A 57,671-nucleotide genomic window follows, 5' to 3' on the forward strand; every position below is an offset into this window, starting at 1 on the left:
CCGCCCCGGGTGCGACGGCGCTGACGCGGCGTGCGCGGCGGGCGCTCCTCGCGGACGGCGGGGGCCGAGGCGGCGGCGGACTTGCGGCCGCGGCCGCCCGTCTCACCGAGGTCCTCGATCTCCTCGGCCCGCAGACCGGCCCGGGTGCGCTCGGCGCGCGGCAGGACACCCTTGGTGCCGGCCGGGATGTCGAGGTCCTCGTACAGGTGCGGGGACGTGGAGTACGTCTCCGGCGGGTCCGGGAACTTAAGGTCCAGGGCCTTGTTGATCAGCTGCCAGCGCGGGATGTCGTCCCAGTCGACCAGCGTGATCGCGATGCCCTTGGCGCCCGCGCGGCCGGTCCGGCCGATGCGGTGCAGGTAGGTCTTCTCGTCCTCGGGGGACTGGTAGTTGATGACGTGCGTGACGCCCTCGACGTCGATACCGCGGGCGGCGACGTCGGTGCAGACCAGCACGTCCACCTTGCCGTTGCGGAAGGCGCGCAGCGCCTGCTCGCGGGCGCCCTGGCCGAGGTCGCCGTGGACCGCGCCGGAGGCGAAACCGCGCTTCTCCAGCTGCTCGGCGATGTCGGCCGCCGTGCGCTTGGTGCGGCAGAAGATCATCGCGAGCCCGCGGCCGTTGGCCTGGAGGATGCGCGAGACCATCTCGGGCTTGTCCATCGAGTGGGCGCGGTAGACGTACTGCGCCGTGTTCTTGACGGTGGTGCCCTCGTCGTCGGGCGAGGTGGCGTTGATGTGGGTCGGCTGCGACATGTAGCGGCGCGCCAGCGAGATGACCGCGCCCGGCATGGTGGCCGAGAACAGCATGGTCTGGCGCTTGGCCGGCAGCATCGTGATGATGCGCTCGACGTCGGGCAGGAAGCCCAGGTCGAGCATCTCGTCGGCCTCGTCCAGGACGAGCGCGCGGACCTGGGAGAGGTCCAGCTTGCGCTGGCCCGCCAGGTCGAGCAGCCGGCCCGGGGTGCCGACGATCACGTCGACGCCCTTCTTGAGGGCCTCGACCTGCGGCTCGTACGCCCGGCCGCCGTAGATGGCGAGCACGCGGACGTTGCGCACCTTGCCGGCGGTCAGCAGGTCGTTGGTGACCTGCTGGCACAGCTCGCGGGTGGGGACGACGATCAGCGCCTGGGGGGCGTCGGTGAGCTGCTCGGGCTTGGCCCGGCCCGCCTCGACGTCCGCGAGGACGGTGACGCGCTCCAGCAGCGGCAGGCCGAAGCCGAGCGTCTTGCCGGTGCCGGTCTTGGCCTGCCCGATGACATCGGAGCCGGAGAGGGCGACGGGGAGCGTGAGCTCCTGGATGGGGAAGGGGGACATGATGCCGACGGCCTCAAGGGCCTCGGCCGTCTCGGAAAGAATCCCGAGGTCTCGGAACGTAGTCAGGGTGCTGCCTCTTCTGTGAGACGCGGTCCGAGGCGAACGAAGGGGGTCGTACCGTGCCGGGGGTTGGTCATCCGGCCGGGATGGGCCGGGTGGCGCGGGACCACTGCCGTCGCTCGAGCGCTCGTGCCGCTGAGGGGGCCCCTCGCTGTACGGTCGTACGTGTCGTACACACCGCGTGGAGGGCTGTCGGGTCGGAGCCGATCGGGCCACCGACCGGGCATCCTCATTCAATTTCGCGCCACGAGCAGATGCGAAGTGCTCAGTAAGCGCATTACCACTGTACCCCGGATCCGCGCATCTGTGTTGGGCGAATTCGTCGGAACGGTGTGACGTCGGTCGTCGACCGGGCCCTCCCGCTGTTCTGCGGGCGGGCTATTCTGCGCTGCATGGAGACGCCTGACAACGCCACTGAAGCCCCCGCGACCACCCGAATCGCCGACCAGGACTGGACCACCGCGTCCGCGCAGCCGCAGTACCGGGCCGCCGTGGTCGACCTGCTGGGAGCACTCGCCTACGGGGAGCTGGCGGCCTTCGAGCGGCTCGCCGAGGACGCCAAACTCGCGCCGACCCTGGCCGACAAGGCGGAGCTGGCGAAGATGGCGTCCGCCGAGTTCCACCACTTCGAGCGGCTGGCGGAGCGGCTGACCGCCATCGAGGTGGAGCCGACCGGGGCGATGGAGCCGTTCGCCAGGGCGCTGGACGAATTCCACCGCCAGACCGCGCCGTCGGACTGGCTGGAGGGCCTGGTCAAGGCGTACGTGGGCGACTCGATCGCCAGCGACTTCTACCGGGAGGTCGCGGCCCGGCTCGACTCCGACACCCGCTCCCTCGTCCTCGCCGTGCTCGACGACACGGGCCACGGCAACTTCGCCGTGGAGAAGGTGCGCGCCGCGATCGAGGCGGAACCGAGGCTCGGCGGCCGGCTCGCGCTGTGGGCGCGGCGGCTGATGGGCGAGGCGCTGTCGCAGGCGCAGCGCGTGGTCGCGGACCGCGACGCGCTGTCGACCATGCTGGTGGGCGGGGTCGCCGACGGCTTCGACCTGGCGGAGGTCGGCCGGATGTTCTCCCGGATCACCGAGGCGCACACCAAGCGGATGGCCGCCCTGGGACTGGCCGCTTAGGCGTCAGGCGGCGGCCGACCGGTTCAGCCGTCGGCTGCGCGGCCTGATCAGCAGGGACACCGTCACCGCCGCGATCAGCACGGCGCCCACCACCGTGGCCGTCGCATGGCCGGAGCCGAGCATGGAGTGCATGAGGGGCGCACCGAACAGTGCCCCGAGCGCGCCGGTGCCGAGCACGGTCCGACGGGCCGGCAGACGGCCTGGCAGCGAGCGCAGGGCCGCCCACGAGAGGACCACTCCGAGTACGACGGCGCTCAGCGTTTCCAGGATCACAGACGATCACCTCGCAGGATGACGGGGCGGGCATTTCGGTCCTGGTCGTACTACCCGTGAGCGGCCGGTCACAACCCTCCCGCGCACAGGCTTCGCTCAGCCGCCGCACAGCGAAGGCGGACGTACGCGTACGCAGAAGCGGCCCGGCGGGAGTCCCGCCGGGCCGCTTCTGCGCGGTCTCTGTGTCCGTACGCCTTACAGCGTCCCGAACCCCACCCGTCGTGCGCTGGGCTCGCCGATCTCCACGTAGGCGATCCGGTCGGCCGGCACGAGGACCTTGCGGCCCTTCTCGTCCGTGAGGCTGAGCAGCTGCGCCTTGCCGGCGAGAGCCGCGGACACCGTGCTCTCGACCTCTTCGGCGGAAAGCCCGCTCTCCAGAACGATCTCCCGGGGCGTGTGCTGCACCCCGATCTTGACCTCCACGGCTATGTCCCTCCGACGGTCAGTCCCTGCGCGGTGAACCGCGCCGTACGCAGCACACATTAGCCCGCTGAGGGGACTTGTCCGGGCGCTGCGGGCCACGCCCGCAGCGAACACCGGCACCGCCCGGTGGTCAGTGCTGATCGATGCCGTGCAGCGGGAAGCCCGCGATGCCGCGCCAGGCCAGCGAGGTGAGCAGCTGGACCGCGGTGTCGCGCGGAATGGCCGACCGGCTGGAGAGCCAGTAGCGGGCGACCACCTGGGACACCCCGCCGAGGCCCACCGCGAGCAGCATGGACTCGTCCTTGGACAGGCCCGTGTCGCCCGCGATCACGTCGGAGATCGCCTCGGCGCACTGGAGCGAGACCCGGTCCACCCGCTCGCGGACGGCGGGCTCGTTGGTCAGGTCGGATTCGAAGACGAGCCGGAAGGCGCCGCCCTCGTCCTCGACGTACGCGAAGTACGCGTCCATCGTCGCGGCCACGCGCAGCTTGTTGTCCGTGGTCGACGCCAGCGCCGTGCGCACCGCCTGGAGCAGCGATTCGCAGTGCTGGTCGAGAAGGGCCAGGTACAGCTCCAGCTTGCCCGGGAAGTGCTGGTAGAGCACCGGCTTGCTGACCCCGGCCCGTTCCGCGATGTCGTCCATCGCCGCCGAGTGGTAACCCTGCGCGACGAACACCTCCTGCGCGGCTCCCAGCAGCTGGTTGCGTCGGGCGCGGCGGGGCAGGCGAGTGCCCCGCGGGCGCGCCGCCTCGGTCTGCTCGATGGCTGTCACGCCGCCTCCCAAATTCGTGGTCCGACACAGCCGTTCCGTACATGCCGCGCCATACCGACATCGTACTTTCGGGTAACCCCGGTATGCGCGGCGCGGACGCAGAATTTCACGGACCGGACGGCTGCGGAAGCCACAGGCTGTTCGGCTCCCGCCACAGAGCGGGACGTATCAGCGGTAATCGTCCTCATCCTGCGGCACGACGCGGGCCTGGTCCGCCGCATCGCCCTCGCTGACGTCGTCGCGGTCGAGGTCCGTGAGCGGTTCGTCGCTCTCAGGGCGCAGGTCCGCCTGCTGCTCGGCGGCGTCCGCATCGGGCGTCTCCTGGCCGGGCTCGTCCGGCTGGACGTCCTCGAAGGTCTCCGGATCCCTCGGGTCGACCGTCATGGTGACTCCCTTCCTCGGTTATCGAGCCTATGGCGTACCCCCGAAAGCCGCTATGCGATCTGTGACGGCGAACACATGAATGGTCGTGTGATCATCTCGTAACATTGCCGCATGTCTTCGACCGAGCTGCCGGGAGTCCGCGCCGCCGCCGCAGCGGTGGCACCCACGGTGAGCACCGTCAGGGTCGCGGAGGGGGAGCGGCTGCGCTCCGTCGAGCTGCCCGGGCTGACGCTCACCGTCCGTTCGCGGCCCTCCCGGCGGCCCGGGCTGCCGCCCGCCCTCTTCGTGCACGGCCTCGGCGGCTCCTCGCAGAACTGGACGGCCCTGATGCCGCTCCTGGAGGACGCGGTGGACTGCGAGGCGCTCGACCTGCCCGGGTTCGGCGACTCCCCGCCGCCCGACGACGGCAACTACTCGGTCACCGGGCACGCCCGCGCGGTCATCCGCCTCCTGGACGCCCAGGGGCGCGGCCCCGCCCATCTGTTCGGCAACTCGCTGGGCGGCGCGGTGGCCACCCGGGTCGCCGCGGTCCGCCCCGACCTGGTGCGCACGCTCACGCTCGTCTCGCCCGCGCTGCCCGAGATCCGGGTGCAGCGCTCGGCTGCCCCGACCGCGCTGCTCGCACTCCCGGGCGTCGCCTCCCTGTTCGCCCGGCTGACCCGGGACTGGAGTGCGGAAGATCGCACCCGCGGAGTCATGGCACTCTGTTACGGCGATCCGGCACGGGTCTCCGATACGGGCTTCCGCGACGCGGTGGCCGAAATGGAGCGCCGACTGGAACTGCCGTACTTCTGGGACGCCATGGCGCGTTCCGCCCGTGGCATCGTCGACGCGTACACCCTGGGCGGACAGCACGGGCTGTGGCGCCAGGCCGAGCGGGTGCTCGCGCCGACCCAGTTGGTGTACGGCGGACGGGACCAGCTCGTCTCGTTCCGGATGGCCCGCAGGGCGTCCGCGGCCTTCCGCGACGCGCGCCTGCTGACACTGCCCGATGCCGGGCACGTGGCGATGATGGAGTACCCGGAGGCGGTCGCCCAGGCGTTCCGGGAATTGCTCGACGAATGCGGCGGGAGCTGATCCGGGGCGTGGGACGACACAGCCGTAAGGGCCCTGCGCCCAGGGTGCCCGAGACCGGGCAGGCAGAGGCGAACGAGGCGGGGCGCGAGGCCGCCCGGCCGGCCGCCGGCAACGGGCGGCGCAGACGGCAGGCCGAACCGGCCGGCCCAGGACCGTTCCCGGGCACGCCCGAGGTGCGCGGCGGCCACCCCGAGCAGCGGGAACCCGGCGGCGGTTGGGGCGCGGGCCCCATGAGCCGCGGCACCGGCGGCCCGGGCCCGGGGCGGCCCGGACTCCAGGCACCCGCGCCGGACGGCCGGCCCGGCGTCCCGCGCCCCGCACACCACCCGCAGGGCCCCACCCACCACCAGCAGGCGACCTCCGCCCGGCCGCTGATACCGGGCCCGCGGCGCGAGTTCGTCGAGGCGTTCGACAACCCGCCCGCGCCGCGCCGGCGGGCCCCGGCGCCCGCCGGCCCCGTCACCGAGCGGGACGAGCGCCCGACCGAGCGCGGACGCGACGAGCCGGCCCCGGCCAAGGGCGGCAAGGGCCGTACGTTCACCGGCATCGCCGCCGCCGCGGTCACCACCGTGCTCGCGGTCGTCGTGGCCGGCCAGGTCGCCCACGACGGCACCGGCGCCAGCGCGGCCGCGCAGGCAGCGGGCGTGGACCGGGACGACGCCGACGACGCCTCCCGCTCGGACAGCCGGAACACACCGTCCCCCGAGACGGCGTCGGTCAAGCCCCTTACGTATGAACAGAAAATGGCCAAGCCCTATCCGCTGGCCCCGGCGCTCGTGGGATCGGGGGCCTTCGAGACCGTCCCCGGGTCGGCCGAGGCGCCGGGCAAGGGTACGAAGCACCGCTACCGCATCGACGTGGAGAAGGGGCTCGGGCTCGATGCCCAACTCTTCGCCCAGGCCGTGCAGAAGACCCTCAACGACGGCCGGAGCTGGGCGCACGACGGCGATATGACCTTCGAACGGATTTCCAAGGGTGATCCGGATTTCGTCATCACGCTGGCAAGTCCCGGCACCACCGCCAAGTGGTGCCGGAAGTCGGGCCTGGACACCAGCGAGGACAACGTCTCCTGCGACTCGGCCGCCACCGAGCGCGTGATGATCAACGCCTACCGCTGGGCGCAGGGTTCGGCCACCTTCGGGCCGGACAAGCTGTACTCCTACCGGCAGATGCTGATCAACCACGAGGTCGGCCACCGGCTCGGCCACAACCACGCGAGCTGCCGTACGAAGGGCGCCCTCGCGCCGGTCATGCAGCAGCAGACCAAGACGCTGAACCTCGACGGCATCAAATGCCGCCCCAACCCCTGGGTCCACCCCGAGGGCTGAGCGGGTGTCAGGAGGCCGGTGAGCGGGTAGCCACCGCGCCGTGAGCCTGACCCTGAGTGATCCTCCGCCTCTATAGCGCGACAGAACGCTATCGGGGCGGGAAAGTTACGCCGGTTCACCCCTTTCGGTGGTGCGACGGACAACCGTCCGTCGCACCACCGGCGTATCCGCTTACGGTCGTCCCGCTGCGAGTCGCCGATCCAACGGCGGCCGCTCTCAAGGGAGATCGGGGGTGTACTCGTGCGGATCGGCCTGCTGACCGAGGGTGGTTATCCGTACGCGACCGGTGAGTCCAGGCTCTGGTGCGACCGACTGGTACGCGGGCTCGCGCAGCACGAGTTCGACCTCTTCGCGCTCAGCCGCAGCGCCGAACAGGAGGCGCAGGGCTGGGTCCGGCTCCCCGACCAGGTCGGCCGGGTGCGCACGGCCCCCCTGTGGACCGCCGACGAGGAAACCCTCGGGCTGCACGCGCCCAGGAGCCCGTTCTCGCGGCTGCTGACCGGAGGGGACGCGCGGACCTACGCCCGGCGCGAACGCCGGCGCTTCGTCACTCACTTCACCGCCCTCGCGGCCTCGGTCCGCACGGCCGCGGGCACCGAGCGCGGCGAGGCGGACCCGGGCACCGCCCCGGCCGCCGCCGGTACGAGGGCCGGCGCCGATCTCCGGGCCGCCGACGAGCAGTTCACGCAGGGCCTCTACGGGCTCGCCGAACTGGCCTGGGAACACGGCGGACTGCCCGCCGCCCTCCGCTCCGAGACCGCGGTGCGCATCCTGGAGGACGCCTGCCGCGCCCCCGGCACCGGACGCACCGTGCAGACCGCCACCGTCGCCGACCTCCTCGCCTTCACCGCGGAGCTGGACCGGGTGCTGCGTCCGCTCTCCCTCGACTGGTACGACGAGGACGGCCTCGGTGCCGTAGACCTCTGCCACGCCACGTCCGGCGGGGCCGCCGCCCTGCCGGGCCTGCTGGCCAAACGCTTCTTCGGGGTGCCGCTGCTGGTCACCGAGCACTCCGTGCAGGTGCGGGCGCACTACCTCGCCTCGGGGGGTGCGCCCGTGAGCGCGCCGGTGCGTGCCCTCCTGGCCAACTTCCACGGGCGGCTCGCCACCGAGGTGTACCGGCAGGCCGCGCTCATCACCCCCGGCAACACCCACGCCCGCCGCTGGCAGGAGCGCTGCGGCGCCGACCCCGCCAAGGTGCGGACCGTGTACCCGGGCATGGAGGCCGCCCGGTTCGCCGCGCTCGGTGAACGCGAGGACGACGGCGGCCCCGACACGCTCGTCTGGGTCGGCCGGATCGAGCCCGCCAAGGACCTGGTCGCCCTCCTGCACGCCTTCGCCGAGGTGCGCCGGGCCGAGCCGGACGCCCGGCTGCGGATCATCGGGGCGCCGGCCCCGGGCCCGGCGGGCGCCGCCTATCTCGCGCACTGCCGGGCGTTGGCCGCCGAGCTCTTCCCCGACGAGGCGGCCGGTACGCACACCGACGGCGGCAGCCCCGTCTCCTTCGAGGACATCGGGGGCGCGGAGGTGCCCGGCCTCGCCCAGGCGTACGCGGCGGGCGGCGTCGTGGTGCTCTCCAGCGTGGTCGAGGGCTTCCCGATCAGCCTGGTCGAGGCGATGTTCTGCGGCCGGGCCACCGTCTCGACGGACGTCGGCGCGGTCGTGGAGGTCATCGGCGGCACGGGGCTCGTGGTCCCGCCGCGCAACCCCCGGGCGCTCGCGGACGCCTGCCTCGCGTTGCTGCGCGACCCGGAGCGCCGTGCGCGCCTGGGCGCGGCGGCGCGCGCCCGGGCGCTCGAACTCTTCACCGTGGAGCAGAACCTCGCGGCATTTCGCGGCATCTACCTGGAGCTGATCGCCCGGGCGCCGGTGCGCGGCGGCCCGCTCCCGGAGACCGGCGACGGCCCGCGCCCCTTCGCCACTCCACCGGAGGTCCACGTCCTGGGCCTCCGGCCGGCGCCGGAACCCGAGCCGAGCCCCGGCGACCGCACCCCCAGCTGGGCGGGCGCGCCGGGTATGGGGGAGAGCGATGCGTGACCAGGAGACGGCGGGCCCGGCCCGCCCGAGCCGGCCGGGACCGGACGAACAGCAGCACGGAGGAACGACGATGGGCCCCCAGACGGACGCCCGCGAAGACCTCGGCTCCACGCCGGGGGGCGGGGCGGACGACGCTCCCGCGCCCACCGACGCTCCCGCGCCCACCGACGCTCCCGCGCCCACCGACGCTCCCGCGCATGCCCCTGTCCGGGCGCCCGCTGATGCCCCGGCGCACGCTCCGGCGCACGACCCGGCGCGCGCCCCCGAGGTGGCCCGCACCGCGCGCGAGGCCACCGCGGGCAACACCACCGCGTGCGACGCCACCGCGGGCAACACCACCGCGTGCGAGGCCGCCGCGGGCAACACCACCGACAGCGGGCGGCGCGGGACCGCCGACCCTGTGAAGTCCCTGATGCACCGGCACCGCGAGCTGTGCGAGCGGGCCGTCGATCCACTGGAGATCGCCGCCGGCCTCGAAGCCCACGGAGTCACCGACCGCACCGCCGCCCGCTACCGGCACCGCGACGTGTTCTCGCTCGCCGAAGAACTCTTCGCTCGGGTCCCGGCGGTCCCGGCGGTCGCGGCGGTCCCGGCGGTCCCGGCGGTCGCGGCGGTCGCGGGGGAGCACGGAGAGGGCCCCGCTCCGGCGCGCGACATCGAGACGCGCGCCGCCTGGTCGCTGCGCGCCCTGCTGCCGGGGGCCGCCTGCCTCGCCACCTTCGTCGCGCTGCGGCTCACAGACGGGGTGCTCGGCGGCGACGCACGGCTCGCCATCGGCTGCGGCGGCACGCTGCTCGCGCTCACCGGCCTCGTCCTCGCCCTGCGCACCGGCCCGCTCAGCGCCCCCGGCGGCTCCTCGGGCACCGCCGCCCTCTGCGCCTGCTGGCTCCTCGGCTACGTCCTGTACGGCGACGCCCTGCTCCACCAGGTCCTCAGCGGCGGTCCCGAAGGCCCCTGGACGCTGACCCCGGCCCCCCTGCTCGGGCTCGCCGTCGCGATGGCCCCGGCCGCCTGGTGCGCCCACCTCTTCTCGCTGTACGCACACCGCAGACTCCACGGCAGCCGCGCCCTGGAGGAGTTCGCCGCCGGTGTGCGCCCCCTGCTCTTCGGCGTGGTCGCGCTCTTCCTCTGCGTCCTCGGCGTGCTGCTGTACCTGGCCCGGCTCGGGCTCGGCCCCGGCGGCGCCCCTCTCGGTGCCGCCGCCCTCGGGCTGCTGCTCCTGCTGGCCCGCCTGCTCACCGTCCACGGCTTCCCGGAACCGGCCGCCACCGGACTCGCCGCCGCCTGTGCCGTCGAGGCCGCGGCCCCCGCCCTGATCCTGGCCGGGCGACTGCCCGGACTCCACCCGCTCGCCCGCCCCGTCGACGCCCTCATCGAGGCGGCGGGCACCGGGGCCGTACCCGCGCTCGCCTGCGGTGCGGCCGCCCTCGGCCTGCTGACCACCGCCACCCTCGCCCTCTCCAGGGCGTCCGCCCACACCGCCGCCTGAGGCGGCCCCAGCACTCCCCGCGGAGCCGACGCCGCGGGTCGTCACCATCCGTTCCGCACCACTGCCCCAAGGAGACACCGGACATGACCCCCCAATCCCCCGCACCGGCAGCCCGCCGTCGGCCCCGAGGCGGTGCGCGATGAGGGTGCTGCTGCTCGGAGCCAACGGATTCATCGGCCGGTTCGTGGCCGACCGGCTGCTCGCCGACCCCGCCGTCCACCTCACGGCTCTCGGGCGCGGCGACGACGCCGACGTCCGCTTCGACCTCGCCGGCGGCAGCCCCGGAGCGCTCACCCGCTTCCTGGACGCCGTCCACCCCGGGGTCGTCGTCAACTGCGCCGGCGCCACCCGGGGCGGGGCGCGCGACCTCACCCGGCACAACACCGTCGCCGTCGCCACCGTCTGCGAGGCGATGCGGCGCAGCGGCTGCACCGCCCGCCTGGTCCAGGTCGGCTGCGCCTCGGAGTACGGGCCCTCGCAGCCCGGCTCGTCCACCGCCGAGGACGCCATCCCGCGCCCCGGCGGCCCGTACGGCGTCAGCAAGCTCGCCGCCACCGAACTCGTCCTCGGCTCCGGGCTCGACGCGGTCGTGCTCCGGGTCTTCTCACCGGTCGGCCCCGGCACCCCGGCCGGTTCCCCGCTCGGCCGGCTCGCCGAGGCCATGCGGCGCACCATGCAGTCCGGGGACAACGAGCTCAAGCTCAGCGGCCTCGGCGTGCAGCGCGACTTCGTGGACGTACGCGACGTGGCGCGGGCCGTGCACGCCGCCTCGCTCTCCGCCGCGCAGGGCGTCGTCAACATCGGCACCGGCCGGGCCGTCCGGCTCCGCGACGCGGCGGCCGTCCTCGCCAAGGTCGCCGGATACGCCGGCGCGCTCCACGAGCTGGACACGCCCCCCGCCCGCCTCCCCATCGGCGCCCCCCGCACCTCCGCCGAATCGGTCATCGAACACCTCTCGGCCACCCCGTCCCCGTACCCGGACGGCTGCGGCGCCTGGCAGCAGGCCGACGTCCGCACCGCACGGGACCGGCTCGGCTGGCGCCCCCGGATCAATCTGGAGGAGTCCCTGGCCGACATCTGGATGGAGGCGGCGTGCCGTATCTGACCAGCACCGGCACCGCCCGGCGCGGCAGCGGCGCCGAACAGCTCGGATTCGGCGTCCCCGGCTACGCGCACCCGCTGCTCGCACCGGCCGAGTGGGCCGAGCTCGCGCGCCCGGGCACCCCGCTGCACTGGGCCGTCCTCAACATCGACAACGGCCCCGGCAGCCGGCCCGACCCGCACTGCCTGGAGGCCGCGGGCCGGCTCCGCAACGCCCGCGCCCGCGCGCTGCACGGCGGGCAGCCGCTCGACACCGTGCGGGCGGCGGGCGGCCGGCTGCTCGGGCAGCTCGACCTCGCGCACGGCCGGCGGCCCTTCGCGGAGCTGCTGGCAGACGCCCGGTCCTTCCTGGAGTGGTACCGCGTGGACGGCTTCTACCTCGACCGCTGCCCGGCCGACCGCGCCGATCTGCCGGCCGTCCGCCGTCTCACCGGCACGCTGAGGGCCTTCCTCACGGACGCCGACGGGCCGCTCGTGCTGGGGCACGACACCCACCCGTACCCCGGCTACGCGGAGGTCGCCGACCAGCTCGTCACCTTCCGCGGCGCGTGGAGCGACTACCGCTGGTCGCAGGTGGCGGAGTGGACCGCGGCCTACCCGCCCGGCCGTTTCGCCCACTTCGTCCACGGCGTCCCGCGCACCCACCTGGAGGAGGCCATGCGCATCGCCCGCTGGCAGGGCGCCGGGACGATCTTCTTCACCGACCGCGGCGGGCAGTCGGAATCCGGACGCAGCGGGCAGGCGGAATCCGGACGCGGTCGCGGACAAAGCGACCCATTCGCGGCACTGCCCAGGTACTGGGACGAAATCGTCTCGCGGATCGGACCTGGTATCTCGGAATGAGAGGGGGCGTGGCAGTGTTACGGCAAGAACAACCGTACGTAGTCGAAGTACGTAGAAACCGACCACCTGCATTGTTGAGGTTCCTGTGTCGCTGCCACCCCTGGTCGAGCCAGCTGCTGAGCTCACCGTCGACGAGGTCCGCAGGTACTCCCGCCACCTGATCATCCCGGATGTCGGGATGGACGGGCAGAAGCGGCTGAAGAACGCGAAAGTGCTCTGTGTCGGCGCCGGGGGCCTCGGCTCGCCGGCCCTGATGTACATGGCCGCCGCCGGTGTCGGCACGCTCGGCATCGTGGAGTTCGACGAGGTCGACGAGTCGAACCTGCAGCGCCAGGTCATCCACAGCCAGGGCGACATCGGCAAGTCCAAGGCGCTGTCGGCCAAGGAGACCGTGCAGGGGATCAACCCCCTGGTCAACGTGGTCCTTCACGAGGAACGGCTCGAAGCCGACAACGTGATGGACATCTTCTCCCAGTACGACCTGATCGTGGACGGCACGGACAACTTCGCCACCCGCTACCTGGTCAACGACGCCGCGGTCCTGCTGAACAAGCCCTACATCTGGGGTTCGATCTACCGCTTCGACGGCCAGGCGTCCGTGTTCTGGTCCGAGCACGGCCCCTGCTACCGCTGCCTCTACCCGGAGCCGCCCCCGCCGGGCATGGTTCCGTCCTGCGCCGAGGGCGGCGTCCTCGGTGTGCTCTGCGCCTCCATCGGCTCCATCCAGGTCAACGAGGCCATCAAGCTGCTCGCCGGCATCGGCGACCCGCTGGTCGGCCGGCTGATGATCTACGACGCGCTGGAGATGCAGTACCGCCAGGTCAAGGTCCGCAAGGACCCCGACTGCGCGGTCTGCGGCGAGAACCCCACCGTCACCGAGCTCATCGACTACGAGGCGTTCTGCGGGGTCGTGTCCGAGGAGGCCCAGGAGGCGGCGGCCGGTTCCACGATCACTCCGAAGCAGCTCAAGGAGTGGATCGACGCCGACGAGAAGATCGAGATCATCGACGTCCGCGAGCCGAACGAGTACGAGATCGTCGCGATCCCGGGCTCCCGCCTGATCCCGAAGAACGAGTTCCTGATGGGCAACGCCCTCCAGGACCTCCCCCAGGACCGCCGCATCGTCCTGAACTGCAAGACGGGTGTCCGCAGTGCGGAAGTCCTCGCGGTCCTCAAGTCGGCGGGCTTCGCCGACGCGGTCCACGTGGGCGGCGGCGTGATCGGCTGGGTCAACCAGATCGAGCCCGAGAAGCCGGTGTACTAGAACGTCCCGAAGGGGCCGGTCCGCGTCCGCGGGCCGGCCCCTTCGGCGTGTGCGGAGCCGCTACGAACAGGTCGTGCCGTCCGCCGGGACCTTCCCGTCCAGGAAGTACGCGTCTACGGTCGAGGTCACGCAGCTGTTGCCGCCGTAGGCACCGTGCCCCTCGCCCTTGTTGGAGAGCAGGACACCGACGCCCCTGCCCAGCTCGTCCGCCATCTTGCGCGCCCCCTCGTACGGCGTCGCCGGGTCGCCCGTCGTCCCCACGACCAGGATCGGACCGGCGCCCGGGGCGCTCGCCTCGGGCGTGTCGTGCTCGCCCTTCACCGGCCAGCCGGCGCACCAGCCCGCCGTGTCCCAGGCCAGGAACGGACCGAAGACCGGGGACAGCTTCTCGAACTCGGGCAGCAGCGCCTTCGCCTCGGCCGCCGTGGGCCTGGCCCTGCCGTCCGCGCAGGAGATGGCCCGCTGGGAGTGGGTCTCGGTGTCGTAGTGCCCGTTCTCGTCCCGGCCGTTGTACGAGTCGGCGAGCTGGAGCAGCGTGGCGCCGCTCCCGTTCTCGGCCTCGTCCAGGGCCCGGGTGAGGACCGGCCAGCTGTCCTTGGAGTACAGGGGGAGCACGATGCCGGTGACCGCCAGCGACTCGTTCAGCTCGCGGTCGGTGCCCGTGGGCAGCGGCTCGGCATCGATCCGCTTCAACAGGGCGGCGATGCGCCGGGTGCCCGCCTTCGGGTCCTGGCCGCGGTCCTTGAAGTAGTTCTCCAGCGCCCGCTGGAAGCCGGTCGCCTGGTTGCGGGCGTGCCCGGTGCTGTCCGCGGTCGGGTCGACGACCGCGTCGAAGACCGTACGCCCCACGTTCTTCGGGAAGAGGTGGGCGTACGTACCGCCCAGCTCGGTGCCGTACGACATTCCGAAGTAGGTCAGCTTCCGGTCGCCGAGCACCTCGCGGATCAGGTCCATGTCGCGGGCGGCGTTCGTCGTGCCGACGTACGGGAGGACCTTGCCCGAAAGGCGTGCGCAGCCGGCCCCGAAGTCGGCGCCGTCCTTCATGAACTGCGCCTGCTCGGCCGCCGTGTCCGGGGTCATGTCGACGTCCCGGTAGGCGTCCTCCTGCTCCTTGTCGCCCCGGCACCGCACCCCGGCGCTCCCCGCGACCCCGCGCGGGTCGAAGCCCACCAGGTCGTAACGGGTGTTGAGGGTGGTGTACGAACCGGCGGCGCGCGGCAGTATCGATACGCCCGAGCCGCCGGGCCCGCCGAAGTTGAACAGCATGGAGCCCAGGCGCCGGCCCTTGTCGCGGGCCTCCTTGCGGATCAGGGCGATGCCGATCGTGTCGCCCTCGGGCTTCGCGTAGTCCAGCGGCACCTCCACCTTCGCGCAGCGCCACTGTGCCCCCGGCGCGCTGCCGCCCTCGGGGGCCTTGCAGCGGGCCCAGTCCGGTTGCTGCGAGGTGAGGGAGGCGGGGAGCGCCGGCAGCCCGCCCGCGTCAGGGGAGGAAGCGGCGGACGGCGAGGCGGCCGATGAGGCCGTGCCACCGTCCGCCCGCTTGCCCGGCTTGTCGTCCGAACCGTCCTCGCAGCCCGCGAGCACCCCCGTCAGGAGCAGTGCGGCGGCTGCGAGCGCCCCGGCCCGTGCGTGTGCGACCACGTGTGCGTACCTCCCCGTCGAGCCCTGCCCGTACGGCAGTTCGCCCATGGTAGGCGCGCACGCCGGGCGCCTACCCGCAGACCGTTCCGGCGGCCGGGACCTTGCCGTCCAGCAGGTAGCCGCCCACCGCCTTCTGCACGCAGGCATCGCCGCTGTTGTACGCGCCGTGCCCCTGGCCCTTGTACGTCATCTCCACGCCGACGCCCTTGCCCAGCTCCTCGGCCATCGCCTTGGCGCCCGCGTACGGCGTCGCCGGGTCACCGGTGTTGCCGATGACCAGCACGGGGGCGGAGCCGGGGGCGCTGACGTCCGGGGTCTTCCAGGTGCCCTTCACCGGCCAGTCGGTGCAGCCCATCAGGCCCCAGCCCAGGTAGTCACCGAAGACCGGCGAGGCATCCCGGAAGGCGGGGAGCTTCGCCTTCGTCTGCTCCAGCGTGAACCGTTCGCGGGAGTCGGCGCAGCTGATCGCGGTGTAGGCGGCGGCCGAATTGTCGTACCGCCCGTCCTCCGAGCGGCCGTTGAGGGAGTCGGCGAGGGCCAGGAGCAGCGAGCCGTTCCCGCCGTCGGCCTCGTCCACGCCCTGTTCGAGCAGCGGCCAGGTCTCCTTGGAGTAGAGGGCCGCCGCGATGCCGGTGGTGGCCTGGGTCTGCGTGAGCTTGCGGGGGCCGATGCCCTTGACGGGCTTCTTCTCCAGCCGGTCCAGCAGGTCGACGATGCCCTGCTCGATCTCCTTCTGGTCGGAGCCGGGCAGCTTGCAGGCGTCGCCCCGGTCCGCGCAGTCCTTCGCGAAGTTGTCCAGGGCGAGCTGGAAGCCCTTGGCCTGGCCGAGCGAGGACTGCTCGGCGTCCTCGGTGGGGTCGACCACCGCGTCCAGCACGGACCGGCCGACGTTCTTGGGGAACAGGTGCGCGTAGACGCCGCCCAGCTCGGTGCCGTACGAGATGCCGAAGTAGTAGAGGCGGTCGTCGCCGAGGACCTGGCGCATCAGGTCCATGTCGCGGGCGGCGTTGGTGGTGCCGACGAACGGCAACTGCTCGCCGGACCTCTTCTCGCAGGCGGCGGCGTACTCCTTGGTGTCCTTGACGAACGCCTTCTCCTCCGTCGCGTCGTCCGGCGTGCCGTCCTCCTGGTAGCGCGCGTCCAATTGCTTGTCGGTCTCGCACTCGACCCCGTCGCTGTTCCCCACCCCGCGCGGGTCGAAGCTCACCAGGTCGTAGCGGGCGCGCAGCTTGTCGTACTGCGTGCCGAAGGCGGGCAGGGTGGCGACGCCGGAGCCGCCGGGGCCGCCGAAGTTGAAGATGAGCGAGCCGATCCGCTTCTTCCGGTCGATCGCCTCGGCGCGGATGAGGGCCAGTTCGATGGTGTCGCCGTCGGGCTTCGCGTAGTCGAGGGGGGCCTTCATCGAGGCGCACTCCCAGGTGGCCCCGCCGGGCAGCGGGGAGGGCGCTTTTCCGCCGCCCTGTGCCTGGGAAGGGGCGGGGCACTTCTTCCACGTCAGCTTCTGGGAGGCGAGGCCGGACGGACTGCCGGTGGCGGCGTTCGCCGCACGCGGTGGGCTGGTCGAGCGGTCGGTCGCGTCCTTGTCACCGCCGTCCGCACAGCCGGCGAGGGGGAGCAGCACGGTCACGGTGGCGGCGAGGGCCGCGGCGCGCAGGGCAGGGGAGGTCCTCATCGGTCCATGCTGCGGCGGCGCCGGGGCGGGTGCACGGGGTGCCGGTCCAAGCGGGTGGCCGGTGCGCCGTTCAGATCTCGCCCTTGCGGGTGAGGTGGTTGAAGCAGAGCCAGCCGGGAAGGACCGGCAGCCACAGGGTCAGCAGCCGGAACAGCAGCACCGCGGGGGCGGCGACCTCCTTCGGCAGCCCGACCGCGATCAGACCCAGCGTCAGGGCGCCCTCGACGGCGCCCATACCGCCGGGCGTGGGGGCCGCCGAGCCGAGCGCGTTGCCGGCGAGGAAGACGACCGCGATGCTCGCGTAGCTGAGGTGCGGGGTGTCCGGTCCGCTGAACGCCCGGACCGAGGCGTCCAGGCACATCACGAACACGCCGGTCAGCAGCAGCATCCCGCCGATGCCGGTGAGCAGCTTCTGCGGCCGCTGCACGACGTCGAGCATGCGCGGGACGACCCCGGCGAACAGCGACCGCACCCGGGTCACCACGAACTTGCGCAGGAACGGGATCGCCGTCACCACCAGCACCAGCACGGCGACCGTCAGCAGCCCGGCGATCACGGTCCTGGACGGGGTCAGCGAGGACGGGGTCTTCTCGGTGCCGGTCAGATAGCCGAAGGCGCCGAGCAGCAGGATGTGGCAGCCCAGGCCGAACAGCTGCGAGGCGCCCACACTGGCCACCGCGAGCCCGGGCCGGACCCCCGCGCGCTGGAGGAAGCGGGTGTTCAGCGCGACCCCGCCGACCGCCGCAGGCGCCACGATCTTCACGAACGAACCGGCGACCTGTGCGAGGACCGTCTTGCCGAACGGCACCCGCTCGGGCACGAAGCCCAGCAGGCTCATCGCGGCCGCCACGTAACTGAGCGCCGAGAAGCCGACCGCAGCCGCCACCCAGCCCCACTCCGCCTGCTCGACCACCGCGCCGAAGTCGGCCTGGGTGACCTGCGAGATCAGGAAGTACGCGGCGATGGCACCGGCGATGAAGCTGAACAGGGTGCGCGGCTTGATGCGTTCCAGGCGGACCGGCTCGACGGGGGCCTGCGGCCGGATCAGCAGGACCTCCCGGCGGATCTGGGTGAGCAGGTCCTCCTCGCGCGCCTCCTCCAGCGCGTCGTCCATGGCCCGCTTCTCGGCCTGCTTCTCGGTGCGCAGCGACTTGCGGCCGGCCTTGCGATCCCCGTTGTCGGAGGGCTCCGCGCCTTCCGCCCTGGCCCGCTTCGCCGCGTCCGAGGCGTCGAGCACGGCCTCGCGCTCGCGCTGCGACCGCTCCCGGGCGAGCCTGCGCAGATGCGCCCGGGTGGAGCGGCTGAGCGCGATCGGCTGGAGCAGCGGCAGGCTGTCGGCGACGGCGTCCGGGCCGAGCACGGCGAGCGCGGCGGCCACGGCCCGCTCCGGGCCCACCCGCAGACCGGTCGTCGTGAGCAGCTGCGCGACGTCCATCCGCAGCACCAGATCGCCCGCCGCGATCTCCCCGCCGCGCAGGTCGGTGACGAACACCTTGCCGAAACGATCCACCAGGATGGCGTCTCCGGTGAGCCTGCGGTGCGCGATCCGGCGCGACTGGAGGGCCTTCACCTGGCGCCAGGCGCCGCGCACCAGATCGTCGGTGATCTCGGCGTCCTCCAGGGCGTCCAGGGACCGGCCGCCGATGTGCTCGTAGACCAGCATCACGGCGTCCGGGCCCAGCTCGGAGGTGGCGATCAGCTTGGGCGCGTTGGCCCCGGCGGCGATGGCGGCGTACGCGAGCAGCGCCTCCTGCTCCAGCGCCTGGCGCAGCGACTGGATGGACCGCCGCTGTGTGATGCCGCGCAGGGTGAGCCTGCGCCACACCCGGTAGAAGAAGCCCTGGGCCTGCTGCTCGCGGTCGACGACCGTCACATCCAGCGGTGGCCCGTCCTCCAGGGAGACCAGATAGCGGCGCCCCCGGTCGCTCTGGTCGCCGGAGTCGGGCGCGTCCTCGGCCCGCATCGCGGTGACCGGGCGGAAGCCGACGTGGCGCAGCCCGGCCATCAGGTGCTGCCCGGTCGGGCGGACGTTCGGCGAGCCGACCGCGTAGAGCGTGCCGTACGCCACCGACCAGCCGATCAGGACGGTCAGGACGATGGAGAACGGGGTGGTGTAGCCGCCGACCAGCATGGCGAACGCGTCGAGCAGCAGCACCACCCACAGCACGACCCGCCAGCGCGGCCGTCTCGCCATCCCCACCGCCGTCATATAGGCGATCACGGGGGCGAGGTAGCCGTGCACGGGGTCGGTCACCGCGTCACCGGGCGTCGGCTGGGTCAGCGCGTCCTGCACGGTGCCGGAAGCGGACTTGGCGACCCACAGATCCGTGGCGAGCGTCACGCCGTGCGCCAGCACCGCGGCCAGCACCCCGTCCGCGATCCGCAGCCCGTCGCGTTTGATCAGCCGCTCGATGGCGAAGGCGACCGGCACCAGGAGCACGGCGATGCTGGAGACCAGTCCGGCCAGCTTGATGAGCAGGTCGGGGGCCTGGCCGGTGCCCTTGTTGATGTCCTGTTCGAGGCCGGTGGTCGTGCCGTGGGCGAAGGCGGCGACGGAGAACAGCACGACGACCGCCAGCACCCCGATGAGCAGGCGCAGCAGGTCGGAGGGGCGGTGCACCCGGGCGGGCAGCAGCGGTTCGTCCCCCGAGACGCGCTCGGTCAGTGCCTCGTCGGCGGTGGCGAGCGTCGAGCCTGCCGGGTGCCCGGAGGAGTCCTCCGCGTCCGTGCCCGGCTGCTGCCGGGCCCTGTCCGGACGCGGCTCGGCATCGGAGGCGTCGTCGGCCGCCTTCGGTGGCTGCACGCCCTGCTCCTTCGTCGCCTCTGATTGGTCTTCGTGGTCTCGTATCACCGGTCACCGCCCGCATGATGGTGGCACGGCCGACGAACACACGGGGGCATCAGGGTGCGATGCGGGGGCGTGCGCTGCGCAAGATACGCAACTTTCCCGCCGCACGCACGCTGCGTGTGCGCCCGGACACGGCCCAGGCCGGGCTGTCGGTGGCGTACGGCAGGATGGGTCCGGTGAGCGAACACCCGACGGGCGACGCGCTGCCGGAGTACGCGGAGCGCGTGCTCGACGTCGCCGATCTGATCCCGCCCGGCCGCGTCATGACCTACGGCGACATCGCGGAGTGGCTGGGCGACGGCGGCCCGCGCCAGGTCGGCCGCGTCATGGCGCTGTACGGGGGAGCGGCGCCCTGGTGGCGCGTGGTGCGCTCCGACGGCGCGCTGCTGCCCGGCCACGAGCTGCGCGCGCTGGACCACTACCGCGAGGAGAACACCCCGCTGCGCGAGGCCCCGGCCGGCGCGGAGGGCCACCTCCCCCGCCTGGACATGCGGCGCGCACGGTGGGACGGCGTGACGGGCGGCGGCGGTGGGGGAGCTCACACCTGACAGCTTCGGCCATCCGGCGGCGTATCGCGCGGAGCCCGGTCCGTACGGTGTGCGGGAAGCACGGCGCGGGGCGGGGGCCCGGCCGCGCGCGGAACGTGACGATCCCCGCAGCCGTCCCGCCGCATTCGCGGCCCGCGCCGGAGTAGCGTCGTCAGTTCGCGGCAGATCCCGCGCCCTCACCACCCGTACACCCACCAGGACCGGCGATCCCACGTGAGCACCTCCTCCACCACCCGGCACAGTCCTCGCCGTCAGACACGGCCGGGGTCCACGGGCCCGTACCGGCTGGTGCGCACCCTGCCGGGTTCCGTGGAGCCCCCTCTCCTGGACGCGGCCCAGCGCGCGGTGGTTGACCATGCGGGCGGCCCGCTCCTGGTGCTCGCCGGACCCGGTACGGGCAAGACGACCACGCTGGTCGAAGCCGTCGCCGCCCGCGTCGCCAGGGGCGGCGACCCGGCCCGTGTGCTGGTCCTCACCTTCAGCCGCAAGGCCGCCGTCGAACTGCGCGACCGGATGGCCGCCCGGCTCGGCGCCGCCCGGGGACCGCAGGCCACCACCTTCCACTCCTTCTGCTACGCCCTGGTCCGCGCCCACCAGGACGCCGACCTCTTCGCGGACCCGCTGCGCCTGCTCTCCGGACCTGAGCAGGACGTGACCGTCCGCGATCTGCTGGCCGGCCAGCTCGACCTGGAGAAGGAGGGCCGCCCGCACATCCGCTGGCCCGACGAGCTGCGGGCCTGTCTGACCACGCGCGGCTTCGCCGACGAGGTGCGCGCGGTGCTCGCCCGCAGCCGCGAGCTGGGCCTCGGCCCGGACGCCCTCGCCGACTTCGCCCGGCGCACCGGCCGGCCCGACTGGGGCGCCGCCGCCCGCTTCCTCGCCGAGTACCTCGACGTGCTGGACGCCCAGGGGATCCTCGACTACGCCGAGCTGGTGCACCGCGCGGTGCTGCTCGCGGAGCGCCCCGAGGTGTCGGCGCTGCTGGCCGGTAAGTACGACGCAGTGTTCGTGGACGAGTACCAGGACACCGACCCGGCCCAGGTGCGGCTGCTGCACGCGCTGGCCGGCAACCGGGGCAGCGCTCCGGGAGCCGGCGGCGGGCGCGATCTGATCGCCTTCGGTGACCCGGACCAGTCGATCTACGCGTTCCGGGGCGCCGACGTGAACGGCATCCTCGACTTCCCCGAGGTCTTCCGGCGCGCGGACGGCGCCCCGGCCCCGGTCGGCGTCCTCACCACCTCCCGCCGCTCCGGCGACCGGCTGCTCGCCGCCACCCGGCTGCTCACCCGGCGGATGCCGCTCACCCGGCTTCCGTCGGCGAAGGTCCGCGCCCACCGCGAGCTGGGCGCGGTCCGCGAGGGCGGCAGCGTCGAGACGTACACCTATCCGACCGCCTCCACCGAGCTCGACAACATCGCCGACCTGCTGCGCCGGGCGCACCTGGAGGACGGGGTGCCGTGGCAGGAGATGGCGGTGCTCGTCCGGGCCGGCGGCCGCACGCTTCCCGCCCTGCGCCGGGCCCTGACCTCGGCGGGCGTCCCCCTGGAGGTCGACGGCGACGACCTGGCCCTGCGCCACGAACCCGCCGTGGCCCCCCTCCTGACCGCCCTGCGCGCGGTGGCCACGGCGGCCCTGCGCGGGGGAGCGGCAGAAGCGGCCGAGGGGGAGGAAGCCGCCTGGCTCGGGACCGAGACCGCCCTGACCCTGCTCGCCTCGCCCCTCGGCTCCATGGACGCCGCCGATCTGCGCCGGCTCGGCCGGGCCCTGCGGGACGAGGAGCGCGCCGCCGGCAACCGGGTGCCCGCGCCCTCCGGCGAGCTGCTGGCCCGCGCACTCGCCGAACCGGAGCGGCTCGTGGCGCACGATCCGGCGTACGCCCGGGGCGCCCAGCGCCTGGGCGCGCTCCTGCGCACGGCGCGCGAGCTGCTGGAAGCCGGCGGCACCGCCGAGGAGGCCCTGTGGGCGCTGTGGTCCGGCACCCCGTGGCCGGGCCGGCTGGAGCGCGCGGCCCTGCGCGGGGGCGCCGCCGGGCGCAACGCCGATCGCGACCTCGACGCGGTCTGCGCCCTCTTCGACACGGCCGCCCGCGCCGAGGAGCGCACCGGCGGCCGGGGCGCGCTCAACTTCCTGGAGGAGGTCGACGCCCAGGACATCGCGGCCGACACCCTCTCCCGGCGCTCGGTGCGGCCCGAGGCCGTACGGCTGATGACCGCCCACCGGTCCAAGGGCCTGGAGTGGCGCATGGTCGTCGTCGCGGGTGTGCAGGAAGGACTCTGGCCCGACCTGCGGCGGCGCGGCTCGCTCCTGGAGGCGGACCGGATCGGCCGCGACGGCCTCGCCGAACCCCTCACCCCCGGCGCCCTCCTCGCGGAGGAGCGGCGGCTGTTCTACGTGGCGGCGACCCGGGCCCGCGAGCGCCTGGTCGTCACCGCCGTCAAGGCCCCCGCCGACGACGGCGACCAGCCCTCCCGCTTCCTGGCCGAGCTGGGCGTCGAACCCCGGGACGTCACCGGCCGCCCCCGCCGCCCCCTCGCGGTCGCCGCGCTCGTCGCCGAGCTGCGCGCCACCACCGTCGACCCCGCCGCCTCCGACGCCCTGCGCGAGGAGGCCGCCCGGCGGCTCGCCCGGCTGGCCGCGCTCACCGACGACGACGGCCAGCCGCTCGTGCCCTCGGCCCACCCGTACCGCTGGTGGGGTCTCTACGAGCCGACGCGCTCGGCCGTACCGCTGCGCGACCGGGACCAGCCCGTCGCCCTCTCCGGGAGCGCGCTCGACCAGCTGGCCAACACCTGCGCGCTCCAGTGGTTCCTGGGCCGCGAGGTGAAGGCCGACGCGCCCGCGACCGCCGCCCAGGGCTTCGGCAACGTCGTCCACGTCCTGGCCGACGAGGTGGCCTCCGGCCGTACGCCCGCCGACCTGGCCGTCCTGATGGAGCGGCTCGACTCGGTCTGGGACGGGCTGGTCTTCGACGCCCCCTGGAAGTCGCACCAGGAGAAGGAGCAGGCGCGCGCCGCCCTCGAACGCTTCCTGAGCTGGCACGTCATGGACCGGACCGGCCGTACCCCCGTCGCCAGTGAGCACGACTTCGACGTGACGCTGGAGGCGGGGGAGTTCGAGGTGCGCATCCGGGGCTCCATGGACCGCGTGGAGCGGGACACCGAGGGCCGCGCCTACGTGGTCGACTTCAAGACCGGCAAGCAGTCCCCGACGAAGGACGAGGTCGCCCGCCACCCCCAGCTCGCCGTTTACCAGCTGGCGGTCCGGGAAGGGGCGGTCGACGACGTCTTCGACGGTACGCGGCCCGAGCCGGGCGGCGCCGAACTCGTACAGCTGCGCCAGGCCGCCCCCAAGAAGGAGGGGGGCGACGCCGCGCCCAAGGTGCAGGCGCAGGCGCCGCCGGACTCCGAGTGGGTCTCCGACCTGCTCGCGACCGCCGCCGGCCGGGTCCTGGACGAACGGTTCACCCCGACGACCGGCCAGCACTGCACCCACTGCACCTTCCGCGCCTCGTGCAGCGCGCAGCCGGAGGGCCGGCACGTCCTGGAGTAGGACCGGGGATCAGTGCTTGCGCGCCACCAGGCCGTACACGCTGACATCCGCGTCCGTGACGTCGTTGATGTCCTGGTAGCGCGTACGGTCCAGCTCGTCCAGGCCCGCCACGAACTCCGGGTCGGGGTTCTGGGCCTCCGGCAGGTCGACCACCTGCTCGGGCCGCCAGCGGTGCACGGGGACGATGCCGGGTTCGAGCAGCTCCAGGCCGTTGTCGGTGACGAAGCGTTCCATCTGGGCGTGGGAGCGGCGGACCATGGCGAAGCCGCGCTCCTTGAACCCCTTGGTGATGCTGCCGACCTGCTCGGTGTTGAGGTCCGAACTCACATTGCTCAGGACGACGACGCTGCCGGGTGCGAGGGCGCCCACCAACTGCTTCACGACGGGGTAGGCCGCCTCGTCCTCGATGAAGTGGAGGACGGCCGCGAGGACGAGAGTGACCGGGCGGTCGAAGTCGAGGATGCGGCGGGCCGCTTCGAGGATCTTGGCCGGGTCGCGGAGGTCCGCCTCGATGTAGTCGGTACGCCCCTCGGGCCCGCTGGTGAGCAGGGCCTGCGCGTGGACGAGGACGACCGGGTCGTTGTCGACGTAGACCACGCGTGACTCGGGCGCGATGGCCTGGGCGATCTGGTGCACGTTCTGCTGCGTCGGCAGCCCGGTGCCGATGTCCAGGAACTGCCGGACGCCGTCGTTCGCCGCGAGGGTCACCGCCCGCCGCATGAAGTCCCGGTTGTGCCGCACGGTGAGGTAGCCGCGCGGGTTGGCGGCCAGGGCCATGGCGGCGGCCTCGCGGTCGGCCGGGTAGTTGTCCTTGCCGCCGAGGAAGACGTCGTAGACCCGTGCGGGGTGTGCCTTCGTCGTGTCGATGCGCTTGCGGAGCTCGGTGGCGTCAGGGGCGGGTGCGTCGGCGCTCATATGACCGTCCTCGTAAGGCTGTTGGTGCGACAAGCAGTTAATTTAGACTGTCTTTCACGGCTTGCGCGCCACCAGGACGTAGATGTTGACGTCCTCGTCGGTCGCCTCGGAGATGCTGACGTACCGCCCCTCGTCCAGGTGGTCGAGTTGTTCCGGCGCCGGACCCCGCACCTCGGTCGCGTCGGCCGCGTGGTCCGGCCGCCAGTGCCGCGACGCGACGATGCCGGGGCTGAGCAGCTCCAGACCGTTGTCCGTCACGAAGCGCTCGATCTCCTCGCGCCGGCGCAGCACGAAGGAGAACCCCCGCTTGCGGAACGTCTCGGCCACCTTGTTGATCGGTGCCGGGTTCATGTCGGCGCTGAGGTGGCTCAGGACGAGGTGGCTGCCGGACGGCAGCGCGTCGAGGAGCTGCGCGACGACGGGGTGGGCCTCGTCGTCCTCGATGAAGTGGAGGACGGCGGCGAGGACGAGGGCGACCGGGCGGTCGAAGTCGAGGATGCGGCGGGCCGCTTCGAGGATCTTGGCCGGGTCGCGGAGGTCCGCCTCGATGTAGTCGGTACGCCCCTCGGGACTGCTGGTGAGCAGGGCCTGCGCGTGGACGAGGACGATCGGGTCGTTGTCGACGTAGACGATGCGTGACTCGGGCGCGATGGCCTGGGCGATCTGGTGCACGTTCTGCTGGGTCGGCAGCCCGGTCCCGATGTCGAGGAACTGTCGGATGCCCGTCTCGGCCGTCAGCGCGGTCACCGCCCGCCGGATGAAGTCCCGGTTGTGCCGGACGTCGAGGTGCCCGCGTGGATTGGCCTTCGCCGCTAGGGCGGCGGCCTCGCGGTCGGCCGGGTAGTTGTCCTTGCCGCCGAGGAAGACGTCGTAGACCCGTGCGGGGTGTGCCTTCGTCGTGTCGATGCGCTTGCGGAGCCCGGTGGTGGTGTCCAGGTCCGCGGGGCCGGGGGCGTCGGCGTTCATATGAGCGTCCTCATCGAGATGGGCGATGCGCGTGGTCGGCGTGCTTCGGTGCTGTGTGAGGCGGCGTGCCGGGGCGATGCGTGCAGAGAGGTGCGTGCCGAGGCGATGTGTGCAGAGAGGTGCGTGCCGGGGCGATGCGTGCAGAGCGATGTCGGATGTGATCGGCGGCGGTCCGGAACGATCATTGACAACCTAGACCGGTCGTTCCGGCGGCGGGAGGCACTTCTCGGACTCTCCTTGCGGCCTTGGGCCTTGCGGCCTTGGGCCTTGCGGCCCGCGCCCGGGCCGGGTAGCCGGGGCCGGGCGCGGGCCGGAGTTCCGCGCTGCCGACGGGCGCCCGGCTTGTCCACGGGCGCCCGGCTCCACACGGCTTCGTGGGTTGTCGGTGGTGCCGGTTAGCCTCTGTGGAGTGTCCCCGCGCCTGACCGATCCCGAGCAGCTCAAGGAGCTCCTCGGCATCCCCTTCACCCCCGAGCAGACGGCCTGCATCATCGCGCCGCCCGCCCCGCAGGTGATCGTGGCCGGAGCCGGGTCGGGGAAGACCACGGTGATGGCGGCGCGTGTGGTGTGGCTGGTCGGCACCGGTCAGGTCGCCCCCGAGCAGGTCCTCGGGCTCACCTTCACCAACAAGGCGGCCGGCGAGCTCGCCGAGCGCGTGCGCAAGGCCCTCGTCGCCGCCGGAGTCACCGACCCGGACGCCATCGACCCGGACAACCCCCCGGGCGAGCCCGGCATCTCCACGTACCACGCCTTCGCCGGGCGGCTCCTGACCGAGCACGGGCTGCGCATCGGCCTCGAACCCGCCACCCGCCTCCTCGCCGACGCCACCCGCTACCAGCTCGCCGCCCGCGTGCTGCGCGAGGCCCCCGGCCCCTTCCCCGCCCTCACCAGGTCCTTCCCCACCCTGGTCAGCGACCTGCTGGCCCTCGACGCCGAGCTGGCCGAACACCTCGTACGCCCCGAACGGCTCGCGGAGTACGACACCGAACTGCTGCGCACCCTGGAGAGCGCCCGGCTCAGCAACGCCGAGCTGCGCAAGATCCCCGACGCCGCCGAGGCCCGCCGCGAACTGCTCTCGCTGACCCGGCGCTACCGCGAGGCGAAGCGGAGCCGCGACCTCCTCGACTTCGGCGACCAGATCGCCCTCTCCGCCGAGCTGGCCCTCACCCGCCCCGAGGTCGGCGCGATCCTGCGCGACGAGTACCGGGTCGTCCTGCTCGACGAATACCAGGACACCTCCGTCGCCCAGCGCCTCCTGCTCTCCGCCCTCTTCGGCAGCGGGCCCGACGGCACCGCCTCCGGGCACGCCGTCACCGCCGTCGGAGACCCCTGCCAGGCCATCTACGGCTGGCGCGGCGCCTCCGTCGCCAACCTGGACGACTTCCCCAGCCACTTCCCGCACGCCGACGGCACCCCGGCAGCCCGCTACTCCCTCAGCGAGAACCGCCGCAGTGGCGGCCGCCTCCTCCACCTCGCCAACGGACTCGCCGCACCCCTGCGCGCCATGCACGAGGGCGTCGAGGCCCTGCGCCCCGCCCCCGGCGCCGAGCGCGACGGCCTCGTCCGCTGCGCGCTGCTGCGCACCCACGCCGAGGAGATGGCCTGGCTCGCCGACTCCATCGCCCACCTCGTGCGCACCGGCAAGGCGCCCGGTGAGATCGCCGTCCTGTGCCGCACCGCCGGTGACTTCCCGCAGATCCAGGCCGCGCTGGTCGCCCGGGACATCCCGGTCGAGGTCGTCGGCCTCTCCGGGCTGCTCCACCTCCCCGAGGTCGCCGACCTCGTCGCCGTCTGCGAGGTCCTCCAGGACCCGGCGGCCAACGCCGCCCTGGTCCGCCTGCTCACCGGCCCCCGCTGGCGGATCGGCCCCCGTGACCTGGCCCTGCTCGGCCGCCGGGCCCGCCTCCTCGTCCACCGCGCCGCCCATGGCGACGACGAGGACTTCGACCCCGACCGCCGGCTCGCCGAGGCCGTCGAGGGTGTGGACCCGGCCGAGGTGATCTCCCTCGCCGACGCCCTGGACACCTTCCTGGACGCGGGCGGCGAGGAGGACGACCGGCTTCCGTTCTCGGCCGATGCCCGGGTCCGCTTCGCCCGCCTCGCCGCCGAACTGCGCGACCTGCGCCGCTCGCTCGCCGACCCCCTGATGGACGTGCTCCACCGGGTCCTGGCCACCACCGGCCTGGAGGTCGAGCTCTCCGCGTCCCCGCAGGCCCTCGCCGCCCGCCGCCGCGAGACCCTGAACAACTTCCTCGACGTCGCCGCCCGCTTCGCCGCCGTCGACGGCGAGGCCACCCTGCTCGCCTTCCTCGGCTTCCTGCGTACCGCAGCCCAGTACGAGAAGGGCCTGGACAACGCGCTGCCCGGTGGCGAGAACACCGTCAAGGTCCTCACCGCCCACAAGTCCAAGGGCCTGGAGTGGGACGTCGTCGCCGTGCCCGGCCTGGTCACCGGCCAGTTCCCCAGCGGCCAGTCCCGGGACGCCTGGACCGCGCAGCCCCAGGTCCTCCCGCACGCCCTGCGCGGCGACCGGGCCACGCTGCCCGCCCTCCACGCCTTCGACGCCAAGGGCCTCAAGGGCTTCAAGGAGGAGATGAAGGAGCACCAGCACACCGAGGAGCTGCGCCTCGGATACGTCACCTTCACCCGCCCCCGCACACTGCTGCTCGGCTCCGGCCACTGGTGGGGCCCCAGCCAGAAGAAGCCGCGCGGCCCGTCCGCCTTCCTGCACGCGCTGTACGAGCACTGCGCCGCCGGGTACGGCGAGATCGAGGCGTGGGCGGACGAGCCGGCCGAGACCGAGGAGAACCCGTCCCTGTCCGAGGCGGCGGCCGACCACGCCTGGCCGCTCCCCCTGGACGCCGACGCCCTGACCCGCCGCAGGGCCGCCGCGGACACGGTCCTGGACCACCTGGCGAGGCTGACGGACGAGGCGCCGCTTCGGGCGGAGGCGCCGCTGCCGGAGGAGACCCGTTTCCCGGACGGGAGCGCGCGCCCGGACGCGGTGCCGTTGCGGGACGGGGTCCCGCTGACGGACGAGGCGCCCTTCCCGGACGAGGCGTCCTACCTGGACGACGACCCGTTCCTCGACGAGGCGCCTTTCCCCGACGAGGCCCACTTCCCGGACGACGACAGCGACGACGACGCCCCGCCCCCGCCGGCTCCGGCGCCCCCGCCGGCCCCGCACGTCCCGGCGGCCCGTACCCCCGTTCCCGCCCCCGCGCGGCTCACGCCCGAGGAGGCCCGCACCCTCGCCTCCTGGGACCGCGACCTCGACGCCCTCGCAGGCGAGCTGCGCCGCGCCCGCGCCACCGTGCGCGACGTCCTCGTCCCCGCCTCGCTCTCCGCCACCCAGCTGCTGCGCCTCGCCGACGACCCCGACGGCTTCGCCCGGGAGCTGGCCCGGCCCATGCCCCGCCCACCGCAGCCGGCCGCCCGCCGGGGCACCCGTTTCCACGCCTGGGTCGAGTCCCGCTTCGAGGAGCTGCCGCTGCCCATGCTCGGCCCCGACGAGCTGCCCGGCGGCGACGAGAGCGACGCCGACATCGCCGACGAGCGCGACCTCGCCGAGCTGAAGGAGGCATTCGAGCGCACCCCGTACGCCCGCCGCACCCCGTACCGCGTGGAGACGCCCTTCCAGATCACGCTGGCCGGGCGGGTGATCCGGGGCCGGATCGACGCGGTGTACCGCACGGGCGACACGTACGAGATCGTCGACTGGAAGACCAGCCGCACCAACACCGCCGACCCCCTCCAGCTCGCCGTCTACCGGCTGGCCTGGGCCGAACTGCACGGCCTTGCGCTCACCGACGTCACGGCCGCCTTCCTCTTCGTCCGCAGCGGCGAGAGCGTCCGCCCGGCCCGCCTCCCGGGCCGGGCGGAGCTGGAGCGCATCCTCCTGGACGAGCCACCTCCGTCGGACGGATAAGCTGAAGGTCATGAGCGACACCCCGGACAGCGCTGTCCGTACGTACACCGAGCAGCACCGCGCGGCCTTCCTCGACGACCTCGCCGAGTGGCTGCGCATCCCCTCCGTATCCGCTCAGCCGGAGCACGAGGGCGACGTACGGCGCAGCGCCGAGTGGCTGTCGGCCAAGCTGAAGGAGACCGGTTTCCCGGTCGCCGAGGTGTGGGAGACGGATGGGGCGCCCGCCGTCTTCGCCGAGTGGCCGTCCGACGACCCGGCGGCCCCCAAGGTCGTGGTGTACGGCCACCACGACGTCCAGCCCGCCGCCCGCGAGGACGGCTGGAGCACCGAGCCGTTCGAGCCGGTGATCCGCGACGGCCGGATGTACGGGCGCGGCGCGGCCGACGACAAGGGGCAGGCGTTCTTCCACACCCTCGGCGTCCGGGCCCACCTCGCCGCCACCGGCCGCACCACCCCGGCCGTGCACCTCAAGCTCATCGTGGAGGGCGAGGAGGAGTCCGGTTCCCCGCACTTCCGCGCCCTGGTCGAGCAGCACGCCGACCGCCTCGCGGCGGACGCGGTGATCGTCTCCGACACCGGCATGTGGAACGAGACCACCCCGACCGTCTGCACCGGGATGCGCGGCCTCGCCGAGTGCGAGATCGAGCTGCTCGGGCCGGAGCAGGACATCCACTCGGGCTCGTTCGGCGGCGCCGTTCCCAACCCCGCGACCGAGGTCGCCCGCCTCGTCGCGGCGCTCCACGACGCGGACGGTCGGGTCGCGGTCCCCGGCTTCTACGACGGCGTGGCCGAACTCACCGCCACCGAACGCGCCCTCTTCGCCGAGCTGCCGTTCGACGAGGACACCTGGCTGCGCACCGCCAAGGCCGGGGCCGCGTCCGGCGAGGCGGGGTACTCCACGCTGGAGCGCATCTGGGCCCGCCCCACCGCCGAGGTCAACGGCATCGGCGGCGGCTACCAGGGCGCCGGCAGCAAGACGATCATCCCGTCGTCCGCCCGCGTCAAGATCAGCTTCCGCCTGGTCGCGGGCCAGGACCCGGACCACGTCCAGCAGGCCGTACGGGCCTGGGCCGAGGCCCGCATCCCGGCCGGAATCGGCCACCGGATCACCTTCCTCCCCGCCACCCGCCCCTGCCTGACGCCCCTGGACCACCCCGCGCTGCAGGCAGTCGCGCGCGCCATGGGCCGGGCCTTCGGGCAGAAGATCCTCTTCACCCGGGAAGGAGGCTCCGGTCCCGCCGCCGACCTCCAGGACGTGCTCGGCGCACCCGTCCTCTTCCTCGGCATCTCCGTACCGTCCGACGGCTGGCACGCCCCCGACGAGAAGGTCGAGCTGGGCCTGCTGTTCAAGGGCGTGGAGACCGCCGCCCACCTCTGGGGCGAAATGGCGGCCGCCCTCCGCTGAATCCTCTGAACACCCGATCCATCCCGGGGGAGTAGGAAGCACCTGTGAGCACCTTCGACAACGCCACCGCAGACCGGCCCATCGGTCTGACCGCGCCGAGCGGCATCGACCGCGCGGCGCACCACCGCCTCGACGAGGCATGGCTGTCCGCCGCGTGGAGCCACCCGACGACCCGGGTCTTCGTCGTCTCCGGCGGCCAGGTGCTGATCGACGACACCGACGACGGCACCGAACTCGTGATGACACCCGCCTTCGAGGCGCCCGTCACCGAGACCCACCGCTACTTCCTCGGCAGCGACGCGGACGGCGTCAGCTACTTCGCCCTCCAGAAGGACACCCTCCCGGGCCGCATGGACCAGTCGGCACGGCCGGCCGGGCTGCGCGAGGCAGGGATGCTCCTCGGCGCCCGGGACGCCGGTCTGATGGTGCACGCGGTGGCCCTGGAGAACTGGCAGCGGCTGCACCGCTTCTGCTCCCGTTGCGGCGAGCGCACGGTCATCGCGGCGGCCGGCCACATCCGCCGCTGCCAGGCATGCGGCGCCGAGCACTACCCGCGCACCGACCCGGCGGTCATCATGCTCGTCACGGACGACCAGGACCGCGCTCTGCTCGGCCGCCAGGTGCACTGGCCCGAGGGCCGCTTCTCCACGCTCGCCGGGTTCGTCGAGCCGGGCGAGTCGATCGAGCAGTCCGTGGCGCGCGAGGTCTTCGAGGAGGCGGGCATCACGGTCGGCGAGGTCGAGTACGTCGCCAGCCAGCCCTGGCCGTTCCCGTCCAGCCTGATGCTCGGCTTCATGGCCCGCGCCACGACGTACGAGATCAACGTGGACGGCGAGGAGATCGAGGAGGCGCGCTGGTTCTCCCGCGAGGAGCTGACGGCGGCCTTCGAGTCCGGCGAGATCCTGCCCCCGTTCGGCATCTCGATCGCCTCCCGGCTGATCGAGCTCTGGTACGGCAAGCCCCTCCCGAAGCCGGTCCGCGCGGGCTGACCGGGGAGCCGGTGCGAGCGGGGCGACCGGGAGCTGGTACGCGCGGGCCGACCGGGGAGCTGGTACGAGCGGGGCGACCGGGCCCGGACATACGACCGCCCCCTCCGGTGCGCTGACCGGAGAGGGCGGGGCGGGCGCGGGGGTGCTCAGACCCCGAGGGCCTGCTTCACCTGGGCCAGACTCGGGTTCGTCATGACGACGTCGTCACCGCCGCCGGCCGGGGCCACCAGAACCGTCGGGACCGTCTGGTTTCCGCCATTGGCCTTCTCGACGAAGGCCGCCGACTCCGGGTCCTGCTCGATGTTGATCTCGGTGTAGGCGATGCCCTCGCGGTCCATCTGCCCCTTGAGCCGACGGCAGTAGCCGCACCACGTGGTGCTGTACATCGTCACAGTGCCCGGCATGTCTTCGCGCTCCTCTGTCTCGTCGGTCCCGGCAACCCCTCACGCCCGGACGCGGGTCCGGTGCGTCGCACAGGGGCCGGGACGTGCGTTGCCGCACGCAGGGTGAACGTACGGGACCCGTCCGCCATTCCCGGCGCCGGGTCCGGGCCGGGCGGCCACCGCGTACCGGGCGGGGCCGCCGCCGTATTAGTACGACGAATACATCACCCCTGTGGACAACCACCGCACCAGCCCCGCGCGACCTGGCAGCATGGCGGGGTGACATCAGCAACGCACTCCACCCTCTTCCCCCAGGTCCCCGACACCGCCGACGCCGTCCTGGACGGGCTCGACCCCGAGCAGCGCGAGGTCGCCACGGCCCTCAAGGGCCCGGTGTGCGTGCTGGCCGGAGCCGGTACGGGCAAGACGCGGGCCATCACGCACCGCATCGCCTACGGAGTGCGCGCGGGGATACTCCAGCCGTCGAGCGTGCTGGCCGTCACGTTCACCAACCGGGCTGCCGGTGAGATGCGCGGCCGGCTGCGGCAGCTGGGAGCCGGCGGGGTGCAGGCGCGCACCTTCCACTCGGCGGCGCTGCGGCAGCTCCAGTACTTCTGGCCGAAAGCAGTCGGCGGCGATCTGCCCCGGCTGCTGGAGCGCAAGGTCCAGCTCGTGGCCGAGGCGGCGGCCCGCTGCGGCATCCGGCTCGACCGCAACGAGCTGCGGGACGTCACCAGCGAGATCGAGTGGGCCAAGGTCACGCAGACCGTGCCCGCCGACTACCCCGCCATGGTCGCCAAGTCCCAGCGCGACGCCCCGCGCGACCCGGCGGAGATCTCCCAGGTCTACGCGACGTACGAGCAGCTGAAGCGCGAGCGGACGGTGATCGACTTCGAGGACGTGCTGCTGCTGACCGTCGGCATCCTCCAGGACCGGCACGACATCGCCGACCACGTCCGCCGCCAGTACCAGCACTTCGTCGTGGACGAGTACCAGGACGTGAGCCCGCTCCAGCAGCGGCTGCTCGATCTCTGGCTCGGCGACCGGGACAGCCTCTGCGTCGTCGGCGACGCCGGCCAGACGATCTACTCCTTCACCGGCGCCACCCCCGACCACCTGCTGGGCTTCCGCACCCGCCACCCCGGGGCCACCGTCGTCAAGCTCGTCCGCGACTACCGCTCCACCCCCCAGGTCGTCCATCTGGCCAACGGGCTGCTCGCCCAGGCATCCGGCCGGGCCGCCGAACACCGCCTCGACCTGGTCTCCCAGCGCGAGCGAGGCCCCGAGCCCGCCTTCGTGGAGTACGCGGACGAGCCCGCCGAGGCCGAGGGCACCGCCCGCCGCATCCGCGACCTGATCACGGCGGGCGTCCCGGCCGGTGAGATCGCCGTGCTCTACCGGGTCAACGCCCAGTCCGAGGTCTACGAGCAGGCCCTCGCGGACGCGGGCGTGCCCTACCAGCTCAGGGGCGCGGAGCGCTTCTTCGAGCGCCCTGAGGTACGCGAGGCGGGCATCGCCCTGCGCGGCGCGGCCCGCGCGGGGGCCAACGATTCCCTCCTGGACGACGCGGAGGGCCTGCCCGCCGAGGTGCGGGCGGTGCTCTCCACCAAGGGGTGGCGCAGCGAGCCGCCCGCCGGTTCGGGCGCGGTGCGCGACCGCTGGGAGTCCCTGGCCGCCCTGGTCAGACTCGCCGAGGACTTCGAGCGGGCCAAGCCGGGCGCGACCCTCTCCGACCTGGTCGCGGAGCTCGACGAGCGGGCCGCCGCCCAGCACGCCCCCACGGTCCAGGGCGTCACACTGGCCTCGCTGCACTCGGCGAAGGGCCTGGAGTGGGACGCCGTGTTCCTGGTCGGACTGACCGAGGGCATGATGCCGATCACCTACGCCAAGACGGCGGAGCAGATCGAGGAGGAGCGCCGGCTGCTGTACGTCGGCGTCACCCGGGCCCGCTACCACCTCGCGCTGTCGTGGTCGCTGGCCCGCTCGCCCGGCAGCCGTCCCGGACGCCGGCCGACCCGGTTCCTGAACGGGCTGCGCCCAGGCTCGGCCGGGCCCGGCGGCCGGAGTGCGGCGGGCGGCGCGGGCGGTGGCGTCGAGCGCCCGGTCGTGGCCCGCCGCAAGCCCCGGGGGCCCGCGCGGTGCCGGGTCTGCGGCAAGACCCTGACGGACGCCGGCGAGATGAAGCTGATGCGCTGTGACGACTGCCCGTCCGACATGGACGAGGCGCTGTACGAGCGGCTGCACGACTGGCGGGCGGTCCGGGCGCGGGAGATCGGCCAGCCCGCCTACTGCGTGTTCACGGACAAGACGCTGATGGCCATCGCGGAGGCGGTGCCCCACAGCGAGGGCGAACTGGCCGGGATCTCCGGGGTCGGCGCGCGGAAGCTGGGCCGCTTCGGCGCCGCCGTTCTGGACATCTGCGCAGGTGGCGACGGGAGCGAGGGGCTGGCGGAGGCCGACGACGAGATGTGAGAAAAACTCGTCGAAAAAATAGTTTGCGCCCGCCCCAGTCATCACCATAGGTTCTTAACCACGGAAACAGCGGCTTCTCTGAAGCCCTGGCTCTGTGCTGTACTTATCCGAATACGCAGGACCGGCTCGCCGGTCCCCCCGAGACGCCGAGAGGAGGCGATTGAAGTGATCAGCATCATCGAGACCAACAAAATGACCGATCTCTCGGTCGTCTCCGCCTGCTCGCTCGGCCTTCTCGCCCGTTCCTCGAAGCCCTCGCTGCGTGCCACCGGTGTGTCCGGCGTTTCCGCCGTCATCCCGATGTCCCTGGCCGGCCTTCCCGTGCGGGAGCGCAATGAGCGACCGACCCAGGCACCGGCAGCAGCAGTAGCGAAGGGACAGGCCCAGGCCTATGCCTTTGCGGCCGTCGGTGCGGGAGCGGGAGCCGGCGTCACCGAGCAGACGATGCACCACCACACGATGTGGGCCTTCCGTGGGCCTGAACCCTGGAGTGATCCAGCCTGATGCACCATCAGGCCGGCGCCTTCAGGGCCGCGGAACCCCACTCGGGATCCGCGGCCCTTTTGTTTTGTCCGAACGGACGGGACAGCGCGAAGGAGCCTCGGGACTAGCAGGACCTGGTACCAGCCGCCCCCCGGCCAACAGGCCGGAAACGACCAGACGAGGACACCACCACCGTGCAACTCGAAGCGCACGCCCCGTCAGTACCGCCTTCCGACACGATCTCCCCGCCCGGCCTCACGGAGGACTCCACCTTGACCCCGCTCACCGCGCTCACCGCGCTCGACGACGCCATCGAGAAGCTCGGCGTGCCCGTCCCCTGCCGTGCCTACGACCCGGAGGTCTTCTTCGCGGAGTCGCCGGCCGACGTCGAGTACGCCAAGTCCCTCTGCCGCACCTGCCCCCTCGTCGAGGCATGCCTCGCCGGCGCCAAGGAGCGTCGCGAGCCCTGGGGCGTCTGGGGCGGCGAGCTCTTCATCCAGGGTGTCGTCGTTGCCCGCAAGCGGCCGCGAGGCCGTCCGCGCAAGAACCCGGTCGCGGCGTGACCGCCGACCTGGGGGTCCCGGCCCCCAAGCCCATGAAGCGCATCGGAACCATCGACCGTCCCCTCACCCACGACCCCCGAAACCAGGCTCCAATGACCATCCCCACGTCAGAGCCCGTCGGCTCCGCGACACCAGACGTCACCATCATCGGCGCGAACGACTCGCGTCAGAACAGGACCCGCGAGATGCAACTCATCCCAGAAGCCCTGGCCCGTGCGCATATGCACGACCGCCTGCGTGAAGCCGACGCGGAGCGTCAGGCCGTGCGCCTGATCTCCGCGCGGCGGATGCAGCGCCGGGCGGAGCGTGCCTCGATGCGCGCCCGCCGCGCGCTGGCCATGGCCGTCATGCACTGACCCGCAGGCCACCGACCCGAACGGGTCGAACAAGGCCGGGCATCATCGGCATCCGCCGGAGCGCAGCCGCTCTCTGCGCCCCGGCGGGCCGCACCCGGCCGGCAGCACCCACCCAGCAGTACCCCTGTCGCGGGGCCGGTCCACCCAACTGACCGGCCCCGCGGCCGTTCCCGGCTGCCCGGCGCCCGCTCGCCCGGCGCCCGCTCGCCCGGCGTCCGCTCGCCCGGCGTCCGTCTGTCCGGCGTCCGGCTGCCTGGCATTCACCTGATCCGGCTAATCCGCCTAGTCCGGGAAATCCGGGTAGGGGGCACCCGGGCTACCGGCTACGCGGTACCGCCTACCCGGCATCCACCGTCTCGGCGCCGCCGGCCACGGGCTCGCCGGCCGCGAGGTCATCCGGTGCGAGGTCATCCGCCGCGAGGTCCTCCACGGGCTCGGCCGCCACGGGCTTGCCGGTCGCGGGCTTCTCCGCCGCGCGCTCGCCGGCGGTGAGGCGCTTCGCCGTGCGGGCCTCCGCCGTGTGGCCCTCCGCCGCGGGCTCGTCGCTCAACTGCTCCTCCGCCGTGGGGGCTTGGCCCTGCTCCTGGTGCTCCGTCTCCTCGGGCGGGAGGAACCCCGGGAGCCACGCCTCCAATTCGTCGCGCAGCCGGACCGTGGCGCCGAGCTGGCACAGCACGCCGATCGTGCTCAGCGTCACCCGGTGTATCAGCAGGTAGGAGGGCGGCAGGTTCAGCTGCTTGCCCAACTGGTGGGCGGGGGAGCGAGGATCGGCTATCCGGGCGGCCTGGTGGCGCATCCAGCTCCGGCTGAAGGTGAACTCCTCCACCTCGGCCGGTTCGATGATCGGCAGGAGGTAGTCGAGAACCGCGTCCGCCTCCAGGTCGATGGAGTCCTTGACGAACCCCTCCGCCCGCAGCATCTCGTAGACCGCGTCGGCGTCCCCCCGGAGCGTCAGCCGCAACGCGTCCCCGATGGTCTGCGGCAGCCCGCCCGGCAGCCGGTCCACCGTCCCGAAGTCGAGGACCCCCAGCCGCCATTGAGCCGCGTCGTCGGTCACCTCCCCGGCCTTCTCGGTTACCTCGGCCTCCCCGGCCTCCCCGGTCTCGTCGTTCTCCGCCGTCGTGGCCGTCGTGGCCGTCGTGGTCGGCGAGGCGGGAGGCAGCAGCCGGAAGTTGCCCGGGTGCGGGTCGGCGTGCAGCAGGCCCGTGCGCGCGGGGCCCGAGAAGAGGAACCTGGCCAGCAGCTGACCGGCCCGGTCGCGCTGTCCGGCTGTTCCCCCGGAGATCACCTCGGCCAGCGGGATACCGTCGATCCACTCGGTGACCAGCACCTGGGCGGACTGGTGGACCACCCCGGGGACCACCACGTCGGGATCGTCCGCGAACTCCAGGGCGTGCTCCTCTTGCGAGCGCGCCTCCTGCTCGTAGTCCAGCTCCTCCGACACCCGGTCGCGCAGCTCCGTGATGAGCGGCTTGATGTCCATGCCCGGGACCAGCGGGCCGAGCAGCCGTGCGAACCGGCTGAGCTGGGTCAGGTCCGAGAGCAGGGCCTCACCCGCGCCCGGATACTGCACCTTCACCGCCACGTCCCGGCCGTCGTGCCACACCGCCCGGTGCACCTGCCCGATCGAGGCGGCGGCCGACGGCTTGTCGTCGAACGTCAGGAACAGCTCCCGCCAGTCCTCGCCCAGCCGCTCCGCCAGCACCGCGTGCACCGTGCCGCTCGGCATGGGAGGGGCGGCCTCCTGGAGTTTGGTGAGGGCCGCACGGTAGGGGCCCGCGACCTCCTCGGGCAGCGCGGACTCGAAGACCGACAGGGCCTGGCCGAGCTTCATCGCCCCGCCCTTCAGCTCACCGAGCACCTTGAACAGCTGGTCGGCGGTGCGCTGCTGCACCTCGCGGGCCACCAGCTCCGCGGACTTCCCGCCGATGCGCTTGCCCAGGCCCCAGGTGGCGCGGCCGGCGAACCCCAAAGGCAGCGCGGCCAGCTTGGCGGTTCGGGTGACCGCCTTCCGGGGAAGATCAGACATATGCCCCTCCAAGTCCCAGACTGCCGCGCTGCGTGCGGCGGTTACCCGGCCATTGTGTCGTGCGCCCTGCCGGCTCCGGAGGCGCGGACCCCCTCAGTGTGACCGGCGGCCCCACAGGAACAGTCGAGGTGAGCCCCGATCCGCTCCGACCTCCAGTCCAACAGCGGCAGCGCCGCCTCCCACCGGGACCCGGTGCTCGCCGGCAGCTCACCGTCGAGGAAGGCCAGCGCGTGCGCCGCCGCGAGCCCCGCCACCGCCGTCGCCAGCCCCAGGTCGCACGCCTGCACGGCACCGCGACGCCCGGACTGCCACTGCGCCAGCATGCGCGGCCACTGGGGGTCCCGGTCCCGCCGGTTCAGATGCAGGCAGCCGGCACAGGCCGTGCCCCCGGGCAGGACCAGCGGCCCGACGAATCCGGTGGCCTCCATCACCCCGGCGTACAGATGAGGTGTGCCCGAGGAGATCCATGGTTCGGCCGTCCCCGGCTCGGGGACGTACCCGGACAGGCCGTCGCGCGGGGCGACCACGATCAGGGACAGGCCCGGCTCCCGGCCGGCCGGACCGGCGCCCGCACCTGACGCCCGCTGAACCGGGCCGGGGGCCGAGCGGCGTACCAGCTGCCGGGCCGCCATGTCCCTGCGCTCGCCGACCGCGGAGGCGGGCAGCCCGCCCGGCGCCACGTCACCGGGCTCCGCGCATCCGCCGTCCAGCACCTCGACCCGCCCCACGCCCGCTCCGGAGAGCACCGCGGCGACGGCCGCGCCGACCCGGCCCGCGCCCCGTACCTGCACGCGCATCGAGCGGCGGGCGGCCAGCCGGCGCATCGCCGCGCCGGGCTCGGGGTGCACGACGGAGAGTGACGCCAGGTCGGGGCGGTGGCGCTCCATGGTGTCCGTCCTCTTCCGCAGGGCGTCGGCCTCCGGACCGCCTGCCCGGACGTCGTCGACCAGACCGGCGTCCATCAGCCGCATGACCAGCGCGTCCACATGACGCTCGCTCAGGTCCATGGACTTCGCTTCCTCGCGCAGCAGAGGCATGCCCCGGGTCCCGTCGAGCAGTTCCATGAAACAGCCCGTCGCGATATCCATCGGGCCCACCTTCACCGCATGCGCGGGCGTTACTCCGAATTGCACGGTTTCGCGGCCGCGCCATGCGCGGCGCAGTGCGGGCTTCAACATCGGATGCACGGCTTCCCCCGGTCTGTGTGCGTCTGTGCGTCTGTGCGTCTGTGCGTCTGCGTCTGCGACTGTGCGTCTGCGACTGTGGTGTGTCTGTGTCTGTGTCTGTGTCTGCTGTGTGACTTGCATTGCCAGAATGCAGCGGATCGCCGAGACGTGCGGAAAGTTATCCACAGGCGTGGGCATTAGTCGTTCAAATGGTGCAAGGCGTGGAGCCGATCATGCGGAACCGTTCTCGGGGCGGGACTTCCCGCCCTGGCAACGGGTAACGTCGTGCCGTGCCCGCCGACCCGTCGCCCGGCTCCGCCGGGGAGCCCGCCGCGCCCGGCGCCGGAACCCACCGGCGCAGTGCCGCGGACCATGCCCGCCGCGCCTCGGCGACGAGCGCCGTCGAGGTCCGCAGGAGCGCCCGTCGCAGCAGGACGGTCTCCGCGTACCGGGAGGGCGATCGCACTATCGTGCTGATTCCCGCCCGGATGTCCGAGGCCGAGGAGCAGCGCTGGGTGAGCGTGATGCTCGACAAGCTCGCGGCCCAGGAGAACCGGCGGATCATCGGCGACAGCGAGCTCGCCGAACGTGCGGAGCGCCTGTCCGCCCAGTATTTCGAGGGCCGGGCCAGGCCCGTATCGGTGCGGTGGGTGACCAACCAGAACACCCGGTGGGGCTCCTGCACTCCGGCCGAGGGCAGCATCCGTCTGTCGCACCGGCTGCAGGGAATGCCGGAGTACGTCGTGGACTACGTGCTCGTCCACGAACTCGCGCACCTCCTGGTGCCCGGGCACGGTCCGCGTTTCTGGCGGCTGCTCGACGCCTATCCGCGCACCGAACGTGCGCGCGGCTTTCTGGAAGGGGTGGTGGCGGCCGACCGGCTGCCGCACCTGCCGGCCGCGCGCGGCGAGTAACGTCCGGAGCTTCTGTACCGGGTCTGTACCGGCTTCGTCCGATGTCGGAGTTTGCGGATAGCCTGACGCGACGCATTCACCTTCCGGATGGGGGACGGTCGTTACGCATGGCCAGGGAATTCCAACGCGGCCACAAGGCCAAGATCAGCGATCTCACGCCGGGGACGGACCTGTACGTAGGGGTGCAGATCGCCGGCCCGGGACTGACCTTTGACATCAGCTGCTTCGGGCTCGATGCCAATGAGCAGCTCTCCGACGACCGTTATTTCATCTTCTTCAACCAGCCGAAATCCCCCGAGGAGTCCATTCAGCTCCTCGGTGCCCAGGCCGGTGACAACGAGTCGTTCCGCGTCACCCTGGACCGCATTCCGGCGCACATCCACAAGCTGTCGTTCACCGCGACGGTGGACGGCGCCGGGCAGATGTCGCAGGTCGGCCCCGGCTACATCCGGATCGTCGCGGGCGGTGAGGAAGTCGTCAGGTACGCGTTCACCGGGTCGGAGTTCAGCACCGAGCGCGCGGTCATGCTGGGCGACTTCTACCTCAAGGACGTCTGGCGGTTCGCCGCGGTCGGCCAGGGCTTCGACGGCGGCCTGGAAGCGCTGCTGAAGAACTTCGGCGGCGAGGTCGCCGAGGAGGAACCGGCCGCCCCGCAGCCGCAGACCGCCGCACCGTCGTTCGCCCCGCCCGCCCAGGCGTCCCCGCCCCCGTCGTTCGGCGCCCCGGACGCACCGCAGGTGCCCCAGGCACCGCAGCCCGCACCGTCATTCGGCGCCCCGCCCGCTCCGGCTCCCGCCCCGCAGCCGCAGATGCCCGCCGCCCAGCAGCAGATGCACGCCGCGCCGACGATCGTGGCCCCCATGACCCCGCCGGGCGGCACCGTACCCCCGCCACCCCCGCCACCGCCCCCCTACGGGCAGCCCGGGCAGCCCGGTCAGCAGCAGTTCGGGCAGCCGCCCCAGCAGCCGCAGTTCGGCCAGGTCCCGGGACAGGCCCCCGCACCGTACGGACAGCCGGCCCCGGCCCCGTACGGGCAGCAGCCTCCCGGGATGCCGCCGGGCGGGCAGCAGGGCGTGCCGCAAGGCGTTCCGCAGCCCGGCGCCGGGCTGCTGGCCGCGCTCCAGCCGTACAAGGAGACCGCCACCGGTCAGCGCTGGACCCCGCAGAACAGCCAGCTCATGCGGGTCGACCTCACCATGAGCGGCGGCGCCGGAGTGCTCGCCCGGCAGGGCAGCATGGTGATGTACCAGGGCAAGGTCGACTTCGGCTACAAGGGCGCGGGTTTCGCCGGCCGCATCGTCGGTAACGCCACCGGCCAGGAAATGCAGCTGATGCGCTGCACCGGCCGCGGACAGGTCTTCCTCGCCGAGGACGGCACCCATCTGCACGCCATCGAGCTCCAGGGCGACGGCATCTGCGTCTCCGCCGAGAACGTCCTCGCCTTCGACGAGTCGCTCCAGTACGAGGTCCGCAGGATCGAGGGGCACGGCATTCCCGGTGGCGCCCTGTTCACCATGCAGTTCCAGGGCACCGGCACCATCGTCGTCAAGACCCACGGCACCCCCGTGGTCCTGCCGGTCACCCCGACCACCTTCGCCGACTGCAACGCCGTGGTGGCCTGGTCGTCCGCGTCCCAGGTGATCGTCTCCAGCCAGGTCCGGCTGCGCCGCAACGCGTACCCCGGACACAGCGGGGAGACCGTGAACCTCCAGTTCCGGGGCGCCCCCGGCAACTTCATCGTCGTCCAGCCCTACGAGGTCTGAGGGAGCCCGTCATGAACCAGCAACTCGCGGGCTACGTCCCGACCCCTGTCACGGCCCGGATGGAGAACCACGGCCATTCCATGCTGAAGGTCGCCATGGCGACCGGCCAGGACCTCTACGCGCGCACCGGTTCGATGGTGGCGTACGAGGGCTTCATCGAGTACGAGCCCAACCCGCCCGCAGTCCGCCAGATCGCCTCGCAGTGGATCACCGGCGAGGGCGCGCCCCTGATGAAGTGCTCCGGGGACGGGCTGCTCTACCTCGCCGACTACGGCGCCGACGTCGTCGTCATCAACCTGAACAACGACTCCCTCTCGGTCAACGGCACCAACGTCCTCGCCTTCGACGGCCACCTGACCTGGGGCGTCGAGCGGGTCAAGGGGCTGGCCAAGTTCGCCGGCCAGGGCCTGTGGAACGTCTGCATCTCGGGGACCGGCTGGGTCGCGATCACCTCGCGCGGCACGCCGATCGTCGTCGACTGCGGACGCGGCGAGGACGAGACGTACGTCGACCCCGACGCCCTCGTGGCCTGGTCCCCGAACCTCAAGGTGAAGGGGAAGCGCAGCTTCAAGGCATCCTCGCTCATCGGGCGGGGCAGCGGCGAGGCGTTCCAGATGGCCTTCTCCGGCCAGGGGATCGTCGTGGTCCAGCCGAGCGAGGACAGTACGGACCGCCTGCGGATCCGGAACTGACGGGGAGGGAGAACACACCATGCAGAGTCCGCTTTTCAACTACACGGAACAGCAGTCGCAGGACCGGTACACGGTCCAGAACCCGCAGCTCCTGCGGGTCTCACTGACCGGCCACGACGACGTCCTCGCCCGCAAGGGCGCCATGGTCGCCTACCAGGGGCTGATGGAGTTCGACGCCGAGTACCAGTCCAACGCGCAGCTCCTCGCCCGCTCCCGCACCGGCGAGGGCCTGGACCTGATGCGCTGCTCCGGGCAGGGCACCGTCTACCTCGCCAACCTGGCACAGTACGTCCACGTGGTGGATGTCGACCACGACGGCCTGACGGTCGACAGCTCCTACGTCCTGGCGCTCGACTCCGGGCTGCACACCGAGGTCATCGCCGTGGACAGCCAGTACGGCATCTCGGGCACCGGCAAGTACCAGCTCAACATCTCCGGCACCGGCAAGGTCGCGTTGATGACCTCGGGCCAGCCGCTGATGATGCAGGTCACGCCCGACAAGTACGTCAGCGCCGACGCCGACGCGATCGTCGCCTGGTCCAGCTCCCTGCGGGTGCAGATGCAGGCCCAGACGCATTCCTCGGGTGTCTTCCGCCGCCGCGGCAACACGGGGGAGGGGTGGGAGCTCAGCTTCCTCGGACAGGGCTTCGCCCTGGTGCAGCCGAGCGAGCTGCTACCGCCGCAGAACGCCCAGATCGGACAGGGCCTCGCCGCCCAGTTCGGCGTGGGCCAGCACGGCGCGCACGGCCAGAACCAGAACAACTCCTGGAACTGAGCCACACCGCCGTCAATAACCACCATCGGTAAGGGGCGGCCTCCCGGGAGGCCGCCCCTTACCGATGACGTCGTACGGTCGGCTACCGGCCGCCTTCGAGCGCCGCGCGCGTCCGCTCCACCAGCCGGACCACCGAGGCGTCGGCGACGCCGGCCACCTCGTCGTAGGGGAACCAGCGCAGGTCGAGGGACTCCTCGCTGATCCGCTCCGTGGAGCCCGACGGTGCCAGCGCCGCGTACTGGACGTCCAGGTGCCAATGGCACGGGGCGGGGATCGGGTGACGGTCGAGGACCACCGGCCCGCCCGGCAGCAGGGTCAGCCCGGGGACGCCGGACTCCTCCGTCGCCTCGCGCAGCGCCGCATCCGCCGGTGTGGCGTCTCCCGGCTCGCAGTGGCCGCCCATCTGCAGCCACATCCGCAGCTTCCGGTGCAGCGTGAGCAGCACCCGGCCGCGCTCCGGGTCGACGACCAGGGCGCTGGCCGTCAGATGCCCGGCCCCGCAGGCTTTCCACATGCCGTCCGGATGCAGCGCCAGGTGCTCCAGGTATGCCTGGCGCAGCTCCTCCTGGGCCGGGTCGTCCCCGGCTTCGTAGCCCTTCAGTACGAGGACGGCTTCGTCGTGCAGGCTCACTTGTCGGTGTCGTCCTTGCCGTCGCCCTTGCTGTCGTCCTTGCCGTCGCCATCTGCGTCGCCGGTGGTGTCCGGGGTGTCCTGGGTGTCCCGGGTGTCCGCCCCGGGCGCCGGCTTCTGCGGCCCGTTCGCCGCCTCGCCGAGCATCTTGTCCAGCTCGGAGAAGTCCAGCTGCTCGTGGTGGACGAAGCCGTCCGGGTCGTCCAGGTCGTGCGCGGTCGGGAGCATGTCGGGGTGCTCCCACAGCGCGTCGCGCCCGTCCAGCCCGCGCGCGTCCGTGAGCGAGGCCCACAGCCGCGAGGCGTCACGCAGCCGCCGCGGACGCAGCTGGAGGCCGATGAGCGTGGCGAACGTCTGCTCGGCGGGGCCGCCGGAAGCGCGGCGCCTGCGCATCGTCTCGCGCAGCGCGTCGGCGGAGGTCAGGCGGGACTTCGCTGCGGCGTGCACCACGGCGTCCACCCAGCCCTCGACGAGGGCGAGCGCCGTCTCCAGCCGGGCCAGGGCCGCCTTCTGCTCCGGGGTCTCCTCCGGCTGGAACATCCCCTGTTGCAGCGCCTCCTGCAACTGCTCGGGCTGCGAGGGGTCGAACTGGCCGACCACGTCCTCCAGCTTGCTGGTGTCCACCTTGATGCCGCGCGCATAGCCCTCGACGGCGCCGAACAGATGCGAGCGCAGCCACGGCACATGGGCGAAGAGCCGCTGGTGGGCGGCCTCGCGCAGCGCCAGGTACAGCCGCACCTCGTCCTGCGGGACGCTCAGGTCCTTGCCGAAGCGCTCGATGTTCAGCGGAAGGAGCGCGGCCCGGCCGGCCGGGCCCAGCGGCAGCCCGATGTCGGTCGAACCGACCACCTCGCCCGCCAGCACGCCGACGGCCTGCCCGATCTGCTGGCCGAACATCGCGCCGCCCATCGACCGCATCATGCCGATCAGCGGGCCCGCCATCGCCTGCATCTCCTCGGGCAGCACATCGCCCATGGCGAGGCCCACACGCTCGGCGACCGGGTCGACCAGCTGCTGCCAGGCCGGAAGCGTCGCCTCCACCCACTCCGCGCGGCTCCACGCCACGCTGGAGATGGAACCGGAGGGCAGCGATGTCGCCCCGTCCAGCCAGAGGTCGGCCAGCCGCAGCGCCTCGTCGACCGCGGCGCGCTCGGCCGGGCCCACGCTCGCGTCCTTGGAGCCGTCCGGCGTGCCCTGCGACACCGTCTGCCGGGCGATCTGCTTGGCCATGTCCCAGTTGACGGGACCGCCCTCATAGCTCAGCATCTGGCCGAGCTGCTGGAACGCGGCGCCCAGATCGTTCGGGTTCATCGAGCCGAACATGGCGGCGAAGGGGTTGTCACCGCCCGCGCCGGGGCCGAAGCCGAACGGGTTCGCCGGACCGCCCGAACCCTGCCCACCTCCGGTGGGGTCGTTCTTCTTGCCCTTGTCGCCGTCGTCCGGCTCCTCCGGCGGAAGGCCGAATCCGAATGGGGTGTCACTCACGGGTTTCCTCGGCTCGTAGGGCCGCCGGTGGGAACCGACGGCGACTGCCCGACATCACCATCCAGCGTAGACACCAAGTCCGCTCAGGGCCTCAGTGCTCCGTCCCCACCGGCCCTGCGGCAGGATGGACGCCACCTGGTACGTACGTGTCACGCGGGTACGTACTGAAGACAACCGCTGGAGACGCCCGGTGAGTTCCCCAGATCCGCAGGTTCGCGCAGCGCGAAACCTGGCCGACCCATCGCCCGAGAAGAACCCCGAGAACACGTCCCTCCCCGGCCGCCCCAGAAGCCGCGGCCCCGTCGTGGCCGTCACCGGAGCCGCGAAGGGCGTCGGTGAACTCCTCACCGCGCGCCTCGCCGCGTCCGACGAGATCAAGCAGGTCATCGCCATCGACGAGCGCCGGGGCGACGTCTCCGACGCGACCTGGCACCTGCTCGACGTGCGCGACCCCGCCATCGCCGAGAAGCTGCGCGGCGCGGACGTCGTGGTGCACCTGGCGCTCGACCTCGACCTGGAGACCGACCCCGCCGCCCGCACCGCCTACAACGTGCGCGGCACCCAGACCGTGCTGACCGCCGCCGCGGCCGCCGGCGTGCACCGCGTCGTCCTGTGCACCTCCGCGATGGTCTACGGGGCGCTGCCCGACAACGACCTCCCGCTCGCCGAGGACGCCGAGCTGCGGGCCACCGCCGAGGCCACGGGCGTCGGCGACCTGCTGGAGATCGAACGGCTCGGCCGCCGCGCGCCGCGCGCCCACCCCGGGCTCCAGGTCACCGTCGTCCGCCCCACCGTGCTCGTCGGCGGCACGGACACCGCGCTGACCCGCTACTTCGAGTCGCCCCGGCTGCTGGTCGTGGCCGGTTCCCGGCCCGCCTGGCAGTTCTGCCACGTCGACGACCTGGTCACGGCGCTGGAGTACGCGGCGCTGGAGAAGATCGACGGGGAGTTCGCGGTCGGCTGCGACGGCTGGCTCGAACAGGAGGAGGTCGAGGAGCTGAGCGGAGTGCGCCGGATGGAGCTGCCCTCCGCGGTCGCCCTCGGCGCCGCCGCCCGGCTGCACCGGATCGGTCTCACCCCCTCGCCCGCGGGCGACCTGGCGTACACGATGCACCCCTGGGTGGTCAGCGTGAGCCGGCTGCACGACGTGGGGTGGCGCCCGAGCTGGACCAACGAGGAGGTGCTCGCCGCGCTCCTGGAGGAGGTGGAGGGGCGCCACACCGTCGCCGGCCGCCGCCTCGGCCGCAAGGACGCCACCGCGGCCGGAGCCGCCGGTGCGACCGTCGCCCTGCTCGGCACCGCCGCCCTGGTCCGCCGCGCCCGCAAGGCCCGCCGCCGCATCTGAGGGCGGCGGCGCCCGCGGGCCGCCGGCTGTACGAGGCTCCAAGGGGCGATGCGGCCCGCCGGGTGAATGGGCAATTCCCTGTTGTCGGTGCGGTACGGCACGATGGGGCCATGGCACTCACGTACGACCACCCGGGTGAGCAGGCGGCGCCGGACCCGATCCGGCTGCTGGACATCCGTGACACGCCGCTGTCGGTGGACGAGGTCTTCGGGGCGGTCGGCGACGACGCCGCGGGCGGCACCGCGCTCTTCGTCGGCACCGTGCGCGACCACGACGGCGGCCAGGACGTCGACGCCCTCGGATACTCGTGCCACCCCTCGGCCGGTGACGAGCTGCGCCGGGTGGCGGAGAAGGTCGTCGCGGACTTCCCGGTCCGGGCCCTGGCGGCGGTCCACCGAGTGGGTGACCTGCGAGTGGGTGATCTCGCGGTGGTCGTGGCGGTCTCCTGCCCCCATCGCGCGGAGGCTTTCGCGGCCTGCCGCAAGCTCATCGACGACCTCAAGCACGAGGTTCCGATCTGGAAGCACCAGCGCTTCTCGGACGGCACGCAGGAGTGGGTCGGAGCCTGCTGAGCGCAAACCGGAACGGCGGGCATCCACCCCGATTTGCGTAACCGCACCCCGGCCGTGAGCGTTGGTCCTCCGGATGGTTAATCTGCTGATCGGTCAGTTGCGACCGCTCATCGGGTAGGGAGGTCGGCATGGCAGCACTCGCCTGGTTGTTGATTCCGCTTTTCGCTGCGTTCGGAGCGGCGATATGGGGAAGCTGGGCCGCCCGTAACCGCACAGCCGGTGATGTCACCGAACTCGCCGGGTACGCACGGTTCCGCGAAGCGATGGAGAGGTCGCACTCCGCTTCCGAACCGGTCGAGCAGATATCCAACGTCTGAGGCCGCGCACACCACCCTCGCCGCGGCCGCCCCGGGCCCCGTACGGGCCGGCCCCGGCGGTGCACTGACAGACCCTTCCCGTACTGTCGTTCCATGCCACGCCGCACCGCGACGATGCTCGCCTCCACACTGATCCTGATCGCGCTGATCTGTGCAGGCGTGCTCATCAAAGTGCCGTATTCGGAGATGTCCCCCGGCCCGACCGTGAACACGCTCGGCAAGGTCTCGGGCGAGCCCGTCCTGCGGATCACCGGCCACAAGACGTACAAGACGTCCGGCAACCTCAACATGACCACCGTCAGGGTCACCGGCGCCGACTACAGCATGAACCTCGTCGAGGCCGTCTACGGATGGCTGGCCCACGACAGCGTGGTCGTACCGCACGACACGCTCTACCCGGACGGCAAGACCGAGGAGCAGTCGACGCAGGAGAACGCCGAGGAGTTCAGCCAGTCCCAGGAGAGCGCCAAGGTCGCGGCCCTCACCGAACTGGGCATCCCGGTGACGTCCCACGTCGTGGTCTCCACCGTCGTCAAGGACAGCCCCTCTCAGGGCAAGCTGCACGCGGGCGACATCATCGAGGGCGTCGACGGCACGGCGGTCGAGCAGCCCGAGGACGTCGCGAAGCTCGTCACCCGGCACAAGCCCGGCGAGGAGGTCACCTTCACGGTGATCCCCGCCAAGACCGCGGCGGCGGCCGAGAAGGCCGGCAAGCAGCCCGAGGGCTCCGAGAAGGTCGCCCTCACCACCCGCAGGGCATCCGCCGAGGAGAACCGCGCGATCGTCGGTATCCAGGCGGGGACGGACCACACCTTCCCGTTCGACATCGACATCAAGCTCGCCGATGTCGGCGGCCCGAGCGCGGGCCTGATGTTCGCCCTGGGCATCGTCGACAAGCTGACCCCGGGGCAGCTGACCGGCGGAAAGTTCATCGCCGGCACGGGCACCATCGACGACGACGGCAAGGTCGGCCCGATCGGCGGGATCAACATGAAGCTGGTCGGCGCGCGCAACGCGGGCGCACGCTACTTCCTGACCCCCGACGAGAACTGCAAGGCCGCCGCATCCGACACCCCCGACGGGCTCACCCTGATCCGGGTCAAGACCATCGCCGACGCCAAGAAGTCCCTGGACAAGCTCCGCACGGGAGACACGGCCGGACTGCCGAGCTGCTCGACAGGCTGACCGCGCCCCCGTACCGGACGGAGCGGACCGGTCAGGACTCGAACGTCGCGGCGAGCGCCTCGGCCAGCCCCGGCACCAGGCCGGCCCCGGTCAGCACCTCGCTCGCCGAGTCCTTCTCGCGCAGGCGCACGGCCGACTCGCGCGCCCCGTCCCGCAGCACGGCCACGGTCATCCGGACCTCCTGCCGGTCGGGGTGCTCGGCGACCCACTCGGTCAGCCGCTTCTCGTTCAGGCCGTCTGGCACGGATGCCTCGGCGGACGGCGGCAGCATCAGCCGCTCCACCGTCATCGCGCACCCGACGACGGCGTCGGGCCAGGCGATCGTGGCGAGGAACTCGTCCAGTGCGGTGCCCGCCGGAAGCTCCTCCTGCTCGATGGGGGTCAGCGCGGCGGACTTCGAACCGTCGTCGTCCAGGCCGAGCTGGGCGGCCAGCCCCGGCTCCTGGACCCGCAGCCGGGCGGTGTCGACCAGGGCGAAGAGGCGGGCCGGCTGGTCCCAGCCGAGCTTGGAGATGTACTCGTCGATTTCGAGCACCGCCACGGTGAGCGGGCTCGCGGCCATCGGAGGGCCTGAGGGGGAAACGTTGGGCATGGACAACATCCTGCCTCCTTCCGCCCCCGGAACGGGAACTAGGTAAAGCATCAGTAAGTTGAAGGGATGGGCTCTACGATCGCTGGGCCCGCTCCACACGACCCGCGAACTTCGAGGTGCGCACGTTGGCTTTCCAGATGCCGGACCGCGGCGGAGGCCCGACCGGGCCACGGATCAGAGTCGGCCGCCCGTCCCGGCGCGCCCGAACCCTGCTCATGACACTCGGCGTCCTGGCGATTCTCGCCATGGCGTTCGTCATGTTCGCCGGGTTCTGGACGGACTGGCTCTGGTACCGGTCGGTCGCGTATTCATCCGTCTTCACCACCACTCTGTGGACCAAGATCGGACTGTTCCTCGTCTTCGGACTGCTGATGGCCCTGGCCGTCGGCCTGAACATCTGGCTAGCGCACCGGCTCAGGCCGCCGCTGAGCGCGATGTCGCTGGAGCAGCAGAGCCTGGACCGCTACCGGATGAGCCTCGCCCCGTACAAGAAGTGGGTGCTGCTCGCGATCACCGCGCTCGTCGGCCTGATCGCCGGGGCCTCCGCCTCGGGCCAGTGGCGTACCTGGCTGATGTACGTGAACGGCGTGTCGTTCGGCCAGAAGGACCCGCAGTTCCATCTGGACGTGTCGTTCTACGCCTTCGACCTGCCCTGGTACCGCTTCCTGCTGGGCTTCGGCTTCGCGGCGACGGTCCTCTCGCTGATCGCGGCCGCGCTGACCCACTACCTGTACGGCGGGCTGCGCATCACCAGCCCCGGCGCGCGGGCGACGGGCGCGGCCACCGGCCACCTCTCGGTGCTGCTCGGCGTCTTCGTGACGCTGAAGGCCGTGGCGTACTGGCTGGACCGCTACGGGCTCGCGGTGAAGTCCAGTGACTTCAAGGCCACGGACAACTGGACGGGTCTGCGGTACGTCGACGCCAACGCCTACCTGCCGGCGAAGACGATCCTGTTCTGCATCGCCGCGATCTGCGCGGTGCTGTTCTTCGCGACGCTGTGGCGGCGCACCTGGCAGCTCCCGGTGATCGGCTTCGGACTGATGGTCCTCTCGGCCATCCTGATCGGCGGCCTCTACCCGGCGATCGTGCAGAAGTTCCAGGTCCAGCCGAACGAGCAGGCCAAGGAAGCCCCGTTCATCCAGAAGAACATCAAGGCCACGCGCGAGGCATACGACATCGACGACGCGCAGGTCACGGACTACGCGGGCAAGTCGACCGAGGACGACGGCACCAAGCTCCGGGCGAGCGCGGACTCCGCGGCGAGCTACCGGGTGATGGACCCCAACGTCGTCTCGCCGGCCTTCCAGCAGCTCCAGCAGAAGAGGAACTACTACCAGTTCCCCAAGACGCTGGACGTCGACCGCTACAAGGACGCCTCCGGCAAGGACCAGGACACGGTCATCGGTCTGCGCGAGCTCAACATCCAGGGCATCCCCAAGCGCAACTGGATCAACGACCACTTCACCTACACCCACGGCTACGGCGCCATCGCCGCGCGGGGCACCACGACCGGCCAGAACCCGAAGGGATCTCCCGACTTCACCGAGTCCGGCCTGCCGACCACCGGCGACCTGGGCACGTACAAGCAGGAGATCTACTACGGCGAGAAGACCGAGCAGTACTCCATCGTCGGCGGGCCCCAGAAGGAGCTCGACTACGAGGAGGACGGCGAGAAGACCACCAGCTACAAGGGCAACAGCGGAGTCAGCCTCTCCAGCGCGTTCAACCGGGCCGCCTACGCGGTGGCGTTCAGCGAACCGCAGATCCTGTACTCGGGAGCCATCGGCGACGGCTCGCGGATCCTCTACAACCGCACGCCCAAGGAGCGCGTCGAGGCGGTGGCCCCCTGGCTCACCATCGACGGCGACGCCTACCCGGCCGTGGTCAACAAGCGGATCCAGTGGGTCGTCGACGCGTACACCACGACCAACGGCTACCCGTACGCCTCGCGGACCACGCTCGGTGACACCACGGCCGACTCGCTGACCACCAACCAGCGTGCGGTCGTCGCCCAGCAGAACCAGGTCAACTACATCCGCAACTCGGTGAAGGCGACCGTCGACGCGTACGACGGCACGGTCACGCTGTACGAGTGGGACACCGAGGACCCCGTCCTCAAGACCTGGCGCAAGGCGTTCCCCGGGACCGTGAAGCCCAAGGCGGACATCCCGCAGGACCTCATGGACCACCTGCGCTACCCGCAGGACCTGTTCAAGGTGCAGCGCGAGCTGCTGACCCGCTACCACGTCACGAGCCCCGCCCAGTTCTACAGCGGCAGTGACGCCTGGCAGGTCCCGGAGGACCCGACCAACAAGGAGTCCGGTTCCGTCCCGCCGTACTACCTGAGCATAAAGATGCCGGACCAGACGGCTCAGAAGTTCTCGCTGACCACGACGTTCACACCCAAGGGGCGACCCGACCTCGGGGCGTTCATGGCGGTGGACGCCGACGCGGCCAGCAAGGACTACGGCACGATAAGGCTGCTGAGAGTCACCGGTGCGGTGAAGGGCCCCGGACAGGTACAGAGTGAGCTCAACGGCAACGACGACGTCGCCGAGTTCGTGCGAAACCTCAAGGGCACCGACTCCGACATCGAGTACGGCAACCTGCTGACCGTGCCGCTCGAAGGGGGCTTCCTCTACATCGAGCCGGTCTACACGCGCGGTGGCACGCAGAACTACCCGCTGCTGCGCAAGGTCGCCGCCTCGTACGGCTCGAAGATCGTCTTCGAGAACAGTCTCGGTGAGGCGCTCAACGCCGTCTTCGGCGCCGAGGGCTCCGATACGAGCGAGCCACCGGGCGACACCACCGAGCCGCCGGACACCACCCAGCCGCCGGCCACCGGTGATGCCGCGCTCAAGAAGGCCATCGCCGATGCGCAGAAGGCGTACACGGAAGGTGAGGCGGCCCTGAAGAAGCAGGACTGGGCGGCCTACGGCAAGGCGCAGACCGATCTCCAGGACGCGCTGGAGCGGGCGGCCGCGGCCCAGTCCAAGGCCGACAGCGACGGCAAGAACGACAAGGGTGACAAGGCCGATAAGAACGACAAGGCGACCGGTGCATCCGACAAGTCGGACAAAGCCGGTGATGCGGCGAAGGGTGACAGTGGGGGCTGAGTAACCCGGTAAAGCCTCACCTCCGCGTCGTGGTACGGTTTGAACACAACGACGCGGGGTGGAGCAGCTCGGTAGCTCGCTGGGCTCATAACCCAGAGGTCGCAGGTTCAAATCCTGTCCCCGCTACTGAAAGACGAAGGCCCGGATCCTCCAGGGGATCCGGGCCTTCGTCGTGCCGTGGCGCCTCTTTCGTGTGGTGGGCGTGAAGTGCGGTTCGCGGGGCACGAGTTGGCCGCAGACGTGTTTGACTTGTCTCTCTGTGGGCATGTCGACAAAACGCTGAAGTGACCTTACTGGCCGCGATATACCAGGTGTACGCGGGTTGCAGGTGGTGCGACGATGGTATTTATGGGGGACAGGGCAACTCTGTTGAAGACAGGGCGGTTTGTGCAGGGTCACGTCCATCCGGCGGAAAAAATGGCGGATGTGGTGTTTGCCGCTGCCACCGCGCAGTACAACGACATCATCGAGAGCGCCGAGACTGCGGAGTGTGCCGCGAGCGTCGAGAGTGCAGAGACCGCTGAGACCGCCGACGGCGTGGAGAACGCCGAGGGAGCGGAGACAGCGGCGAGCGCGGACAACGCCGAGAGCGAGGCGCGCCACCGCCGCGCCGCCGACGCCGGGGACACCGCTTCGATGAGCGTGCTCGGCGCGCTGCTGCTGCGCCGCGGCGACCTGGCCGGCGCCGAACCCTACCTCCGCGCCGCCACCGCCGACGGCGACCGCGCCGCCGCCAACAACCTGGGCGTCCTGCTGCACCAGCGCGGCTACCCCGATGAGGCCGCCGGCTGGTGGCGGACCGCCGCCGTCGCCGGCTCCGCCGCCGCCGCACACGCCCTGGGCCGGCACCTGCGCGAGCGCGGGGACGAGCCCGGCGCCGAGTACTGGCTGCGCCAGTCCGCCGAGCAGGGCCACGCGCTCGGTGCGTACGCCCTCGCCGACCTGCTGGAGCACCGCAGCGACGTCGGCGCCGAGCGCTGGCTGCGCGCCGCCGCCGAGCAGGGCCACCGCGAGGCGGCCTACCGGCTCGCGCGCACGCTGGAGCGCAATGCCACCGACGCGGCGCACGACGCCTTCGGCCGCACCGGCCTCGGCCCCCGCACCGGCACGGGCCACGCGGCGGACCCGGCCGCGCCCCGCCGTCCCGCCGCGCGCAAGGACGACGGCCCGGTCGCCGGGCCCGAGCCGTCCCGCACCGGCGAGGCCGAGCAGTGGTACCGGCAGGCAGCGGCGCGCGGCCACCGGCGGGCCGCCCTGCACCTCGGCGCCATCCTCGAACAGCGCGGCGAGCTCAAGGAGGCCGGCCGCTGGTACCTCATCTCGGCCAAGGCCGGCGAGGCCCGGGCCGCTTGCGCGCTCGGCTTCCTGCTGCGCGACGCGGGCGACCGGGAGAGCGCCGCCGTGTGGTGGCTGCGGGCCGCCCAGGACGGCGACGGCAACGCCGCGAACGCGCTGGGCGCCCTGCACGCGGCCCGGGGTGAGCAGCAGACCGCCGAGCGCTGGTACCGCGCGGCCATGGACGCGGGTGACGTCAACGGCGCGTACAACCTCGGGCTGCTCTGCGCCGCCCAGGACCGCAACGCCCAGGCCGAGCAGTGGTACCGCCGCGCCGCCTACGCCGGCCACCGCGAGGCCGCCAACGCGCTGGCCGTGCTCCTGCTCCAGGCCGGAGACCCGGTCGGCGCCGAGCCCTGGTTCTCCAAGGCGGCCGAGGCGGGCAGCGTCGACGCCGCCTTCAACCTCGGCATCCTCTACGCCGGGCGCGACGAGGACCGCACGGCCCTGCTCTGGTACGAGCGGGCCGCGGCGGCCGGGCACACCGAGGCGGCGCTCCAGGTCGGCATGGCGCTGCTGCACCACGGCGAGGAGCGCGAGGCCGAGCGGCATCTGCGCTGCGCCGCGGGCGGCGGCAGCGCGGAGGCCGCCTTCCGGCTGGCCGGGGTGCTCGACTCGCGGCAGCCGCCGCCGGGCCCGCCCGCGCTGGGCGAGCCGCTGCCGGAGAAGACCGAGTGCGAGGAGTGGTACGAACGGGCGGCCGAGCAGGGGCACCGCCGCGCCCAGGTCCGCGTCGGCATGCTCGCCGCGTCCCGGGGGGACGTGGAGAGCGCCGGCCGCTGGTACCGCGAGGCGGCCGAGGCGGGCAGCCGCAACGGGGCCTTCAACCTCGGCCTGCTGCTCGCCCGCGAGGGCAGTGAGCGCGAGGCCGCCCTGTGGTGGACCCGGGCCGCCGCCGAGGGGCACGGGCGGGCCGCGCTGCGCCTGGCCCTGCTGGCCGCCCGCCGCGGTGAGCTGGCCGAGGGGCAGCACTGGTGTGCGCGGGCGGTCGAGCTGGGCCCCGCGGAGGTCGCGGAGCGTGCCGCGCGGCTGCGCGAGGCGCTGCACCAGGAGCTGACCGCGTAGACCGGCCGGGGCCCCTCGCGGGGAACCCGCAATGAATTTGCGCTGGTCCGAGGGGTGCCGTAGGGTTGTGAACACAACGACGCGGGGTGGAGCAGCTCGGTAGCTCGCTGGGCTCATAACCCAGAGGTCGCAGGTTCAAATCCTGTCCCCGCTACTGAAGGCAGAAGGCCGGATCTTTTCGAAGATCCGGCCTTCTGCGTGTGCCGTGCGCACCTCGGACGGGATGTCCGACGTGAGGCGGCGGTGAGCGCGGGGTTCAGGCGGTAGCGGCGCACTCCGGGCAGATGCCCCGGTAGGTCATCTCGACGCCGGAGATCGTGAAGCCGAAGCGCTCGCCGGACGGCAGGTCCGCCAGCGGGTCGCCCGAGGGGTGCACGTCGCGGATCGCACCGCACTTCGCGCACACCAGGTGATGGTGGGCGCGGTGCGCGTTGGGGTCGTAGCGCTTGGCGCGGCGGTCGGTGGAGACCTCGATGACCTCGCCGAGGGTCACCATCTCGCCCAGTGTGTTGTAGACGGTGGCGCGGGAGATCTCGGGCAGCTTGGCCACCGCCCGGGCATGGACCTCGTCGGCCGTCAGGTGCACATGGTCCCCGTCGAGGACCTCGGCCACGACGCGCCGCTGTGCGGTCATACGCCAGCCGCGTCCTCGAAGTCGTTCCAGCAGGTCACTCATGGCGCCAGTCTAGCAGCGCGCGAGCCATGTCTTGAATAGGTGCGACTTTGGATGACTGTTTGACTTGGACTTAGTCCAATGTAGGATCTCTTATGGCGGCGGCCGGAGGACAGGAAGGCCGCGATGCCGTGCACGGCATGAAGGCATGACGTGCGGAAACGACCCAGGAGGCGCACGTGACGCAGGGACCGCTCACCACGGAGGCCGGCGCGCCGGTCGCCGACAACCAGCAGAGTGAGACCGCGGGTCCCGGTGGACCGGTCCTGGTGCAGGACCAGTCGCTGCTGGAGAAGCTCGCGCACTTCAACCGGGAGCGCATTCCGGAGCGCGTGGTGCACGCACGCGGCGCCGGCGCGTACGGCACGTTCACGCTGACCCGCGACGTGTCGCGGTGGACGCGGGCGAAGTTCCTCTCCGAGGTCGGCAAGCAGACCGAGACGTTCCTGCGCTTCTCCACCGTCGCGGGCAACCTCGGCGCCGCCGACGCCGTACGGGACCCGCGCGGCTTCGCGCTGAAGTTCTACACCGAGGAGGGCAACTACGACCTCGTCGGCAACAACACCCCGGTGTTCTTCATCAGGGACGCCATCAAGTTCCCCGACTTCATCCACACCCAGAAGCGCGACCCGTACACCGGATCCCAGGAGGCGGACAACGTCTGGGACTTCTGGGGTCTTTCGCCCGAGTCCACCCACCAGGTGACCTGGCTCTTCGGTGACCGGGGCATCCCCGCCTCGTACCGTCACATGGACGGCTTCGGCTCGCACACCTACCAGTGGAACAACGAGGCCGGCGAGGTCTTCTGGGTCAAGTACCACTTCAAGACCGACCAGGGCATCAAGAACCTCACCACCGACGAGGCGAACCGCCTCTCCGGGGTGGACCCCGACAGTCACCAGCGGGACCTGCGCGAGTCCATCGAGCGCGGCGACTTCCCGTCCTGGACCGTGCAGGTGCAGATCATGCCGGCGGCCGAGGCGGCGACGTACCGCTTCAACCCGTTCGACCTCACCAAGGTGTGGCCGCACGCGGACTACCCGCTGATCGAGATCGGCAAGCTGGAGCTCAACCGCAACCCTCAGAACATCTTCGCCGAGGTCGAGCAGTCGATCTTCAGCCCCGCGCACTTCGTGCCCGGCATCGGCCCGTCCCCGGACAAGATGCTCCAGGGCCGCCTGTTCGCGTACGGCGACGCACACCGCTACCGCGTCGGCATCAACGCCGACCACCTGCCGGTGAACCGCCCGCACGCCACCGAGGCGCGTACCAACAGCCGTGACGGCTACCTCTACGACGGCCGCCACCAGGGCGCGAAGAACTACGAGCCGAACAGCTTCGGCGGTCCCGCCCAGACGGACCGGCCGCTGTGGGAGTCCACTCCCGTCGCGGGCGGCACCGGCCACCACGAGACGCCGCGGCACGCCGAGGACAACGACTTCGTGCAGGCCGGCAACCTCTACCGGCTCATCTCCGAGGACGAGAAGCTCCGGCTGATCGACAACCTCGCCGGGTTCATCGCGAAGGTCTCGCGCGACGACATCGCCGAGCGCGCGATCGACAACTTCCGCCGGGCCGACGAGGACTTCGGCAAGCGGCTGGAAGCGGCCGTGCAGGCGCTGCGCGCCTGAGTCCCCGCGGCTGTACGCGACCGGCCCGGCCCCGCACCCGGGGGCCGGGCCGGCCGCACGCGTGCGGGACGGTCAGCCGACCAGTTCCACCGGGTGGCGGCGCAGCGGGGACCAGCAGCGGATGATGTCGCGCACCGAGACGACCCCGACCGGGCCGTCGTCGTCCAGCACGATCAG

Annotated in this window: 46 protein-coding genes and 2 tRNA genes (1 of these 48 running past the window's edge); 30 read left to right on the forward strand and 18 right to left on the reverse strand. The window is 72.3% G+C overall.

Annotated elements, in window-relative coordinates:
- On the reverse strand, positions 1-1,313 hold a 1,313-nt coding region (locus E6R18_RS11775), incomplete at its 3' end, for a DEAD/DEAH box helicase (protein ID WP_136316835.1).
- Between the two features lie 452 nt (positions 1,314-1,765).
- Between E6R18_RS11775 and E6R18_RS11780 the strand changes: the two genes are divergently transcribed.
- Positions 1,766-2,500: a ferritin-like fold-containing protein gene (locus E6R18_RS11780; protein WP_136316836.1), complete on the forward strand. Its 735-nt coding sequence runs from the start codon at positions 1,766-1,768 to the stop codon at positions 2,498-2,500.
- A gap of 3 nt (positions 2,501-2,503) precedes the next feature.
- Here E6R18_RS11780 and E6R18_RS11785 read toward each other — a convergent pair whose 3' ends face one another.
- The 4 genes from E6R18_RS11785 to E6R18_RS11805 all read right to left on the reverse strand — a co-directional run bounded on the left by E6R18_RS11785 (position 2,504) and on the right by E6R18_RS11805 (position 4,352).
- Positions 2,504-2,773, reverse strand: a complete 270-nt coding sequence (locus E6R18_RS11785) for a hypothetical protein (RefSeq protein ID WP_136316837.1) — start codon at positions 2,771-2,773, stop codon at positions 2,504-2,506.
- Between the two features lie 195 nt (positions 2,774-2,968).
- Positions 2,969-3,196, reverse strand: a complete 228-nt coding sequence (locus tag E6R18_RS11790; protein WP_206307768.1) for a DUF3107 domain-containing protein — start codon at positions 3,194-3,196, stop codon at positions 2,969-2,971.
- A gap of 130 nt (positions 3,197-3,326) precedes the next feature.
- Positions 3,327-3,968: a TetR/AcrR family transcriptional regulator gene (locus E6R18_RS11795; protein ID WP_018105511.1), complete on the reverse strand. Its 642-nt coding sequence runs from the start codon at positions 3,966-3,968 to the stop codon at positions 3,327-3,329.
- Positions 3,969-4,136: 168 nt separating this feature from the next.
- Entirely contained in the window at positions 4,137-4,352 is a 216-nt protein-coding gene (locus E6R18_RS11805) for a hypothetical protein (protein WP_136316839.1), read from the reverse strand.
- Positions 4,353-4,463: 111 nt separating this feature from the next.
- Here E6R18_RS11805 and E6R18_RS11810 point away from each other — a divergent pair, with 111 nt between their 5' ends.
- The 7 genes from E6R18_RS11810 (at position 4,464) to moeZ (ending at position 13,491) form a co-directional block, all read left to right on the forward strand.
- Positions 4,464-5,429 carry an alpha/beta hydrolase gene (locus tag E6R18_RS11810; RefSeq protein ID WP_136316840.1) on the forward strand — a complete coding sequence of 322 codons (966 nt, stop codon included), beginning with the start codon at positions 4,464-4,466 and terminating at the stop codon, positions 5,427-5,429.
- The gene (locus E6R18_RS11815; protein ID WP_136316841.1) at positions 5,414-6,757 is read left to right on the forward strand and encodes a DUF3152 domain-containing protein; all 1,344 of its coding nucleotides are present in this window, start codon (positions 5,414-5,416) and stop codon (positions 6,755-6,757) included. The genes E6R18_RS11810 and E6R18_RS11815 overlap by 16 nt, the downstream gene beginning before the upstream one ends.
- A 240-nt stretch (positions 6,758-6,997) precedes the next feature.
- Positions 6,998-8,794, forward strand: a complete 1,797-nt coding sequence (locus tag E6R18_RS11820) for a DUF3492 domain-containing protein (protein ID WP_136316842.1) — start codon at positions 6,998-7,000, stop codon at positions 8,792-8,794.
- A gap of 70 nt (positions 8,795-8,864) precedes the next feature.
- Positions 8,865-10,283 carry a hypothetical protein gene (locus E6R18_RS11825; protein ID WP_240799699.1) on the forward strand — a complete coding sequence of 473 codons (1,419 nt, stop codon included), beginning with the start codon at positions 8,865-8,867 and terminating at the stop codon, positions 10,281-10,283.
- Positions 10,284-10,422: 139 nt separating this feature from the next.
- Complete coding sequence (locus E6R18_RS11830) at positions 10,423-11,388, forward strand: NAD-dependent epimerase/dehydratase family protein (protein WP_136316843.1); 966 nt, start codon at positions 10,423-10,425, stop codon at positions 11,386-11,388.
- Positions 11,376-12,227 carry a spherulation-specific family 4 protein gene (locus E6R18_RS11835; protein WP_136316844.1) on the forward strand — a complete coding sequence of 284 codons (852 nt, stop codon included), beginning with the start codon at positions 11,376-11,378 and terminating at the stop codon, positions 12,225-12,227. The genes E6R18_RS11830 and E6R18_RS11835 overlap by 13 nt, the downstream gene beginning before the upstream one ends.
- A gap of 85 nt (positions 12,228-12,312) precedes the next feature.
- A complete protein-coding gene (moeZ, locus tag E6R18_RS11840) occupies positions 12,313-13,491 on the forward strand; it encodes an adenylyltransferase/sulfurtransferase MoeZ (RefSeq protein WP_136316845.1) in 1,179 nt (392 codons plus the stop codon).
- 60 nt (positions 13,492-13,551) lie between these two features.
- Here the strand turns inward: moeZ and E6R18_RS11845 are convergent, their stop codons facing one another.
- From E6R18_RS11845 to E6R18_RS11855, 3 genes are all read right to left on the reverse strand, one after another.
- Positions 13,552-15,132 carry an alpha/beta hydrolase gene (locus tag E6R18_RS11845; RefSeq protein WP_136316846.1) on the reverse strand — a complete coding sequence of 527 codons (1,581 nt, stop codon included), beginning with the start codon at positions 15,130-15,132 and terminating at the stop codon, positions 13,552-13,554.
- A gap of 70 nt (positions 15,133-15,202) precedes the next feature.
- On the reverse strand, positions 15,203-16,804 hold the full coding sequence (locus E6R18_RS11850; RefSeq protein ID WP_136316847.1) for an alpha/beta hydrolase: 1,602 nt from the start codon (positions 16,802-16,804) through the stop codon (positions 15,203-15,205).
- 70 nt (positions 16,805-16,874) lie between these two features.
- The gene (locus tag E6R18_RS11855; protein WP_136316848.1) at positions 16,875-19,607 is read right to left on the reverse strand and encodes a lysylphosphatidylglycerol synthase domain-containing protein; all 2,733 of its coding nucleotides are present in this window, start codon (positions 19,605-19,607) and stop codon (positions 16,875-16,877) included.
- Positions 19,608-19,819: 212 nt separating this feature from the next.
- Here E6R18_RS11855 and E6R18_RS11860 point away from each other — a divergent pair, with 212 nt between their 5' ends.
- Both E6R18_RS11860 and E6R18_RS11865 read left to right on the forward strand, forming a co-directional pair.
- On the forward strand, positions 19,820-20,200 hold the full coding sequence (locus E6R18_RS11860; protein ID WP_276607260.1) for an MGMT family protein: 381 nt from the start codon (positions 19,820-19,822) through the stop codon (positions 20,198-20,200).
- A gap of 213 nt (positions 20,201-20,413) precedes the next feature.
- Positions 20,414-23,749, forward strand: a complete 3,336-nt coding sequence (locus E6R18_RS11865; RefSeq protein ID WP_136316850.1) for an ATP-dependent DNA helicase — start codon at positions 20,414-20,416, stop codon at positions 23,747-23,749.
- A 9-nt stretch (positions 23,750-23,758) separates the two neighbouring features.
- On the opposite strand, the gene E6R18_RS11870 is transcribed toward E6R18_RS11865, so the two are convergent.
- Complete coding sequence (locus E6R18_RS11870; protein ID WP_136316851.1) at positions 23,759-24,664, reverse strand: SAM-dependent methyltransferase; 906 nt, start codon at positions 24,662-24,664, stop codon at positions 23,759-23,761.
- Between the two features lie 54 nt (positions 24,665-24,718).
- The gene (locus E6R18_RS11875) at positions 24,719-25,630 is read right to left on the reverse strand and encodes an SAM-dependent methyltransferase (protein WP_136316852.1); all 912 of its coding nucleotides are present in this window, start codon (positions 25,628-25,630) and stop codon (positions 24,719-24,721) included.
- A 409-nt stretch (positions 25,631-26,039) separates the two neighbouring features.
- Here E6R18_RS11875 and E6R18_RS11880 point away from each other — a divergent pair, with 409 nt between their 5' ends.
- Genes E6R18_RS11880 through nudC form a run of 3 tightly spaced genes read left to right on the forward strand, consistent with a single transcriptional unit; the run spans position 26,040 to position 31,952 of the window.
- A complete protein-coding gene (locus E6R18_RS11880; protein ID WP_136316853.1) occupies positions 26,040-29,558 on the forward strand; it encodes an ATP-dependent DNA helicase in 3,519 nt (1,172 codons plus the stop codon).
- 10 nt (positions 29,559-29,568) lie between these two features.
- Positions 29,569-30,963 (forward strand): dipeptidase, encoded by a 1,395-nt coding sequence (locus E6R18_RS11885; protein WP_136316854.1) that lies wholly within the window; start codon positions 29,569-29,571, stop codon positions 30,961-30,963.
- A 44-nt stretch (positions 30,964-31,007) separates the two neighbouring features.
- The gene (gene nudC / locus E6R18_RS11890; protein WP_136316855.1) at positions 31,008-31,952 is read left to right on the forward strand and encodes an NAD(+) diphosphatase; all 945 of its coding nucleotides are present in this window, start codon (positions 31,008-31,010) and stop codon (positions 31,950-31,952) included.
- 146 nt (positions 31,953-32,098) lie between these two features.
- Here nudC and E6R18_RS11895 read toward each other — a convergent pair whose 3' ends face one another.
- Positions 32,099-32,356, reverse strand: coding sequence for a mycoredoxin (locus E6R18_RS11895; RefSeq protein ID WP_136316856.1), 258 nt, complete (start codon positions 32,354-32,356; stop codon positions 32,099-32,101).
- 258 nt (positions 32,357-32,614) lie between these two features.
- Between E6R18_RS11895 and E6R18_RS11900 the strand changes: the two genes are divergently transcribed.
- The 4 genes from E6R18_RS11900 (at position 32,615) to E6R18_RS11915 (ending at position 36,209) form a co-directional block, all read left to right on the forward strand.
- Positions 32,615-34,807, forward strand: a complete 2,193-nt coding sequence (locus E6R18_RS11900; protein ID WP_136316857.1) for an ATP-dependent DNA helicase UvrD2 — start codon at positions 32,615-32,617, stop codon at positions 34,805-34,807.
- A 165-nt stretch (positions 34,808-34,972) separates the two neighbouring features.
- Positions 34,973-35,311: a hypothetical protein gene (locus E6R18_RS11905; RefSeq protein ID WP_136316858.1), complete on the forward strand. Its 339-nt coding sequence runs from the start codon at positions 34,973-34,975 to the stop codon at positions 35,309-35,311.
- Between the two features lie 173 nt (positions 35,312-35,484).
- Positions 35,485-35,853 carry a WhiB family transcriptional regulator gene (locus E6R18_RS11910; protein WP_136316859.1) on the forward strand — a complete coding sequence of 123 codons (369 nt, stop codon included), beginning with the start codon at positions 35,485-35,487 and terminating at the stop codon, positions 35,851-35,853.
- Between the two features lie 32 nt (positions 35,854-35,885).
- On the forward strand, positions 35,886-36,209 hold the full coding sequence (locus E6R18_RS11915) for a hypothetical protein (RefSeq protein WP_136316939.1): 324 nt from the start codon (positions 35,886-35,888) through the stop codon (positions 36,207-36,209).
- 337 nt (positions 36,210-36,546) lie between these two features.
- Here E6R18_RS11915 and E6R18_RS11920 read toward each other — a convergent pair whose 3' ends face one another.
- Complete coding sequence (locus E6R18_RS11920) at positions 36,547-38,238, reverse strand: AarF/ABC1/UbiB kinase family protein (RefSeq protein WP_240799701.1); 1,692 nt, start codon at positions 38,236-38,238, stop codon at positions 36,547-36,549.
- 41 nt (positions 38,239-38,279) lie between these two features.
- Positions 38,280-39,425, reverse strand: coding sequence for a ThiF family adenylyltransferase (locus E6R18_RS11925; protein WP_168712329.1), 1,146 nt, complete (start codon positions 39,423-39,425; stop codon positions 38,280-38,282).
- Positions 39,426-39,694: 269 nt separating this feature from the next.
- Here E6R18_RS11925 and E6R18_RS11930 point away from each other — a divergent pair, with 269 nt between their 5' ends.
- From E6R18_RS11930 to E6R18_RS11945, 4 genes are all read left to right on the forward strand, one after another.
- Positions 39,695-40,318 (forward strand): M48 family metallopeptidase, encoded by a 624-nt coding sequence (locus tag E6R18_RS11930; RefSeq protein WP_136316860.1) that lies wholly within the window; start codon positions 39,695-39,697, stop codon positions 40,316-40,318.
- Between the two features lie 107 nt (positions 40,319-40,425).
- The gene (locus E6R18_RS11935) at positions 40,426-42,081 is read left to right on the forward strand and encodes a TerD family protein (RefSeq protein WP_136316861.1); all 1,656 of its coding nucleotides are present in this window, start codon (positions 40,426-40,428) and stop codon (positions 42,079-42,081) included.
- Between the two features lie 11 nt (positions 42,082-42,092).
- Complete coding sequence (locus E6R18_RS11940) at positions 42,093-42,773, forward strand: AIM24 family protein (protein ID WP_136316862.1); 681 nt, start codon at positions 42,093-42,095, stop codon at positions 42,771-42,773.
- 19 nt (positions 42,774-42,792) lie between these two features.
- Positions 42,793-43,548, forward strand: a complete 756-nt coding sequence (locus E6R18_RS11945) for an AIM24 family protein (protein ID WP_136316863.1) — start codon at positions 42,793-42,795, stop codon at positions 43,546-43,548.
- Positions 43,549-43,630: 82 nt separating this feature from the next.
- Here the strand turns inward: E6R18_RS11945 and E6R18_RS11950 are convergent, their stop codons facing one another.
- Positions 43,631-44,179, reverse strand: coding sequence for an NUDIX hydrolase (locus E6R18_RS11950; protein ID WP_136316864.1), 549 nt, complete (start codon positions 44,177-44,179; stop codon positions 43,631-43,633).
- Positions 44,176-45,663: a zinc-dependent metalloprotease gene (locus E6R18_RS11955; protein ID WP_136316865.1), complete on the reverse strand. Its 1,488-nt coding sequence runs from the start codon at positions 45,661-45,663 to the stop codon at positions 44,176-44,178. Before E6R18_RS11955 ends, E6R18_RS11950 begins: the two co-directional genes overlap by 4 nt.
- A 190-nt stretch (positions 45,664-45,853) precedes the next feature.
- On the opposite strand from E6R18_RS11955, the gene E6R18_RS11960 reads away from it, so the two are divergent.
- The 4 genes from E6R18_RS11960 to E6R18_RS11975 all read left to right on the forward strand — a co-directional run bounded on the left by E6R18_RS11960 (position 45,854) and on the right by E6R18_RS11975 (position 49,082).
- Positions 45,854-47,008 (forward strand): SDR family oxidoreductase, encoded by a 1,155-nt coding sequence (locus tag E6R18_RS11960; RefSeq protein ID WP_136316866.1) that lies wholly within the window; start codon positions 45,854-45,856, stop codon positions 47,006-47,008.
- A gap of 110 nt (positions 47,009-47,118) precedes the next feature.
- Positions 47,119-47,580 carry a molybdenum cofactor biosynthesis protein MoaE gene (locus E6R18_RS11965; RefSeq protein ID WP_136316867.1) on the forward strand — a complete coding sequence of 154 codons (462 nt, stop codon included), beginning with the start codon at positions 47,119-47,121 and terminating at the stop codon, positions 47,578-47,580.
- Between the two features lie 128 nt (positions 47,581-47,708).
- Positions 47,709-47,897 carry a hypothetical protein gene (locus E6R18_RS11970; protein WP_136316868.1) on the forward strand — a complete coding sequence of 63 codons (189 nt, stop codon included), beginning with the start codon at positions 47,709-47,711 and terminating at the stop codon, positions 47,895-47,897.
- A 93-nt stretch (positions 47,898-47,990) separates the two neighbouring features.
- Entirely contained in the window at positions 47,991-49,082 is a 1,092-nt protein-coding gene (locus E6R18_RS11975) for a PDZ domain-containing protein (RefSeq protein WP_136316869.1), read from the forward strand.
- Between the two features lie 31 nt (positions 49,083-49,113).
- On the opposite strand, the gene E6R18_RS11980 is transcribed toward E6R18_RS11975, so the two are convergent.
- Positions 49,114-49,683, reverse strand: coding sequence for a PPA1309 family protein (locus E6R18_RS11980; RefSeq protein ID WP_240799702.1), 570 nt, complete (start codon positions 49,681-49,683; stop codon positions 49,114-49,116).
- A 128-nt stretch (positions 49,684-49,811) separates the two neighbouring features.
- Between E6R18_RS11980 and E6R18_RS11985 the strand changes: the two genes are divergently transcribed.
- From E6R18_RS11985 to E6R18_RS12000, 4 genes are all read left to right on the forward strand, one after another.
- Positions 49,812-52,790, forward strand: a complete 2,979-nt coding sequence (locus tag E6R18_RS11985) for a UPF0182 family protein (protein ID WP_206308267.1) — start codon at positions 49,812-49,814, stop codon at positions 52,788-52,790.
- A gap of 52 nt (positions 52,791-52,842) precedes the next feature.
- Positions 52,843-52,916 (forward strand) — tRNA-Met (locus E6R18_RS11990).
- A gap of 213 nt (positions 52,917-53,129) precedes the next feature.
- Positions 53,130-55,190 (forward strand): tetratricopeptide repeat protein, encoded by a 2,061-nt coding sequence (locus E6R18_RS11995; protein WP_206308265.1) that lies wholly within the window; start codon positions 53,130-53,132, stop codon positions 55,188-55,190.
- A gap of 80 nt (positions 55,191-55,270) precedes the next feature.
- Positions 55,271-55,344 (forward strand) — tRNA-Met (locus E6R18_RS12000).
- 102 nt (positions 55,345-55,446) lie between these two features.
- Here E6R18_RS12000 and E6R18_RS12005 read toward each other — a convergent pair.
- Complete coding sequence (locus E6R18_RS12005) at positions 55,447-55,866, reverse strand: Fur family transcriptional regulator (protein WP_136316872.1); 420 nt, start codon at positions 55,864-55,866, stop codon at positions 55,447-55,449.
- Between the two features lie 176 nt (positions 55,867-56,042).
- Here E6R18_RS12005 and E6R18_RS12010 point away from each other — a divergent pair, with 176 nt between their 5' ends.
- Positions 56,043-57,494, forward strand: a complete 1,452-nt coding sequence (locus E6R18_RS12010; protein ID WP_136316873.1) for a catalase — start codon at positions 56,043-56,045, stop codon at positions 57,492-57,494.
- 72 nt (positions 57,495-57,566) lie between these two features.
- Here the strand turns inward: E6R18_RS12010 and E6R18_RS12015 are convergent, their stop codons facing one another.
- On the reverse strand, positions 57,567-57,671 hold the 3' portion of the coding sequence (locus E6R18_RS12015) for a CBS domain-containing protein (RefSeq protein ID WP_136316874.1). The gene runs 297 nt beyond the window's last position; the window shows 105 of its 402 coding nt (coding positions 298-402); its start codon lies beyond the right edge, outside the window; it ends in the stop codon at positions 57,567-57,569.

It is taken from the genome of Streptomyces sp. A1277, assembly GCF_004795015.1.
Classification (GTDB): Bacteria; Actinomycetota; Actinomycetes; order Streptomycetales; family Streptomycetaceae; genus Streptomyces.

What these genes read in the sequence shown, in the direction of transcription:
- E6R18_RS11830 (WP_136316843.1), top strand. Translation starts at nt 10,423, where the DNA reads ATGAGGGTGCTGCTGCTCGGAGCCAACGGATTCATCGGCCGGTTCGTG.
- E6R18_RS11980 (WP_240799702.1), bottom strand. Translation starts at nt 49,683, where the DNA reads ATGTTGTCCATGCCCAACGTTTCCCCCTCAGGCCCTCCGATGGCCGCG.
- E6R18_RS11815 (WP_136316841.1), top strand. Translation starts at nt 5,414, where the DNA reads ATGCGGCGGGAGCTGATCCGGGGCGTGGGACGACACAGCCGTAAGGGC.
- E6R18_RS11985 (WP_206308267.1), top strand. Translation starts at nt 49,812, where the DNA reads ATGCCGGACCGCGGCGGAGGCCCGACCGGGCCACGGATCAGAGTCGGC.
- E6R18_RS11945 (WP_136316863.1), top strand. Translation starts at nt 42,793, where the DNA reads ATGCAGAGTCCGCTTTTCAACTACACGGAACAGCAGTCGCAGGACCGG.
- E6R18_RS11810 (WP_136316840.1), top strand. Translation starts at nt 4,464, where the DNA reads ATGTCTTCGACCGAGCTGCCGGGAGTCCGCGCCGCCGCCGCAGCGGTG.
- E6R18_RS11780 (WP_136316836.1), top strand. Translation starts at nt 1,766, where the DNA reads ATGGAGACGCCTGACAACGCCACTGAAGCCCCCGCGACCACCCGAATC.
- E6R18_RS11850 (WP_136316847.1), bottom strand. Translation starts at nt 16,804, where the DNA reads ATGAGGACCTCCCCTGCCCTGCGCGCCGCGGCCCTCGCCGCCACCGTG.
- E6R18_RS11875 (WP_136316852.1), bottom strand. Translation starts at nt 25,630, where the DNA reads ATGAACGCCGACGCCCCCGGCCCCGCGGACCTGGACACCACCACCGGG.
- E6R18_RS11970 (WP_136316868.1), top strand. Translation starts at nt 47,709, where the DNA reads ATGGCAGCACTCGCCTGGTTGTTGATTCCGCTTTTCGCTGCGTTCGGA.
- E6R18_RS11920 (WP_240799701.1), bottom strand. Translation starts at nt 38,238, where the DNA reads ATGTCTGATCTTCCCCGGAAGGCGGTCACCCGAACCGCCAAGCTGGCC.
- E6R18_RS11975 (WP_136316869.1), top strand. Translation starts at nt 47,991, where the DNA reads ATGCCACGCCGCACCGCGACGATGCTCGCCTCCACACTGATCCTGATC.
- E6R18_RS11935 (WP_136316861.1), top strand. Translation starts at nt 40,426, where the DNA reads ATGGCCAGGGAATTCCAACGCGGCCACAAGGCCAAGATCAGCGATCTC.
- E6R18_RS11965 (WP_136316867.1), top strand. Translation starts at nt 47,119, where the DNA reads ATGGCACTCACGTACGACCACCCGGGTGAGCAGGCGGCGCCGGACCCG.
- E6R18_RS11940 (WP_136316862.1), top strand. Translation starts at nt 42,093, where the DNA reads ATGAACCAGCAACTCGCGGGCTACGTCCCGACCCCTGTCACGGCCCGG.
- E6R18_RS11915 (WP_136316939.1), top strand. Translation starts at nt 35,886, where the DNA reads ATGAAGCGCATCGGAACCATCGACCGTCCCCTCACCCACGACCCCCGA.
- E6R18_RS12005 (WP_136316872.1), bottom strand. Translation starts at nt 55,866, where the DNA reads ATGAGTGACCTGCTGGAACGACTTCGAGGACGCGGCTGGCGTATGACC.
- E6R18_RS11870 (WP_136316851.1), bottom strand. Translation starts at nt 24,664, where the DNA reads ATGAGCGCCGACGCACCCGCCCCTGACGCCACCGAGCTCCGCAAGCGC.
- E6R18_RS11805 (WP_136316839.1), bottom strand. Translation starts at nt 4,352, where the DNA reads ATGACGGTCGACCCGAGGGATCCGGAGACCTTCGAGGACGTCCAGCCG.
- E6R18_RS11995 (WP_206308265.1), top strand. Translation starts at nt 53,130, where the DNA reads ATGGTATTTATGGGGGACAGGGCAACTCTGTTGAAGACAGGGCGGTTT.
- E6R18_RS11895 (WP_136316856.1), bottom strand. Translation starts at nt 32,356, where the DNA reads ATGCCGGGCACTGTGACGATGTACAGCACCACGTGGTGCGGCTACTGC.
- E6R18_RS11860 (WP_276607260.1), top strand. Translation starts at nt 19,820, where the DNA reads ATGGGTCCGGTGAGCGAACACCCGACGGGCGACGCGCTGCCGGAGTAC.
- E6R18_RS11825 (WP_240799699.1), top strand. Translation starts at nt 8,865, where the DNA reads ATGGGCCCCCAGACGGACGCCCGCGAAGACCTCGGCTCCACGCCGGGG.
- E6R18_RS11885 (WP_136316854.1), top strand. Translation starts at nt 29,569, where the DNA reads ATGAGCGACACCCCGGACAGCGCTGTCCGTACGTACACCGAGCAGCAC.